A 49,606-nucleotide genomic window follows, 5' to 3' on the forward strand; every position below is an offset into this window, starting at 1 on the left:
CTAAGAACAGGCCAATGAAGCAGCGACTTCTTCCCACGATTGCTCTGCTCGCCGTGTCTCCTCTGGCAGCCTCGGCGAGCTCCCCTCTATCGCGGCAGCAGGCTGCCTCCACGCCGGCGTCGCCGGCCCCAACCACCCGGGCAGCACAGACCACCAGTTCGCCCACGCAGGCGGGCGGCGTCATTCACGGCACGGTAAAGTCGGGCACGACGCCGCTGCCCGGCGTGAGCATTACGGCGACGAACACGCTCACCGGCAAGCGCTATTCCACCGCGACCGATGCGACCGGCGCCTACAGCATGACCATCCCGGCCAACGGCCGCTATGTGCTGAAGGCCGAGCTCGCCGCGTTTGCTAACTCCACCGGAGAGGCGCTGCTGAACGCCACCGGCCACGACCGCACCGTCGACCTGACGCTGACGCTGGCCTCGCGCGCTGCAGCACAGCAGCAGCAGGAGAACGCCTCGGCCACCGTCGGAGCACGCCAGTACGGCAGCGGACGCGGCTCTCAGAACCTTTCTCTGACAGGATCGGCCTCGGACCTCATCGCCGCAGCGACTGGCAGCGGAGCCGCCGAGAGCTCCACGCAGCTGCCCAGCCTGGCCAGCTCGACCGATACCTCGACCGAATCCGTGGCCGTAGCCGGCAACACCGGCTCAACCGATCCCTTTGCCGGCATGCACCCCGGTGACGGCCCTCCCGACGGCGGGCCTGACGGACAGGGTGGTCCCGGTGGCGGCGGCCCTGGCGGTGGAGGACCCGGCGGCGGTGGTCCCGGAGGAGGCGGCCCTGGAGGCGGTGGACCTGGCGGCGGCGGCTTCGGAGGCGGTGGTGGCGGATTTGGCGGAGGCGGAGGGGGACGCGGCTTCGGCGGTCGCGGCAACTTCCGCAACTTCAATCCGAACAAGCCGCATGGCGCCATCTTCTGGAACGGCGGCCCGTCCACCTTCAACGCGCAGAACTTCTCCATCCGCGGCGCGCAGGTGGAGCAGCCCAGCTACGACTCGAACCGGTTCGGTTTGACGTTTCTGGCTGCGCCTTACATCCCGAAGATCCTCGAGCACGACAACAAGGATTTTCTCTTCTTCTCTCTCTCCGGCACACGCTCCTCCTCGCCCTTTGACGAGTACGCGACCGTGCCGACGGCCCTGGAGCGCACCGGCGACCTGTCCGGGCTTACCAACAGCGCCGGCGCGGCCGTGACCATCTACGATCCGAAGACCGGCCTGCCGTTCACGTCGAACACCATCCCCACCTCGCGCATCTCCTCGCAGGCCGCCGCGCTGCTCAACTACGTGCCGCTGCCGAATCTCTCCGGCACAACGCAGAACTATCGCGAACTCTCGACCGCAGGGACGAACACCACGACCCTCGGCCTGCGCGTGATCCATAACTTCGGCAGCGGCGGCAACCAGCAGGCCCTGCGCAGCATGGTGCGCCGCATGATGGGCCAGGGCAGCACACAGCTCACGCAGAACATCAGCGGCAACTTCAACTACAGCCACTCCGCAGCAGACAGCCTCAATGTCTTCCCCGGCCTCGGTGGCAAGACGCAAACGCACCAGTATTCGCTGCAAGTCGGCTACACGGTGAGCAAGGGCCACATCACCGACAATCTGAACGGCACCTGGAACTACACCGACGCCCAGACGATGAACTACTTCACCAATACGACCGATATCGCGAACCAGATCGGTCTGAATGGGCTGCCGACCAATCCCCTGCTCTATGGACTGCCGAACCTCACGCTGAACCAGTTCACCAGCATGAGCGAGCAGGCGCCGAACTTCCAGCAGAACCAGACCATCGGCCTCTCGAATATGGTGGCGTGGTTCCACGGCAAGCACAATGTGCGCTTCGGTGGAGACATCAAGCGTGTGCACCAGAACATGCTGAGCGAGACCAACCCGAGCTATACCTTCACCGGCCTCTATACCGAAGCGCCGGGAACCAGCACGAGCACCTCGACCGGAGACTCGACCACCGGCTCCTCGCTCGCCGATCTGCTCCTCGGCCTGCCGCAGGCTACCAGCATCACCGCGCCCTACCAGAAGGCGTACCTGCGCGAAAACACTTACGACGCCTATGTGCAGGATGACTGGCGCGCGCTCAAGAACCTCACCATCCTGGCCGGACTGCGCTGGGAGTACTTCTCGCCCTACTCCGAAAAGTACGACCGTCTCGCTGAACTCGACATAGGCTGCGACTTTGCCTGCGTGGCTGAGGTCACGGCCGGCGGCATCGGCCCTTATAACGGCAAGTATCCGCGCACGCTCGTCAATCCCGAACGCGGCAACTTCTCTCCCCGCATCGGTATCGCGTGGCGCGCGGTCAAGGACACGGTGGTGCGCGCCGGCTACGGCATCAACTTCGCCAACGGCCAGTATGTGAAGTTCGTGAATGACTTTGCCTTCCAGGCTCCATTCGCCAACGTGCAGACCAACACCAACTCGCTGACGGCAACGCCGACCTACACGCTGGCCGATGGCTTCGCGGCGACACCTCCCACGTACGGCAACTACGCCGTCAACAAGGACTACAAGCTGCCTTACGTGCAGGTGTGGAACATCGATATCCAGCGCACGCTGCCGCTGAACATCGTGCTGAACGTGGGCTACAACGGCTCGAAAGGCACTCGGCTCGACATCGTCGACGCGCCGGGCCGCAACGCCACGGAGTCGCTCAGCGGCGTGAACTACGACTACGAGCAGTCCGTCGGCTTCTCGAACTTCAACGCCCTCACCGTGCGTCTCAACAAGCGCATGCAGCGCGGCATCGCGCTCACCGCAACCTACAAGTATTCGCACTCGATCGACGACGCGTCCTCGATCGGCGGCAACGGCGGCACCACCGCCGTCGTCGCGCAGAACTGGCAGGATCTGCTCGCCGAAGAATCGAACTCCAGCTTCGATGTCCGCCAGCAGGTGAACGGCACCTTCGTCTACGAACTGCCCTTCGGCCCGGACCAGCACTACCTGACCAGCGGCAACTTCCTCTCGAAGGCACTCAACGGCTTCTCTGTCTCCGGCACCTACGGCTTTGCCACCGGCAATCCGCTCACGCCGAACTATGAAGCCGATGTGGATGAAGTCTCGCGTGGCAGCACGGGTTCGCTGCGCCCGGACCGTGTTCAGGGCGTCTCGCTGACCACCGGCGGCGGCAAGCTCGACAACTGGTTCAACAAGGACGCCTTCACGACGCCCACCAGCACCTATGGCAACGCGTCGCGCTATTCGATCCCCGGACCGGGCACGATGACCACCGACATGTCTTTCTCGAAGACGCAGCGCTTCAGTGACATGAAGACGCTCGAGATCCGCGCCACGGTCGACAACGTCTTCAACACGGTGCAGTATTCCGGCATCGATACGACGCTCGGCTCGGCAACCTTCGGCGAGGTCACCTCGGCTGCCTCGATGCGCACCTTTACGTTCCTTTCCCGGTACCGGTTCTAGGAGGCGAATCATGAAATTACCCCGTCATCTCTGCCTCTTTACCGCCTGCTGCGTCGGCGCAGCCCAGTTGCCCGCGCTCGCGCAGGAGCAGACGAATCAGACGCCCCAGCCTGCGCTTGCGCAGCAGGGTCAGAGCCAGGACCAGTCCTCCTTCACCCTGAAGGTGACCAGCGATCTGGTGCTGACTAACGTCGTCGTCCGCGACAAGAAGACCGGCGAAGTCGTGCGCGGCCTCACGCAGAAGGACTTCAGCATCCTTGAAAACGGCAAGCCGCAGTCCATCGCGAGCTTCGACTTTGAGAGCGTGGATCAGGCCGCACCGCTGAATGAAGCCACCATCAGCGGCGTCAGCGGTAAGGGGCTTTTCAATGCGAAGACAGGCGTAGCCAAACCGGAAGAGCTGCGCAATCGCCGCCTGATCGTGCTCTTCTTCGACCTGACCTCCATGCAGCCCGAGGACATCGAACGCTCCGTCGAAGCGGCACGCGACTACATCAACAAGAAGATGGCCCCGGCCGATCTCGTCTCCGTCGTCTCACTCGATACCAACCTCTCGCTCGATCAGGACTTCACGCAGAACAAGCAGCTGTTGCTGAACGCGGTAAACAACTATGCGCCGGGCGCGGGCCAGGGCTTCCAGGCCGGAGCCACCAGCACCAGCAACCAGGTGGAAGACACCACATCCTTCACCGCGGACGAGCAGGAATACAACGACCTCAATACCGACCGCGAGCTCTTCGCCATCAGCTCCATCTCGAAGTCGCTGGCCTATATCAACGAGAAGAAATCGATGCTCTACTTCTCGGGCGGCATTCAGCGTGACGGCATCGAGAACCAGGCCTCGCTGCGCTCGGCCATCAACGCCGCCGTACGCGCCAACCTCTCTATCTACAGCGTGGATACGCGCGGACTGCAGGCCATCTCGCCGCTGGGCGACGCCACCACCGGAAGCCTGCGCGGAGCGAACAGCTACAACGGCGCAGCCCTGCAGAACAACTTCGATTCGAACTACAACACGCAGGAAGTCATGTCGACGCTTTCGTCCGATACCGGTGGCAAGGCCTTCTTCGACTCGAATGACTTCTCCCCGGCCTTCGAGCGCGTGCAGCGCGACACCTCCGCCTATTACGCTATCGGCTTCCGCTCGACCGACACACGCAAGGACGGACGCTATCGCCGCCTGACCATCAAGGTGAACCGCCAGGATGTGAAGATCGAATATCGCCCCGGCTATTACGCACCCGCCGACTTCGCACACTCCAATCGCGAAGATCGCGAACGGCAGCTCGAGGATGAGCTGGCAAGCGATCTGCCCGCAACCGACGTAGCCGTCTACCTGCAGGCGCTCTACTTCCGCACCGACGACACACACTATTTCGTGCCGGTATCCCTGGTTGTGCCGGGCTCGCAGATTCCGTTTGTGAAGGGTGGCGACAAGGACAAGGCCACGCTCGACATCATCGGCGAGGTGAAGGATGGCTCCGGCCGCTCCATCGGCCAGGCACGGCAGACCGTCAAGCTGGCCATCGACCAGGCGCAGCAGGTGCGGCAGAAGAACGTGCAGTATTCCACCGGCTTCAACCTGCCCATCGGCAAATACCACCTGAAGTTCGTCGTGCGCGAGAACGAGACCGGCCGCATGGGCTCCTTCGAGGCCGACATCCAGGTGCCGGACCAGCGCAAGATCCCGCTCAAGATGAGCTCGGTCGTACTGGCCAGCCAGATGATCCCGGCGCCGAAGAACAGCGATAACCCTCTCGACCGCGACGGACAGCAACTGGTGCCGAACCTGCCGCACGTCTTCCGCCAGGATCAGCACCTCTACTTCCTCTATGAGGTCTATGCGCCATCGCACGTGGGCGCGGCAGCCGCCGATCCCAAGGCTGCAAAGGAAGCAGAGAAGAATCCGAAGGCTCCCGTTCGCGTACTGACCAGCATCGAGTTTCTGCAGGGCGGCACCAAGAGCTTCGAAACGCCACTGGTGCAGGCCACTGCCGTGAATGTGCCCAACCGCGATGCGGTAGCCTTCCAGTTCGACGTGCCGCTGACCGGATTGAAGCCTGGTCTCTACACCTGCCAGGTGAATGTGATCGATGACGCGGGCGGCAGCTTCAGCTTCCCGCGCACCGCGGTGCTGATTCGTGAGCCCGTGGCGGCGCAGGCTCCGACAACGCAACCCGCACCGGCGCAGGGAGGCGCTTCCACTCCCGGCAATTGAGTCCGGCCTCGTCTTGATTCTCCGCCTGCCATGCGGATCGCAGGCATCGCGACACCTTTCTACCGACTATCCAGACACGCCGCTGAGAGCAGAATTCTCAGCGGCGTTTTTGCTGTGATCTCAAAAAATGCGGTCAAATTTTACTCTCAAACCATTTTTCATGTTCATTAATTCCCATTTCGGGAACGCTTGTGCCACGATAAGCACCATGTGCATGCCACTCAAGTCACCTCAAAGCCACAAAAAAGTCACCGACGCGATTGGTTACCTCATATATAGAATGTACGTAAAGCACACTGCCTGACGTTTCTCTCAAAGTAAGGGGCAGGTGATGGACATTCTTGCTGTGATATTTGGCGGGGTATGACTCCGCCTCTTTGGGCACCTTCATGCGCACCCACGGCGCCGGAAGGTTGTTCCGAAGTTCTGCCGCCATTCTCGTGTCAGTGTGATCTCAGCAATCGTCTTTGCTGAAGCAGCCTAGACCCCCGACATGGCATAAAGCTACACACTGGCGACGATCGGCCCGGCCCCCTTTCATAGCTACCAGGATTGCGAGCGGTAGCTGGATGCATGGAGGAACGGGATCCGGATGCTGCTGCCAGAAGTCAGTACGAACAGACATTTTCGTAGTAGGCATACATGCGGAGCACCCTTTGATTCCTTTCCTCCCTTCTACGCGGTTGCTGGAATTTCGTACCTCGGGGGCCGATTCGGTCCTGCTAGACGTAGACAATCAATGTCTCTGGCATGCCGAGCAGGTTGTCGAACTGACGCCGAAGGCGTTTCAGCTGCTTCACTATCTCGCCATGCACCCCCGGAAACTGATTTCCCAGGGGCAGATCACACAGCATCTGTGGCCGAACATCTTCGTCAACCCGAACAACCTCAAGAAATACATCCTTGAGGCGCGCAAGGCGCTCGGCGACGACGCAAGGCAGTCGCGCTACATCGAAACGATTCCCCGGCGCGGCTACCGGCTGCTTGCCACGGTGCACGCCCTCAACACCGGCGCCCGGGAGGCAAAGCTCAACCGTGCTCCAAACCGTACGCGGGCGTTTGTCGGCAGGGAGCAGGAGATGGAGTTCCTCCGTCACCTCTATGGCCGCGCGCGTGACGGAGAGCGTCAGCTGGTCTTTCTGACCGGACCCGCCGGTATCGGCAAAAGCGCCGTCGCCGCGGCCTTCCTCGAATGGCTGAAGCAGAACAGTCCCGAGGCGCGCCTCTGCACCGTCAACTGCTTCCGAAGCCTGCATGCCGAAGAGACGGTCAAGCCCCTCGTCTCGATGCTCGAAGACCTCTGCGAGCACGACCCCAGCGGAGCGACGGCGCAGTGCATTGAAGAGTATGCGCCTACCTGGATCCACGAGCTCTCGCCCTATCTCACCCGGCGCCCAAGCTCGCCTGCGCCTCCTGAACGGGCGGCCACCGTTTCGCATATCGTCAGCGAAGTCGTCCGCGCCATGGATCACCTGTCCGCCAATCAGCCGATGGTGCTGGTGCTCGACGACCTGCAGTGGTCGGACTATTCGACCTTCAACTTCCTGAACGCGATGGCGCGCCGGGTCGCACCGGCCAAGCTCCTCATCCTTGCGCTGTTCCGGCCCACGCGGCCGGATGCGTCCGATGCTCCCATCCGCGTGCTCAAACACGATCTGATCTGCCACGATCTCTGCCAGCACATCAGCCTCCAGCCGCTCTCGCGAGATGAGGTGAAGAGCTATCTCTCTGCGGCAGCGGATTCCTCCGCACTCTCCGAGGCGGCGATCGATCGCTTTCACATGCTTTCCGGAGGCACGCCCTTCGTCATGCGTGCGCTCTCCGACGAGCAGGACATGTTGACAGCGTTTCCGCAGGGCGCGGACGCCGGGGCCGGGCATCCTGGCGAAGCCCTGCTCTGCCTTCCCCGCAAGGTGGAGCAGTTCCTCGAGGTGGAGCTGGCCACACTGTCGCCCGCGGACCTCTCGATCCTCGAGGCCTGCAGCATCGTCCGCGAGCCATTCGGCGCCATGGAGATCGGTGCGGCGCTGGGCCAGGAGGCTACAGCCGTGCAGGACACCCTGGCGCGATTTGCCCGCGCCGGCGAGATCCTCCGTCGGTCCCGGACCAAGTCCTCCTCCTGCGAATTCCAGCTCGAGTTTTATCGCGAAGGCATCTACGCCCGCATCCCGCCCGAGCGCCGCGAGCAGATGCACCGCCGTCTCGCCGTATGGCTCGAGGAGCACTCCGCGCTGCTCGATCCGGAGATAGGAGAGCGCGTCGCGCATCACTTCGAAGAGGCGAAGGAGTGGAAACGGGCCGTGCCCTATGTCCTGCTCTCCTCGGATGAAGAAGATCGAACGCCCGCTCTCGGACATGCGATCAGGCTCCTCTACAAGGAACGAGCCTGATACTTTCCCTGCTGCTTCGGGATGCAGACTATCGCCTCTTCACTTTTGCCTGAACCACTTCATCGATATGCCGTTGGTTCCACTGACCGCAAGCAAGAACGCAGTCCAATTTTAAGAATGGCGGAGTCCATTAGCCGTGAGTTCGTTGCACCCTTTCCCCCATCCGCTGTCGCGTTCCAAATCTGTTCGCGCTCGTTCCACCGCTTCCGGCAAGGGCGTCACCGCTACAGGCTTGCCGGCCCGCGCAGACAATCGCTTCCCGGCCTCTCCGCGGTTGACCGGCACCGTCTCCGGGATGGTGCGTTCGCAGGCCGAGGAGAGCGATATCTCACACTGGCTGGCAGCGCTGCGCGATCACGACGAGGTCACCTACCAGCACAGCATTCATCTCGCCGAGCTGGTCGCCGGCTTTGCCGCGTTTCTGGGCCTCGCACGGATTCATCAGCTCTATCTGATCCGCGCGGCGCTGCTGCATGACGTAGGCAAGATCACCATCCCGCGTGAGCTTCTCGCCAAGACCGGCCTCATCGATGCCCGCGAGTATGAGCATCTCCGCTCCCATGCCGAAGCCGGCTTTGTCATGCTGATGAGCGGCACCGGATTACCTGCCGAGATCATCGATGTCGTCCGGCATCATCACGAAAAGCTCGACGGCTCGGGCTATCCGGATGGGCTCATCGCTTACCAGATCGCGCCCGCGGTGCGGCTGGTTACGATCTGCGACATCTACGCAGCTCTCACCGAGCATCGCCCCTACCGCACGCCGCTGAAGCCGGCGGAAGCCCTCACCGAGATGGAGTCGCTGCATGGGCAGCTCGACTCGATGCTGCTGATGCAGTTCCGCCTTTTTATCCTGCGCTCCCATTCCCTGCGTCAGAGGATGTTGTCGCTTCTGCGCGGCATGACGACGCACTGGCTTCCGGGCGCGGCCTGGATCACGCAAAGACGGATGCAGTCCAGCCACTAAGAAGAAAAGCCAGGCCTCTCGGCCTGGCTTTTCCCTTCTCGCATCGCTTCTCTACCAGCGATAGCGCATCGTCCCGTACAGCGTACGCATCAGGCCGGGATAGCAGCCCGTCGAGCTGTAGCATGAGGCCACGTAATTGCGATCGCCGAGGTTCGTTGCGTTGAACTGAATCCGCGTGCCGCGCAGCCAGCGATTGTCGCTCGAGAAATCGTAATGGGCTGCTGCATCGAACAGCGTCACACCCGGCACCTTGAACGAATTCACGTCATCGCCCCAGCTTGCGCCCACGAAGCGGCCACCCGCGCCACCGCCGAAGCCATGGAAGATCGAGGCCGGCACCGTGTAGTCGAACCACAGCGACGCCATGTTCAGAGGCACGCCGTACTGGACTTCGTCCTGCGTCGTCCTCGTCACGCCGTCCACACCGGTGTCATCCGTATCAGACTTCGAGTAAAGCGACTTCAGATGCGTGAAGGAAGCCGTGTAGCTGAGCGAATGCGACAGGCTGGCATGGGCTGAGAGCTCGACACCGCGCGTGCGGATCTCACCCACCGCAATCGTGAAGTTCGGATTGTTCGGATCGGTGGTGCCCACATTCTGCTCTGCCAGGTCATAGACGGATGCAGTGAGGAACATGTTCTGTGAGGCCGGCTGATATTTCACGCCCACTTCGTACTGGCGTCCGGTCGTCGGGGGCAGCGGCTCATTGTTCTCGCCGAGGCTGAGATCGGGCTCGAACGAAGTCGTGTAGCTGAAGTACGGCGCGAAGCCCTTGCCCAGCAGATACGACGCACCTGTGCGCCAGGTCAGCTTGCTCTGGTCCTCGTTAAAGATACTGCCGTAGTTCTCGTACTCTTTGAACCAGTCCTCACGCACGCCAGCCGAGGCGCGCAGATGACCGACAGATACCTGGTCCTGGAAGTAAACACCAGTCTGGTTCGAGTCGACATACTCAAAGCCATCGATGATTGGATCGACCACCGTGACGTAATACTTCGGATGGAAGATGTTGATCGACGCGACGTCGCCCGAACCCCAGTGCCAGTGCTCATCGAAGTGCGTATAGTTCACGCCGCCGAGAAAGGTCTGCGTCACCTTGCCGGTGTTCCACACCTCGCTCACGCGCTGGTCGGAGTTCGACGTGGTGAAGGTCGTATGGCGGTCGAAGGTGTAGCGATCGAGCGTCTGCATGTCAGACTCCAGCTCCTCCGGCCAGATCATCTGCGCATGATCCTTGTTCGAGGTGAACCGGTAGTTCTGGCCAAGCTGCCAGCCGTGATCGAAGTTGCGCGTGAAGATATCGCCCAGTTCAAGGAACGACTGCTTGGTCTGGTTGTAGTTCGGATCGCCCACGTAGAAATCCGGCGATACCTTGCCGTACGGGTTGTAGAGCACCGTACCGCTGGCCGGCACATCGGCCATCGCGCCCACTTCCGGGTTGTAGGTGTAGTTCGACAGAACGGTAAGGCTGGTGCGATTGTCGGGCAGCCAGGTGATCGCCGGCGCAACAGCCACGCGCTGCGGATTGATGAACCAGGTCTGCGAACCTTCCTTGAAGCCCACACCCGTCAGACGATAGAGCAGCTTACGCGTAGCCAGAGGCCCGCTGAAGTCGAAGTTCAGCTCGTTGTGACCATAGCTGCCGAAGCCCACCTGCAGCTCGTGCAGTGAAGTCGCAAGCGGCCGCTTGGTTTCGACGTTGAGAATGCCGCCCGGACTCGCCTGCCCATAGAGCACCGACGACGGGCCGGCCATCACCTCGATGCGCTGATAAAAATACGCGTCGAGCAGCGTGTTGCCGTAAGGGTCTTCTTCCAGGCCGTCCAGAAAGACTCCCGGAGTAAAGCCGCGTAGCTGGATGCTGTTCGACGTCCAGAACTGCGAAGAGGTGCCTTCGTTTTCGGCGTTCACGGCCGAGGCGTAGCGCAGCGCATCGTTCAGGTACTGCGGCTGCTGATCGTCCATCAGCTCGCGCGTAATCACGTCCACCGACTGCGGCGTCTCGAGCAGCGGCGTGTCAACCTTCATCGCTGAACCGCTGTCCGTCGCCACGTAGCCGTTCTCGGCCTGTACCGTGACGGTGTTGGAGGCTTTCTGCACATCGAGCACCAGCGCCAGCGAGACGGATTGCGCCGAAAGGGTGATCGTCTGCTCCAGAGGAGCGAAGCCCACCGCCTGTACCTTGAGCAGATACTCGCCAGGCGCGGCAGACACGGCGAAGTGGCCGGGGCCGGCACTGTGCGCGGCAAGAGCCTGGGAACCGCACAGCAGCTGCACAGTGGCCGCGGGTAGCATCGCGCCGCTGCGGTCGGTGATGGTCGCAGCCCAGCTGATCGGAGAACCGGCATTCGAGCTACAGGCCGGTACCGGGACTGGAGCTTCGGCGGGAAGGATGGAAGGATTTACGCCCGGCTTGGCCCAGGAAAGAGCTGCCGCAGACATGCCTGCAAGTACAAAAAAGCGATGCGTGGGTCGCAACACAGAAAATTGCCTCTCATGAAAAAGTCGAAGGCAGGTTGCGAACCACTACAATAAGTGTGTCGCCAGCCTTCGGGTTGTCGATCTCTGGCCTCTCGCAGTGCTTCGCCAAAAGACTGCTGCGGGAGGCCACCCAATATCCGACTCAATTGGTCTGATTTAGACTAACGGAAGATTTCGTTCCGTGTGCCGCGAATTTCGCCACACGCTACGTGGATCAGGTCAATGCGCGTCGGAATGAAAGATCACGAATTACTTCAGCAGGTGCCCCGCGCTGTCTCGGCGATGGCCAAGTCCTACCCGTCGGGCTATCTCGGGTACGCGCATTCGCATGCCCGCGCCCAGTTCCTTTATGCGGCCTCGGGAAGCATGCGCCTCACCTTCGCCGAAGGCTGCTGGGTTATACCGCCGCAGCGCGCCGTGTGGCTGCCGCCCGGCTACGTGCACCAGACCAGCACCATCGGGGAGCTGGAGATGCGCACTCTTTATATCCGCGAAGACTCCTGCCCGTCCATCGCTCCGCAGCAGCCCCGCATGCTCGGCGTTTCCCCGCTGCTGCGCGAGCTGATCCTGCGCATCGTAGGCATGCCTCAGGATTATGACGAGCAGGGCCAGGATGGGCGCATCATCGCAACCGCCCTCGGCGAGATTGACTGGACGCCGCTCGACCCGGTGCGCCTGCCCCCGCTCGGCGACGCGCGCCTGCGCCGCATGGAGCAGATGCTCAACGCCAACCCCGCCGATGCCAGTACCCTCGGCGACTGGGCCGAGCGCCTGCGCGTCTCCACGCGCACCCTCGCCCGCCTCATCCGGCAGGAGACCGCGCTCTCCTTCCAGGTATGGCGCGACCACATCCGCACCTTTGCCGCCATCCCCATGCTCGCGGAGGGACGCCCACTGATCGAGATCGCCGTGGCCGTCGGATATGAGACGGCGTGGAGCTTCACCGCGATGTTCAAGCGCGTGACCGGAACCCTCCCCAGCCGTTACGCCGCCGAGATGTCGAAAAAAGAAAAGCGCGGGCTGTAAGAGCCCGCGCCGGTAACCATCTCGACCGAAGAGAAAATTTCGGGCCGCCCATGCAAGCCCGAAGCTGGCTTGAGTGGGGAACAAACTGCGTCCCTCACATCTCGTCTTTTCGAGGGAGTCTTCTACTTCTTCGCGAGATACTGCTCGTCCGTTACCGGCTCGAGCCACGTTACAGCCTCGCCGTCTAGGTTCTCCGCAATCGCGATGTGGGTCATCGCCGTCGTCGCGGTGGCGCCGTGCCAGTGGCGTTCTCCGGGCGCGAACCACACCACATCTCCGGGACGAATCTCTTCGATCGGGCCACCTGCGCGCTGCGCCCAGCCCACTCCCGCGGTGATGATGATCGTCTGCCCCAGCGGATGCGTGTGCCAGTTGGTGCGGGCGCCGGGCTCAAACGTCACGAATGCGCCGCTGACCGTCGCCGGCTCCGAGGCGCGAAACGGCTGGTCCAGGCGCACCTTGCCGGTGAACCAGTTGGGGTTGGGCGTTACCGAGGGCTGCGAGCCCGCGCGCTTGATCTCCATCGTCTTCTCCTGTGCATGAGCGCAGGCAGATATGCTCTCTACCTCTGCCTGCAATGGCCGTTTAGCGACCGGTCATCTGCTCGATGTGTTCAGGATAACGGTCACCCTCGACCGGCACCTTCTTCACCGCTTCGTCGATCTCACGCAGGTCCGCGTCCGTCAGTGTGATCGACGCCGCGCCGAGATTCTCCTCGAGCCGCGAGAGCTTGGTCGTGCCGGGAATCGGCGAGATCCACGGCTTCTGCGCCAGCAGCCAGGCCAGCGCGATCTGCGCCGGTGTCGCCTGCTTGTCCGCCGCGATGCGGCCCAGCAGATCGACGAAGGCCTGATTCGCCTTGCGCGCCTCCACGGAGAAGCGCGGAAGCTGGTTGCGGAAGTCGCCATCCTTCAACTCGGTCTCCGCATTCATTGCACCGGTAAGAAAGCCCTTGCCCAGCGGGCTGTATGGCACAAGCCCAATCCCCAGCTCTTCGAGCGTGGGAATCACCTCTGCCTCCGGCCTGCGGAACCACAACGAGTACTCGTTCTGCAGCGCGGACACGGGGTGCACTGCATGTGCGCGGCGGATCGTCTGCACGCCGGCCTCACTCAGTCCGAAGTAGCGGACCTTACCCTCCCGCACCAGATCGGCGACTGCACCAGCCACATCTTCGATCGGTACATTCGGATCGACACGATGCTGGTAGAAGAGATCGATCACGTCAGTATTGAGCCGCTTGAGCGAAGCCTCTGCCACTTCCTTGATATGTTCAGGACGGCTGTTCAACCCCTCCCAGCCCGGGGTGCCGTCGGCCTTCAGCTGAAAGCCGAACTTCGTCGCGATCACCACCTTGTCGCGCATCGAGGAGAAGGCCTTGCCGAGCAGACGCTCATTCGTGAGTGGCCCATAGACTTCGGCCGTATCGAAGAAGGTCACACCGAGATCGACAGCCTTGTGCAGCAGCGAGACCATCTCCGTCTCGTCATGCACCACGCCGTAGGAAAAGCTCATCCCCATGCAGCCGAGGCCGAGGGCAGAGACTTCAAGACCACTATTGCCAAGCTTGCGCTTTTGCATCATGACTCCTTATTGCCGGCGAAAACATGCCGGGCTGAGACGTGCGTTAAAGGTTTCTTGCAAGAAAGAAAGGTTAAGAAGCGGCGCGATGCGCTTCGCGCCATTGCCCCGGAGGCACGCCCTCCCAGCCGCGGAAGGCGCGTGCGAAAGAGTTCGAGTCCTCGTAACCGAGCAGATAAGCAGCCTCGGTGAGTTCGAGCACGGAGTTGCCGAGGTAGTAGCACGCCATCTGGTGGCGAGCCTCATCGAGCACGCTTTGAAAGCTCGTACCCGCCTCCTGCAGGCGCCGCTGCAGAGTACGCGGACTCAGGTGCAGGGCGCGCGCGATGTCTTCGATCGAAGGACGACGGCCGCTCAGCCGCTCCTGGATCGCGCGGCGCACCAGCACCAGGAAGCTATCCTCTTCCTCCACGCTATGGAGTTGCTGGTCAAGCTGCGGCGCAAGCATCTCCAGCAGTTCCGCATTGCGCGTGACAAACGGCAGGCGCGCATCCGCAGCGCGAAAGACGATGCGATTGCGCGGCGCGCCGCCGATCACCTGGCAGCCGAAATGTTTCTCCATCTGGCGCAAATGCGTGCGCTGCTGCACGTATTCCACGCGTACGGGCGTGACATTCGTACCACTGCCATAGCGGCCGATCGTCACCAGCCAGGCAAAGCAGGAATCCACCAGCCCCGGCGGCTCCGCATCGACCGCGAGCAGCCAACGGAAGACGATGCGCCACTCCTCGCGTGTGGTCTGCTGCACCAGCTCTTCCGGGCATGTCAGCTGCTTGTAGCGATTCATCTGCGAGATCGCATCCCCGAAATTTTCCGAAGAGAGCGCGGCAAGCGAGTTGGGGCTGAAGTTGGCCAGCCGCCCCTCCGAGCCCATCTGGAGGCCGATCAGCGGATCCTTGCTCACCTCGCCGATCGCGCGCCACAGCGCAAACAGGGCGTCGGTCGATAGCAGCGGGCTCACCTGATCGAACAGGTCCTCCGGCAGGCATGCGTGCCGCAACACAGCGGGCACGGATACGCCGAGCTCCTCAAGCCTGTTCTGCAATCGGCGTGCTACTCGAAATTGCCGTCTCATTGCCTGCGCTCCCGTCGAGTCCTTCTGTGAACCTTTATTCAAAATAGAGATTTTCTGGCCGGACCATGATGCAACACACGCCAAACTCCATGCCAATCGCGCCATTCGGGTTCTGGCCTGCTGAAGAACCTCGACGCGCGACCAACGGGAGCGGATGCCGAAGGCAGAACGCCGCGCGGTTAGCGCCGGAGGCCGAAGGCAGAAGCGCCCCACGCGAATTGGTCTGCTAGCTTGGAAGTATGGCTACTGTTCCGGGTGCGCCCAGCTCTCCCACCAGTTCGCGCACCGTATTCCGCAGGCCCACGTATGCCCGCTTCTGGCTCGCCCGCGTCTGCTCCACCATCTCCTACCAGATGGCCGGCGTCGCCGTCGGCTGGCAGATGTACGCGCTCACGCACAGCACCTTCGCGCTGGGCATGGTCGGCCTGGTGCAGTTTCTGCCCATGCTGCTGCTCATGCTGGTCGTCGGCCATGTTGCCGATCGCTTCCCGCGCCGCACCATCATCGCCATCTGCCAGGTGATCGAAGCGGTGACCATCGCATCGCTCGCCGTGGCGACACTGCTGCACCATGTGCATCCGGTCGGCATCTTCTGCGCGGTTGCGGCGCTGGGAGCGGCGCGCGCCTTCGAGAGCCCGTCGACACAAGCCCTGGTACCCACACTGGTTGAAGACGAGCTCGTGCCGCAGGCCATCGCATGGTCGTCATCCGCCAACCAGACGGCCTCGATCGTGGGCCCAGCGCTCGGCGGCCTGCTCTACGCGCTCGGCGCGCACATCCCGTACAGCGCCTGCGCCGTGCTCTATCTCAGCGCGTCCCTGCTCTCGATCTCCATCCAGCCACGCCGCGCGGTCGCCGGCAAGGCGCCCGTCACTGCGAACTCGCTTTTCTCCGGCATTCATTTCATCCGTGAGCAGAAGAACATCCTCGGCGCAATCTCGCTCGATCTCTTTGTTGTCCTGCTTGGCGGAGCCACGGCCCTGCTGCCCGCCTATGCGCATGACATCCTGCACACCGGCCCATGGGGACTCGGCCTGCTGCGCCTCTCCCCGGCCGTCGGCGCTCTCTCAACATCCGTGCTGCTCGCGCACTACCCCATCCATCGCGGCGCGGGCCGCAAGATGTTCACCGCGGTCATCATCTTCGGATTGGCGACGATCGCCTTCGCGCTCTCGCATGTCATCTGGCTTTCGATGCCTCTGCTCATGATCCTGGGCAGCGCAGATGTCATCAGCGTGGTGGTGCGCTCCTCGCTCGTGCAGCTGGAGACGCCGGACGTGATGCGCGGCCGCGTCAGTGCGGTGAATTCCCTCTTCATCGGGACATCGAATCAGCTCGGCGAGTTTGAATCTGGCGTCACGGCGTCGTGGTTCGGCCTTATCCCGGCGACGATCCTCGGCGGCATCGGCAGCGTCATCATCGCGCTCTTCTGGATGCGCCTCTTCCCCGGCCTGCGTAAGCTCGAACGCGTCGGCGGATAAAGATCCACCGTTATGCAAAAAATCGGCGCTCTCTTCATCGAGGGCGCCGACTTATTTCACACGTGAATGAGTTTAGTGACCGAAAACATCCGAGTCTTCGATCTTCACGCTATCGTTCCTCAGCGCGTCGAGCGCCGCCACCTGCGCTTCGCTGAGCGTGAATCCGAAGATGTCGAGATTCTCGAACTGCCGCTGCGGATTGCCGGACTTGGGCACCGTTACATAGCCCTTCTGCACATGCCAGCGCAACACCACCTGGCCCTTCGTACGGCCGAGCTCCTCGGCCAGCTTCGCAATGACAGCTTCCTTCAGCAGGCCGCCATCCCGGTCGAGCGGGCTCCATGACTCCGTGACAATGCCATGCTCGCTGTTCGCCTTCACCGACTCCGGGCGCGGCCGGTAAGGATCGAGCTGGATCTGGTTCATCTGCGGCTTGAGGCCCTTTGCGAAAAGCCGTTCCAAGTGCGCCGGCTTGAAGTTCGAGACACCCGCTGAACGAACGAGACCATCGTTCACCAACTCCAGGATCCCCTCGAAGGCCTCCACATAACGATCCTGATGCGGGTTGGGCCAATGGATCAGGTACATGTCGATGTACTCGAGGCCCAGCCGCTTCAGGCTTGCCTCGCACGCCTGGCGAACGCCCGCGCGGCTGTGCCACTGTTTGTTGAACTTGGTCGTAACGAAGATCTGCTCGCGCGGCAGGCCCGCAGCGCGAATGCCCGCGCCCACGCCGTCTTCGTTCTCATACGCTTCGGCCGTGTCTACATGCCGGTAGCCAATCTCGATCGCATTCCGTACCGCATCCGCGGCCTCCTTGCCGCGCATCGGCCACGTGCCCAGACCGAGCTGCGGAATGCTGAGTCCATTGGCCATCGAGATGACCGGAGAAAGGGGTGCCTGCTGAATCGTCATATCTCTCCTTCGATGCTCCGCCGAAACGGCGTGAGCGCTGGGATTTTGCCGCACGCTCCTGTGCGCACACTGCGGCCATCCCTTTGCGTCTAGATGGCTCGGCTGCCGCGAAGATGCGCGGATCGTGATCGAGCTTTGGAATCGATGAGATAGCTTCCGGCAATCGCCTGCCCGGCCGGAGCGCTTCCATAAGGCGGAGTGTGACAGGGGTCACCGATGTGCAGATTTTCCTGCAAAAATCCATATCGGACCCAATCAGTCGTATATACTGAAGCCATACAGCGGGAAAGACCCACCGCGGCAGCTCATTCGCGAAGCAGCCCAGGGTCCGAAACTGGCAACGGAAGCGCCCCGCGCGCGGCCGCCGTTTGTTCCCATCCGCAAAATTTGTGAGGTGTACGTTATGTTGTCTTTTCGAAGGATGACCTTGGCCGTCGTGTGTCTTGGCAGCCCTTTTCTGGCCATGGCACAAAATGCGCAGCTTGCCGGAGTCGTTCGCGACTCGTCGCAGGCGGCAATTTCCGGCGCGGAAGTTCGCATCACCAATGAGAAAACGCAGGTAGGCGTCACCGTCAAGACGAACGGCGCGGGCCTCTACGCTCTGCCCACGCTCGAGCCCGGCCTCTATACCCTCTCCGTGAATGCGAAGGGCTTCCAGGCGGAGGAGATCGACCACCTCACCGTGGAAACCGGCGACAAGCTCACCCGTGACGTGCTGCTGCATGTCGGCTCGCAGAGCGAAACCGTGCAGGTGGATGGCAGCCAGCAGCTGCTCAACACCACGGACGCCTCTGTGAGCACCGTCATCAATCGCCGCTTTGTCGAGAACCTGCCGCTGAACGGCCGCAGCTTCCAGTCGCTGATGACGCTCGCTCCGGGCGTGATCGTCGTGCCCTCGCAGGGCTCGGGCTCGAGCGGCGAGCTGAGCGTAAACGGCCAGCGCACCGAGTCGAACAACTTCACCGTCGACGGCATCAGCGCGAACACCGGCGCATCCGTTTCGACCTCCGGCGCACCCGGCGCAGGCTTCTCCGGCTCGACGCCGCAGGGCAGCGCGCTCGGCACCACGCAGGCGCTGGTCTCTATCGATGCGCTCGAAGAGTTCCGCGCAGAAACCTCGTCGTACTCCGCGGAGTATGGCCGCACCCCGGGCGGTCAGTTCAACTTCAGCACACGCTCCGGCACCAACGAGTGGCACGGTTCGGCCTACGATTACCTGCGCAACGACGCCATGGATGCGAAGAACGACTTCGACACCACCAAGCTGGCCGAGCGGCAGAATGACTTCGGCGGCACGCTGGGCGGCTATCTCCGCATTCCCGGCCTTTACAACGAACGCGACCGCACCTTCTTCTTCTTCTCGTACGAAGGGCTTCGCCTCACCAATCCGCAGGCCTCGCAGCTCTATGAAGTGCCGAGCACCTCGCTGCGTACCAATGCACCCACGGTGCTACAGCCCTTCCTCGATGCCTTCCCCACGCCGAACGGCACCGACCTCGGCAACGGCCTTGCGTATTACACTTCGGGATACTCGGCACCCAGCAGCCTCGATAGCTCAAGCATCCGCATCGATCACGCGATCAACGACCGCTTTAAGATCTTCGGCCGCTACACCGATGTTCCTTCGGACAGCGTCTCGCGCCAGTCGACCGATCTTGCGCAGGTGAACGCCACGACCCGCAACGTGAAGACGGTGGTCCTCGGCGCCGATAACATCTTCACCAACTCGATTGCGAATGCGCTCCGGGTCGGCGTCACCGGCAACGACTACAATTCGCAGCGCTATCTGGATAATTTTGGTGGCGCAACGCCGCTGGCCATCAGCTCCGCTCCCGGTCTCTCCAACGGTGACTGGATGACCTTCATGCTCTTCTACGGCCTCTATCCGTACTATCTGATCGAGCCGCAGTCGAACCGTCAGCGCCAGGTCAACGTCACCGACTCGCTCACCCAGACCATCGGGCGTCACACATTCAAATACGGCATCGACTATCGTCGTCTGGTCACCTCGGAAGAGCTGCCCCCACTGTGGGAAGTCGCCTACTATGGCAGCGAAGCCGCGGTCCTGAACAACACGCCGCTCGGCCTCTACGTCTACACCCAGGCGATCAACATGAAGGCGCTGCAGCGCGAGTTTTCCGCCTTTGCGCAGGACGAGTGGCGCGTGAACGACCGCCTCAGCGTCTCCTATGGCATCCGCTGGGATCTGAATCCGCCTCCGACCGACATGAACGGCAATACGCCCTACACCGTCACGCAGATCACCGATCTGGCGACGACCGTGGCCGCACCCAAGAACACGCCGCTCTGGAAAACCACCTACGGCAACTTCGCCCCGCGCCTCGGCATTGCCTATCGCCTGCGCAACACGCCCGGCTATGAGACGGTTCTTCGCGCCGGCGGCGGCCTGTTCTACGACACTGGCCTCGCGCTCAGCGCCGAAGGCTACTACGGCATCGGCACCTCCGGCTTCGCCAGCTACAGCACGGCCTTCCCGGCCACGCAGACCCAGGTGGAAGCCGCACCGAAACCCAATGCCGACGCGCCTTACAACGCGCCGATCTACGCCTACGATCCGCACCTGAAGCTGCCCTACACCGGCGAGTGGAACGTCGCCATCGAGCAGTCGCTCGGCTCGAAACAGTCGCTGACCATGAACTATGTCGGCTCCTCCGGACGCCGCCTCACCACGCAGCGCTTCTATAACCCCGCAGCCTTTGGCAACGAAGCTTTCAGTGATGGCGAAGGTCTCTACATCACCACCAACTCGGGCTCGTCCGACTACAACGCGCTGCAGGTCAAGTTCGAGCGCAAGCTCTCGCAGGGACTGCAGGTTCTGGGCAGCTACACCTGGGCCCACGCTTTCGACAATGCGACCTCGAACTTCACCGTCTACGAACTCGAGCGCTCTGCATCGGACTACGACATCCGCAACAGCTTCCAGCTGGCTGCCAGCTACGACATCGGCGGCCATTACCGCAACGCCGCCGTAGCCTACGCCCTCGAGCACTGGTCGCTCGATACCCGCATCTCCGCGCGCTCGTCGCTGCCGGTTGATGTCACCGACGCCACCACCCTCGACGCCACCTCCGGCACTGCCGAAGAGTACCACCCCAACCGTGTGACCGGCGAACCGCTCTACGTGAAGGGCAACTACCCCGGTGGCCGCGCGATCAACTACAACGCCTACTCCGCCGTGCCGGATGGCAGCACCGTGGATGGCACCGCCGGACGCAACTCGGCCCGTGGCTTCGACGCCGTGCAGACCGATATGACCCTGCGCCGCGACTTCCCTTTCACGCAGCGCGTAGGCCTGCAGTTCCGCGCCGAAACCTACAACATCTTCAATCACCCTATCTACGGCAGCATCTACAGCAGCCTTTCCGACGGTTCCACGCTCTTCGGACAGGCTTACGCAACGGAGAACTCGCAGCTGGGCGGACTTTCCGCGCTCTACCAGGTCGGTGGACCGCGCTCCGTGCAGGTCGCGCTCCGGCTGCACTTCTAACCCTTAACCTCTCAAATGAAACGGGGCCGGTGAAAGCCGGCCCTCGTTATGCTTATAGAGACAGAAAGATGATGATGCCGACGGCCGTGGAAGAACGCACCACACATTCCGTGACCCACCATCCCCACAAAGGCTGGATCTATGCCCCGCACCGGATCTGGCTGCGCCGCGCGCTCTTCCAGGTGCATCTCTGGGTCGGCATCGTACTTACTCTCTACGCCATCCTCATCGGCATCAGCGGCAGCGCGCTTGTCTTCAAGGACGAGCTGGCCCGCTCCATCCAGCCCGCGGTCTATCGGGTTACGCCGGGCCAGGTGCGCGTGCCGCTCGCGCCCATCCTGCAACAGATCGAAGCATCCCGCGCAGGGTGGAAGGTCGGCTCGCTGCTGAGCCTGAACAAGCCCGATCAGGCCGTCGCCGTCCTGCTGCACCCCGCCGGGAAGGCCCCGACCGACAACTACCGCTTCGTCGCGGTGAATCCCTACACCGGCGCGATCGTCGCCGACCAGATGCGCTACGCCGGCGTGCTCGGCTGGCTCTCCAGCCTGCACTATGACCTGCTCGGCGGCGCACAAGGCAGGGCCATCAACGGCTGGATGGCCGTCGGCCTGCTCATCCTCTGCCTCACAGGGCTGGTTCTCTGGTGGCCGGGCATCCGCCGCTGGACGCGCGCGCTCCTCCTTCATCGCCGCCATAGCTGGCGCCGCGTGAACTGGGACCTGCACACCGTCATCGGCTTCTGGAGCTGCGCCGCGCTCACCGTCGTCACCCTCACCGGCATCTACTTCTGCTTCCCCAAGCCGTTTGAGGCGACGCTCCAGTTCATATTGCGCGAGCATCCGCCCGCTGTCGCGCATATCGCTCCATCGAAGCCTTCCGTCGCGACCGTGATGGATATTGACGCGGCCATTGCCCACGCCAACTCCATGCTGCCTGCAAATGCGCCGGTCGGTTTTCTTTCGATTCCGGGCGGACGCGGCGCCACGTACTTCGCTGTCGGCTACTATCGCGGCGCGATGCCCTACTCGAAGCTCGTCAGCCTCGCCTTCGACGGACGCACCGGCGCTGTGATCTCGGATAGAGACACGACGAAGGCTGATCTCGGCGACCGCATTCTGCAATACACCTTCGCGGTGCATTACGGCGCCTTCGGCGGCGAAGGCCTGCTGGGCGTCGTGGTGAAGATTCTCTGGGTGCTGCTCGGGCTGGTCCCCGCCATGCTCGGCGTCACCGGCGTGCTGATGTACTGGAACCGCAAGCTGCGGCCCATGCTGCGCCGTGCTTAATCTCACTATGGCCCATTCAAGCCTGTAGTTGGCTTGAGTGGGGAACATGGATTTATCACGCTCGCCGCAGTTCTCTATACCCCACGCCTGTCCCCTAAACCCCACCTCACGCGACAAGAGCACAGTCCTGGAGCGAAAATAGAAGAGAAGTGCCCGATAACTTCTCGCAAGCGATTGCTCAGTCCTGGACCGTTCCCTTCGCGCCGACCCTGGCCGTGATCGTTGCCGCCGTGCTTTATCTGCGCGGCTGGCGGCTCGCCCGGGCTACGCGTCCGCTCGAATTGCCGCCCTGGCGCGCAGCCAGTTTTCTCCTCGGCCTCGCGCTCTTCTGGCTGGCGCTGGCGTCGCCGCTCGACGCGCTCGGTGAATTCCTGCTGACCGCGCACATGACCCAGCACCTCATCCTGATGTCCTTTGCGCCGCCGCTGATCGTGCTGGGCGCGCCGACCGTGCCGATGCTGCGCGGCCTGCCCCGCGCCTGGGTCCGCGACGACTTCGCGCCCTGGATGAACACCGCCGCCTTTCACAAGGTGCAGTCGTTCCTCACCCATCCTGCCTTTGCCTGGATCACGATGAACGCCGCCTTCCTCGGCTGGCATCTGCCGCCCGCCTATGAGCTGGCGCTGCGCTCGCCAGGTTGGCATGAGGTCGAACACGCCTGCTTCTTCTCGACCTCGATCCTCTTCTGGTGGTTCGTGCTCGAGCCATGGCCCAGCCGCAACACCGTCTCGCGCTGGCTCGTGATCCCCTATCTCATGGGCGCGGACCTGCTGAACACCGGCCTGTCCGCCTTCCTCGCCTTCGGCGACCGCATCGCCTACCCTACGTACGCCGCCGTGCCCCGGCTCTTCAACACCACGGCCATGAATGACCAGATCGCCGCCGGCGCCGAGATGTGGGTCTTCGGCTCGATGGTCTTCTGGATCCCGCTCATCGGCACCGTGGTGCAGCTGCTTTCGCCCAAGCGCCGCCGCCTCGCGCGCCAGCAGCAGCAGACCGCGGCTGCACGCCGTCCTCTGCCCAGGCCGGTCGACCTTCTGCGCCTGCCCGTCCTTGGCCATCTTCTGCGTTGGCGCTATGGACGTACCTCGCTGCAGGTCATCAGCGCAGCCATCATGGGCATCACCATCTGGGCTGGATTTCACGGCTCGTCCATGAGCTCGATGAACGTCGCCGGCGCGGGCGTCTGGAACATCGTTCGCCCCGTGGGCCTCGTCCTGATCCTGCTCACCGCGAACTTCTTCTGCATGGCCTGCCCCTTCACGCTGCCGCGCGAGCTGGCGCGAAAGCTGGGCATCGCGAAGCTACGCTGGCCGCAATGGCTGCGCCGCAAGTGGATCGCCGCCGGCCTGCTGATCCTCTTCTTCTGGGCCTACGAACAGCTCGCCCTGTGGGATTCGCCGCGCGCCACCGCCATCCTGCTGCTGGCCTACATCGGCACGGCTCTGCTGGTCGATTCGATCTTCACCGGCGGCAGCTTCTGCAAGTACGTCTGCCCCATCGGGCAATTCAACTTCGCCGCCTCCACGCTCGCACCAGTCGAACTCGGCATGCGCTCGAAGGCCGTCTGCGACAGCTGCTCCACCAGCGACTGCATCAACGGAAACCAGAAGCAGCGCGGCTGCGAGCTCGAACTCTACATGCCGACCAAGATCGGCAACATGGACTGCACGCTCTGCATGGACTGCGTAAAGGCGTGCCCGCACGACAACATCGGCCTTACCATCCTGAGCCCAGCCCGCGAGCTTGGCCGCGATCCGCAGAGGTCGTCACTTGGCCGCATAAGTTCTCGTGTGGATGTGGCCGCCATCGCGCTCGTCCTCACACTGGCCGCGCCCATCAACGCGGCGTACATGATCGGCCCTGTCACCAGCCGCCTCGACCCATTCGAGCAGGCGCATCCCTTCGCCGGCAGCAACTTCGGATCGCTGCTCTTCACCTTCGCGCTCTCGGCTCTGGCTCTCGGACTCGCATGGCTCACGGCAAAGCTGCTGCAAAGCTTCACCCGCGAGCGCCTGCGCACCATCTTCTGCCGCTTCGCGCTGGCCATGCTGCCGCTCGGGCTCGCCATGTGGGTTGCACACCTCGGCTTCCACTTCGCCATGGAGATGCCGTCGATTCCGATGGTCGCGCAGGCTACCTGGGCCGACCTCGGACACCACGCCTACAACATGGCGCTGATGAACGGCATGGGTGGGATGGGCTCATCCTCCAAGCCTGCGAACATCCTGCTGATGGGCGGCGCGCACGGCCTCAGCCTGCTGAGCCTGCAGGTGCTCATCCTCGACCTCGGCCTGCTGCTCGCGCTCTACGCCGGATGGAAGACAGCCAGGGAGCTTCGCAGCTCGGAAGCGAGCGGACGCTGGCTCATCGGCCTCTACGCCGTGCTGGCCTTCGCCTTATACGCAGCCTGCGTCTGGATCTTCACCCAGCCCATGGAAATGCGCGGGATGGGTATGTGATGAAGAGACGCCTCGCAGCAGTTTTTATCCTGCTATGCGCGCTTAGCCTGCCGCATGCCGCCCTTGGGGATGGCGGACGTCTGCGCTCGCGCTCGGTCGCTGGCCCCTTCGTCGTCACGCTCTTCACCACGCCCGATCCGCTACGCGCCGGCATGGCCGACTTCTCCGTCGCCGTCGAGCGTCCTGCAGACCAGAACCCAGCGCAGGGATTGGTGCAGGATGCCGATATCGAGCTGAAGCTCACATCGCCGGGCCAGCCTGAGAGGAACCTGAAGCTCACGCACGACGCTGCCACCAGCCGCTTTCTTTCGGCAGCAAACTTCGAGCTGCCGCACAGCGGGCGATGGCACTACACGCTTACCATCCGCGAGCACGGAGATACAGGCGTGAGCGAAGGCGATGTCGACGTGCTGCCCCGCGAGGTGCTGGCCGAGGAGATCACCTGGGAGATCGTCGCGATACCGCTCGCGCTCGTGCTCTTCGTCCTGCATCGCTGGCGCAAGCGAAAGTGGCGTGCGAGCACACGGCGTCCCCTCGCTCACTCCTGATTACAGGTTCAAAATCAAAGACAAGAAACCCGCGGAGGACATAGGCCCCCGCGGGCTGTATTTTCCTGCACGGAAAAGACTTCGTTTGATCGCTACCAGCGAAGCTTCGCCGGGAAGAACTCCGCGATCAGATCCTCATAGTAGGGACGCAGCGCCTTCACATCCGGCTTGGTGTGCCCCTTCGAATAGAGATCGTAGGGGTTGAACTTCCTCACCCACTCGAACATCTCGATGTCGTGCGGCGACATGAGATATCCATACGCACCCTGCCGGTGCGCCGCGTAGAACGAGTGATAGCGCAGCATATAGAGCGCCGGCTCCGGCATGTAATCGCGAACCACGTGCGCGATGTAGCCGTCGTGCCCGAAGGACATGTGCACCTTGTCGAGACCGCAGTTCGGCTCATAGATGCCGTATTGCGTCTGCAGCTCCGGCACGTTGTAGTCCGGATTCGCGCGGAAGTACTCGGGGAAGACGACCTTGTCCGAATACGCGCAGCCTACCGGGAAGGTATCGCCCACCACCGCCCACTGCGGCTCGCCATAGAGGCACAGGCACTTGCCCAGGTCATGCAGAAAGCCCGCGAGGATCATCCAGCGCGGATGCCCGTCGCGGCGGATCGCCTCGGAGGTCTGCATGAGGTGCTCGATCTGGTTCAGGTCCGTGTCCGGATCGCTCTCGTCCACCAGCGTGTTCAGGTATTCGGCCGCCTCCCAGATGCTGCGCTCACCCTTGTTCAGCGCGTAGTACTCCTTTTCCTTCTCCAGGACGAAGGCCAGCGTCTGCTTCTGGTGGTTTTCGCGGTAGAAGGCCGCGACGCGTGGGTCGCTCTTCTCGTCATAGATCCGGTATTCGGACTCGTCTTTGCCTTCCTTGTAACGGCCGGCGACAAATTCTTCCCACTGATCTTCAATGGGCAGCGATGCGGGTTCGTGCGTGGTAACGGCGGAGCTCATGGCACACCTCGGAATTTCATAATCCGGAATCGAGCTGTCTGGAATCGAGCGAATCGAGCAATCCAGGCCGGTGATGGGACCGGCAACTTTAGCGCTAACGCTAGCACGCAGAAATAACGATTGGCAACGTGGGCTGATATTGATTTTCACGGGCCGCCGGCTGCTTTTCGACTGTCTTCCGCCTCGGTCCGTTTGATCTGCGTTACGTCCCGCGATCCCATGTCACGCAATCCATGGAACTTAGGGGCTACCCGGCACGAGGGTTTATCGTGAATGGAACTAACGGATTGCCTATGCCCCTGCTCATCAAAAACGGAGAAATTGTCACCGCCGAGTCGCGCTATCGCGCCGACCTCTACGCGGAAGGCGAGACCATCACCCGCATCGCCGCCCATATCGACGACGTTCCACCCGGAACCGAGATCATCGATGCCACAGGTAAGCTCGTCTTCCCCGGCTTCATCGATCCGCACGTGCACATCTACCTGCCGTTCATGGCGACCTTCGCGAAGGACACGCATGAGACCGCCAGCATCGCCGCGCTCGTCGGCGGAACGACCACGTACATCGAGATGTGCTGCCCCTCGCGCACCGAGGACGCGCTCGCCGGATACGAGCTGTGGAAGAGCCGCGCTGAGGGTTCAAGCGCCTGCGATTACGCCTTCCACATGGCCGTCACGCGCTGGGACGAGCAGACCGAAAAGCAGCTGCGGCAGATCGTCGCCGACGGCACCGCGTCGTTCAAGATCTTTCTCTCTTACAAAAATTTCTTCGGCGTCGATGACGCGGAGATGTTTCACACGTTAAAGCTCGCAGCCGAGCTGGGCGTCATCACCACGGCGCACTGCGAGAACGCCGAGCTCGTCGCGCAGCTGCAGCAGGAATTGCTGGCCGCGGGCAAAACCGGCCCCGAATGGCATGAGCCCAGCCGCCCCGTCGGCGTCGAAGCCGAAGGCACAGGCCGCTTCGCTACCTTCCTCAAGCACACCGGCGCGACCGGCTATGTCGTGCATCTCTCCTGTGCCGCCGCGCTCGATGCCGCACTCGCCGCAAAACGCCAGGGCGTACCGCTGCACATCGAATCGGTCGCGCCGCACTTCCTTCTCGATAAGACCTACGCTGAACGCCCCGGCGTCGAAGGCATGAAGCACGTGATGAGCCCGCCGTTGCGCGAGCGCAGCAATCAGGATGCGCTCTGGACCGCACTGGGCGCGGGCTTCATCGATACAGTCGGAACCGACCACTGCCCCTTCGACCTTGAGCAGAAGCTCCTCGGCGAAGGCAACTTCACGCACATTCCCAACGGCATCCCGGGAATCGAAGAGCGCGTGAACCTGATGTACGCCTACGGCGTAAAGCGCGGCCGCATGGACCTGCACCGCTTCGTCGACGCGCTCAGCACGCGCCCCGCGCAGCTCTTCGGCCTCGCGCCGCGCAAAGGCACCCTCGCCGTGGGCAGTGACGCGGACATCGTCGTCTACGATCCCGACTATCGCGGCACACTGTCTGCGAAGACACAGCACACCAACAATGACTACAACGGCTTTGAAGGCTTCGCCATCGAGGGCCGCCCGTCCGTCGTTACCGTGCGAGGTCAGGTACAGGTGCGCGACGGCCACTTCGTCGGCGAGCGCGGACGCGGCCAGTTCCTGCGTCGCCAGCCGCAATACTTCACACAGCAAGCAAAGGATTCGCATGCCGGTTAACGCCCAGCGCGTCATCGAAGACCTGAAGGAACTCCGCGCGCTCACGGCAGACGCCAACGGCGCCCAACGCGTGGCATGGACCGCGACCTGGCAAAAGGCGCGCGACTGGTTCGCGGAGAAGCTCGCCGAGCTGCCGGTGGAACATCACCTCGACGCAGCCGGAAATCGCTGGGTCACACTGCATGGCGAATCGCCGAAGGCGCTCATCCTCGGTAGCCACCTCGACTCCGTGCCCAACGGCGGTTGGCTCGACGGCGCGCTCGGCGTCATGGCCGCACTCGGCGTGTTGCGCCATATCGCCGAAGAATATAACGGCAAGCCGCCGGTCACCATCCGCCTCGTGGACTGGGCCGATGAAGAAGGCGCGCGCTTCGGCCGCAGCCTCTTTGGATCGTCTGCCTTCGCAGGCACCATCAACGTGGAAGACGAACGCAAGCGCATCGATCGCGACGGCATCACACTCGAAGCCGCCCTGCGCGATTGCGACATCGATGTCGAAAAAATCGGAGACGCGCAACGTGAGCAGGAGAACGCCGCAGCCTATCTCGAATTGCACATCGAGCAAGGCCCGGTGCTCGAACGGCTCGAACTTCCTTTAGGCGTCGTTCTCGGCACCAAGGGCGTCGAACGCCACGCCATCACCTTCCACGGGCAGGAAGCACACTCCGGCTCAACCCCCATGCAGGATCGACGCGACGCGCTTGCCGCCGCCGCAAAGCTCGCGCTCGAGATCCGCACCATTGCTGGCAGGCATGAAGACGCCGTCTGCACCATGGGCTCCGTGAAGACCTTCCCCGGCATCGTCACCGCGGTCGTCGGCCGCTGCGAGACGACGCTCGACCAGCGCGACCTCGACGCCGAGGTACTCGCCACCATGTACCGCGAAGCGCAGGAGGCCAGCCGCCGCTTCGCTGAGGAAGAGCGCTGCACCGTCGAGTGGTCGCGCATTTGGAACATCGAGCCCGTCCCCTTCCATCCTGAACTCATCGCTCTCTGCGAAGAGGCGGTGCTCGAGACCTCCGGCACCGCGCATCGACTGCCCTCTGGCCCGCTGCACGATGCCGCCGAGGTCGCGCGCGCGGGCATCCCGACGGTGATGCTCTTCACGCAGTCGCTCCAGGGCATCAGCCACAACAAAATCGAGGACACCAAGGAGGAACATCTCCGGCTCGCCGTCGAAGCCCTCGACCGGCTAGCCACAAAGACCATTGCCTGGATTGCCCGCGAGCGAGCATGATGCTCATGCAGACAATCGCATCGGCGCGGCGATCCTAAAAAGCCGCGCCCGGAAGAAGGCAGGTTCGCGCGATGTCCACGCCGCTCGCAGAAGCCGCATCCGTAACTAATACTGCTACAAATACACCGCTTATCCATCACTGGATCGCCGGGCAGAGCTATCCCTCGTCCGGCCAGCGCACCGGCAACGTGCACAACCCCGCCACCGGCGAAGTCACCGCCCGCGTCACCTTCGCAGAAGCTGCTGACGTCGATCATGCCGTCGCCACCGCGAAAACCGCCTTTCGCGAATGGCGCGCCACGCCACTCTCCCGACGCGCCGAGATTATGTTTCAACTCCGCGCACTCATCGAGACGAACCGCAGACGCATCGCAGAAACGCTCAGCCTCGAGAACGGCAAGACGCTCAGCGACGCGATGGGCGAAGTCGCGCGCGGCCTTGAGAACGTGGAGTTCGCCTGCGGCATCCCACACCTGCTCAAAGGCGGCTACTCCGAACAGTCCAGCCGCGGCGTCGACGTCTACCAGATTCGCCAACCGCTGGGCGTCGTCGCCGGCATCACCCCCTTTAACTTCCCCGCGATGGTGCCGCTGTGGATGATGGCCAATGCCATCGCCTGCGGCAACACCTTCATCCTCAAGCCATCGGAGAAAGTGCCCGGCGCCAGCCTCATCCTCGCCGAGCTGCTGCAGCAGGCCGGACTGCCCGATGGTGTATTCAACATTGTGCAGGGCGACCGCATCGCCGTCGATCGCCTGCTCGAGCATCCCGACGTGAAGGCCGTAAGCTTCGTTGGCTCCACGGCCGTCGCAAAGTCCATCTACGAAACCGCCACGCGCCACGGCAAGCGCGTGCAAGCCCTGGGCGGCGCAAAGAACCACATGCTCGTGCTGCCGGATGCAGACCTCAGCATGGCCGCCGATGCCGCTGTTTCCGCAGGCTATGGCGCAGCGGGCGAGCGCTGCATGGCCATCTCCGTTGTCGTCGCCGTGGGCGATATCGCCGATCCTCTCATCGAAGCGATCCGCGAGCGCGTAACGAAGATCAAGGTCGGCGCGGGCCTCGCCGAAGGCAGCGAGATGGGACCGCTCATCACACGTGAGCACCGTGAGCGCGTCGCCGGCTATCTCGACAGCGCAACCAGCGAGGGCGCAAGCATTGTCGTGGACGGACGCACTACTAAAGGCGACACAGGCTTCTTCCTCGGGCCTTCGCTACTCGACCGCGTGCAGCCCCGCATGCGCTGCTATCAGGATGAGATCTTCGGGCCGGTGCTCAGCGTCGTCCGCGTAGAGACATACGATGAGGCGCTCAAGCTCATCAATGACAACCCTTACGGCAACGGCACTGCCATCTTCACGCAGAACGGCGGCGCAGCGCGGCAATTCCAGTTCGATGTCGAAGTAGGCATGGTCGGCGTGAACGTGCCCATCCCCGTGCCCGTATCGTATTACAGCTTCGGTGGATGGAAATCGTCGCTCTTCGGCGACCTGCACATGTATGGGCCTGAAGGCATCCAGTTTTATACGCGCGCGAAGGTCGTCAGCAGCCGCTGGCCCGATCCCAGCCACAGCAAGGTCGACCTCGGCTTCCCGCAAGTCCGCTAGATCTCACACGCAAACACCGAGGCCGCATGCTCTCTCGAAGCATGCGGCCTCGGTATCTTCACTGTAGCTACAAGCGGCAGATCAACAACTCGCGCTCGTAGATCATCTCCGGCGGCAGGTGATCGTGTAGTTCGATGAACAGCTTCTCGTGCTGGATGACCTCATCCTTCCACGCCTCGCGGTCCACCAGTTCGAGATCGTCGAACTGCTCGCGGCTGAAGTCCAGCCCGCGCCAGTCCAGGTCTTCGTAACGCGGCACCCAGCCTATCGGCGTCTCGCGTCCGAGCGCGCGGCCATGCACGCGCTCCACGATCCAGCGCAACACGCGCATGTTGTCGCGGAAGCCCGGCCAGAGAAACTTACCCTGTTCATCTTTCCGGAACCAGTTCACATGGAAGATGCGCGGCGTGGTCGTCAATTCACGCTGCATCTTGATCCAGTGCCGGTAGTAGTCGCCCATGTGATAGCCGCAGAAGGGCAGCATCGCCATGGGGTCGCGTCGAATCGCTCCGACCGCGCCAGTCGCCGCGGCCGTAGTCTCCGAGCTCATCGTAGCGCCCACATAAACACCCGAGCTCCAGTTGAAGGCCTGGTAGACGAGCGGGATCGTTTGCGCGCGACGGCCGCCGAATACGATCGCACTGATCGGCACGCCCGCGGGGTCTTCCCACGCCGGATCGATCGTCGGGCATTGCGAAGCCGGAGCCGTAAAGCGCGCATTCGGATGCGCAGCCTTCGCGCCTGTCTCCTTCGCGATCTCCGGTGTCCAGCGATTGCCGCGCCAGTCCGTCAGCTCGGCGGGCAATTCGTCCGTCATGCCCTCCCACCACACGCCGCCCTCCGGCGTCAGCGCCACGTTGGTGAAGATGGTGTTGCTCGCAAGCGTGGCCATCGCATTCGGATTCGTCTTGATCGACGTGCCCGGCGCGACACCGAAGAAGCCCGACTCGGGGTTGATTGCCCGCAGCTGGCCCTTTTCATCCGGACGAATCCACGCGATGTCGTCGCCAACCGTCGTCACCTTCCAGCCCTTGAACTCATCGGGAGGAATCAGCATAGCGAAGTTCGTCTTGCCGCATGCGCTCGGGAAAGCCGCGGCCACGTAGGTCTTGCGGCCCTCGGGGTCTTCCACGCCCTGGATAAGCATGTGCTCGGCCATCCACCCCTCGTCGCGTGCAATCGTCGAGGCGATACGCAGCGCGAAGCACTTCTTGCCCAGCAGCGCGTTACCGCCATAGCCCGAGCCGAACGACCAGATCTCGCGCGTCTCGGGATAGTGGACGATGTACTTCTCCGCGTTGCAGGGCCACGGCACATCCGCCTGCCCCGCGCGCAGGGGCGCGCCCACAGAGTGCACGCACGGCACAACGCGCTCGGTATCGCGATCGATAATCTCGAAGACCGGCTTGCCGATACGGGCCATGATGCGCATGTTCACGACCACGTAGGCCGAATCCGTTAGCTGCACGCCGATGCGCGACATCGGCGAACCGATGGGCCCCATGCTGAACGGCAGCACGTACATGGTGCGCCCCTCCATGCAGCCATCGAAAAGCCCCTTGAGCTTGCGCCGCATCTCGAAGGGGTCCTGCCAGTTGTTATTCGGCCCCGCCATGTCCTTCGAGAGAGAGCAGATGAAGGTGCGATCTTCCACGCGCGCCACGTCATCGGGTGAGGACCGTGCGTAGTAGCAGCCTGGCCACAGCTCTTCGTTCAGCTTGGTGAAGGTACCTGCGTCCACCAGCTGCTGCAGCAAGTAAGCGTTTTCCCGCTCCGACCCATCGACCCAGTGGATGGAGGCTGGGCGGGTCAGTTTCGCCATCTTCTCTACCCACCGCAGCAGCCCCTTGTTGCGGCTCAGCGGCTGGCTATATTCATGATGCTGTGCATCGAGCAGCGCGGAGCTGCTGTGTGCCGACTTCGCGTTGGGACGAAGCCCCTTAGCGGATGAAGCCATACCTTCGATCTCCTCCGGGAGCAGAACTCCCGCCGGCGCCCGTTTTCAGCGCACCGCTAAGAATACTCAACTCCGGGCCTTCCCGGCAAAACTGCAAATTGCAGAATCGTAAATACTTAACACCGCAATCATGCCTCGACTGGGTAAAGATGCGCATCCCTGCCCCGTCCGGGATAATAAAAACAGTCTGCTTTTTCAGACAGGAGAGATACGCGTAATGGTTTTAGAGATCGCCCACATGGAGATTAAGCCTGGCGTCGAACAGGAGTTTGAGGCGGCGGTGCGCCAGGCGAAACCGCTCTTCCTCAACTTCCCCGGCTGCCTCGGTATCGAGCTCAACCGCTCCATCGAACGCCCGCAGGTCTACCGCCTCTTTATCCAGTGGGAGACCCTCGAGCATCACACCATCGATTTCCGCCAGTCGGAGAAGTACCCCGAATGGCGGAGCATGGTCGGCAGCTTCTTTGCAGCGCCGCCGGTCGTCGAACATCAGCAGGTTGTCGCCCTCGACTAACCTGGCAGGCTTTATGCGGGCAGCACGCGCATGGTCACTTCGAACGTGTGCTGCTCGCCGGGCCCAAGCTTCACCGCGCCCACGCGCAGGTTGCCGCCTTCCACGCAGGTCATCTCGCGCCACTCTTCATCACCGAGATCGGCGAGCTTCGCCGCGCCCTGCGCCCACGGGTTCCACACCACCGTCGAGCTCGAATTCTTCTTTTCGATCTCGATACGCCGCTTCAGCTGCGGATCGATCAGCGTCAACGCGGCTTCCGTGTACTGGTAGGCATTGTCGGTGCCGGTGCTCAGATGCACGTCGCCGTGCTGCACCTTTTCGCGATTGCCGTCCATATTGTCGAAGTACGTTATGCCATCGAGCCCCAGCACGCTGACCTTCTCCGCATCGCCCACGCGGTAGTAGGTGTGCAGCGCCTCTTCGAAGGTGAAGGCCGTGTCGCCCGTATTCGCCGCGGTCAGCTCCAGGCGCAGCTCCTTGCCCACGGTAACGCGAAGCGCCGCGCGCACCTCGTACGGCCACCACTTCCAGCTCGCGTCGTCACCCGTCGTCGTAAGCGTCACGATGATATCCTCGTCCATCTGCGCCACCGAGAACAGCTCCCACTCCTTGGTGCGCACAAAGCCATGCGACGGCGCCTTCGGATCATCCACCTTGTCGCGGAACCACGGGAAGCACACGGGAATACCGCCACGGATCGCCTTGCCGTCCACCCACGTCGACTTCTCGCTCACGAAGATCACTTCTTCTTCGCCCTCCGGCTTCCATGCCGTCACCTGCGCGCCATGCAGATAGATCTCCGCCTCTGCTGCAGGCGAGGTGATGCGCACTCGCGAGAGGCCGCCATTGCCGGCTGAGATCTCTACCACTCCGGGAATGCCGAAGACCTCATTCAGTGCTTCAATCTCCTGCTCGATGGACATGCTCATGACTCCTTCAAAACCGCGATGGCGGCGCACCCTCAGGATAAATCTTTGCCCTCTGCCAGCAGCACACCGGCAGCGTGAAACTCGGCTTCGATTGCATCCACCGAACCGTTCAGATCGATTGCCCGGCACGCATCGCGCAGCACTACCGCATCGAAGCCCAGCCGCCGGGCATCCAGCGCCGAGTATCCCACGCAATAATCGTAGGCAAGCCCCGCGAAGAAGACACGCGTCAGCCTGCGCTCCTGCAAATAGCTCGCAAGCCCGGTGCGCGTCTCCTTGTCATTCTCGAAAAACGCAGAGTAAGAATCGATCTCGCGACGAAAGCCCTTGCGCAGGATCAGCTCCGCCTGCGGCAGATGCAGCCGCGGATGAAACTCTGCGCCAGCTGTGCCCTGCACGCAGTGGTCGGGCCACAGGGTCTGCGCGCCGTAGCGTACATCGATCGACTCGAACGGTTTGCGTCCCGCATGCGAGCTCGCAAACGAGATGTGCCCCGGCGTGTGCCAGTCCTGCGTAAGAACCACATGGTCGAAGTGCGGCGCGACGGCATGAATCGCGTCGATCACCGCATCGCCGCCTGCAACCGCCAGCGCGCCGCCCGGGCAGAAATCGTTCTGCACATCGATGACGACGAGCACGTCCTGAGCCTGAACCTGCATATTCATTTGGATGCCGCAGGCCTCTACGCCGACGCGCCAAAAGGCTGTTCCAGCGAAAGGCTGGGCCCGGTGAAGAGCTTCGCGCCGTCTTCGGTGATGTACATGTCGTCTTCGAGACGCACGCCGAACTCTCCCCGCAGATAGATCCCAGGCTCATCGGAGAAGGTCATGTGCGCGGCCAGCGGCAGCTTGTCGCCCTTCACCAGGTACGGCCACTCGTGCATATCCATGCCGATGCCGTGCCCCACGCGATGCGTGAAGTGCGCATAGTCCGGCCCAAAACCCGCATCGGTAATCACCTTGCGCGCCGCTGCGTCCACATTCTCCGCGGGCACGCCGGGCTTCGCCGTGGCCAGCGCCGCGGCCTGCGCGTGCTTCACGATATCGAAGACCTGCCGCATCTTGTCGCTCGGTTTGCCATACACAAACGTCCGGCTGATGTCCGACTGATAGCCTTCCACCGTGCAGCCATCGTCAATGAGCACGATCGCGCCCTCGCGAATCGTCTGCGGCTTGATCGATCCATGCGGCAGCGCGGAAAACTCTCCGGTCTCACAGCTGGCGTCACCGGGAAAACCCACGCGGTCATACGCCGTCGAGATCAGCGCGGAAAACTCGTGCGTCGTCATGCCCGGATGTCCCGCCTTCCATGCGGCCTCGTACACCTGCAGCGTGACGTTGTTCGCCAGCTGCATCAGCGCCAGCTCCGCGGGCGACTTGATGCTGCGGCAACCCACCGTCACCGGCCGCGCATTCACCAGCTTCAGCTGCGGCAGCGCCGCACCGATGCCATCGGCAAAGACATACGGCATCGTCTCCTCGATGCCCAGCGTGCCCGTCGCCAGCCCAGCCTCGCGCAGCCCATCGGCCACACGCTCATACGGACTGTCGTCCTCCTGCCAGGTGTAAAGCTTCGTCTCCGCCATCGCCGGAACCAGCGCCAGCCGCTCGCGCAGGCGATCCTCCTCAAACGCTGGGCACACGCCATACGGCTTGCCCTTCGCCGGGATCACAATCGCCGTCAACCGCTCACTGTTGCCCCAGCGGATGCCGGTGAAATACGCCAGCGTAGTGCCGCCTACCAGGCAGATCGCGCTCATGCCGTGCTGCGCCATCAGCTCGCGCGCTTTGGCAATGCGCGCCTCCCGCTCTTCACTCGTGATGGGCTTCGCTTCACTGCGTCGATTCTGCAGTGCGGCAATCGACGGCGGCAGCTTCGCCAAAGCAGGCTCCTCCTGCGCAAGCAGCCGTCCGGTAAACGCAGCAGGAAGCAGAGCAGCGGGCGCTGCGCCAGTCAGGAAGAATCGGCGAGTGGTCGTCATGTAAGCCGAATCATAACGGCAGCCGTCTCTCCTCGCCACGTTTTTGATAGGCCCGCGCCATTACCATGGAAAAAGCAGTCGCCGACGAAGGATCTTCCCACATGAAGCTGCCCCGCCCTCACGCCGAGTCGCCGTACATGGAGTTCTCCAAGCTGCATTCCGGCGCAAAGTGGAACCTCGCCACCAGCGCCGTGACGGCCTACCCGTTGCGCAATCTCGACTTCGATTGGGGACAACTCGAGATCAATGGCCCGTCTGCCTACGGCTATCGTCCTCTGCTTGAAGCTATCGCCCTCATGAAGGGTGTCACACCCGAGCACGTCGTCCACACCACGGGCACGTCGATGGCGAATCACCTCGCCTTTGCCGCGCTCCTTGCGCCCGGCGATGAAGTGCTACTCGAAGAGCCCGCCTACGAGCTGATGCTCAGCACGCTACTCTTTCTCGGCGCGAAGGTGCGCCGCTTCCGCCGCAGGGAGGAAGACAACTTCGCGCTCGATCCAGAAGAAATTCGCCGCAATCTCACACCGCAGACAAAGCTCATCGCACTCGCGAACATGCACAACCCGTCGAGCTCGCTCGCCAGCAACGAAACACTGCGCGTGATCGGAGAAATGGCACAGGATATCGGCGCGCGCGTCCTCGTCGATGAGGTCTATCTCGAAGCGCTGCACCACCCGCCGCAGCCGAGCGCCATCCACCTCGGCCCGCACTTCATTGTCACCAGCAGCCTGACCAAAGCCTATGGATTGGGCGGCCTGCGTTGCGGCTGGATCCTCGCCGAGCCCAAGCTCGCAGAACGCCTCTGGAGGATGAACGATCTCTACGGCTCGACGCCAGTACACGTCGGCGAACAACTCAGCGTCGCAGCCCTCACACAGATCGACAAGCTGGCCACACGTGCCGATGCGATCCTCGACGCCAACCGCGCCGCACTCGCAGAGATCCTCGGCAGCCATCCCGCCATCGAGCTGGCCATTCCCGCCGTCGGCACCTGCGTATTCCCTCGCTTACGTAACGGTGACGCGCACACATTCCTCCAATTCCTGCGTGCGAACTACGAAACCAGCATCGTACCCGGCCACTTCTTCGAGCGGCCGCGGCATTTTCGCATCGGACTCGGCGGAGATGTGGCGATGACACGCGAAGCGCTCACACGGCTGGCAGAGGCCCTCACCGCGTGGAAAGGATAAGCATGCCTGGCGATTCGTTTCGCCTGCAACGCTTCCTTGACGCACAGGAACCTGTCTACGCGCAGGTCGTCACCGAGCTGCGCGAGGGTCGCAAGCGCAGCCACTGGATGTGGTTCATCTTCCCGCAGATCGCCGGCCTCGGCAGCAGCCCCACCACGCAGTTCTTCGCCATCTCCTCGCTCGAGGCAGCCCGCGCCTATCTCACGCATCCGGTACTCGGCGCGCGGCTGCGCGAGGTTACGGCTATCGTGAACAGCATAGAAGGCCGCTCCGCCTATGCCATCTTCAGCACACCGGATGACCTCAAATTCCACTCCTCGATCACCCTCTTCGCTCAGGTAGCAGAAGCCGGCAGCCTATTTGTAACAGCGATAGATAAATATTTCGGCGGCGAAGCGGACCGAAAGACACTCTCCCTGCTCTGAGTTCTATCCATGAATTCGGAGTAAAGAATCGTCATCCCGGCCGGAGCGGGAGGTATTTGTCTCGCGGAATGGAGGGACCTGCGGTTCTTCCCGCAATCACCACACCCTGCGCACCTGCGTAAGCTGCGTTGCACCCAGGGGAACAAACCCCAGCTGCTCGTAGATCCCAATGGCACGCGCATTGAAGTCCGAGACATGCAGAAAGCTCTGCAGCCCATCCTCGCGATGCTGCCGCATTACATGCCTCACCAGTTTCGACGCATAGCCTCGCCCCGTGTGTGCCGGATGCGTGCAGACCGCACTGATCTCCCGCGCGCCCGGCACCGCCAGCCGTTCGCCGGCCATCGCAATGAGTTCGCCGCCCTCGCGGATGCCCCAGTAGCGCCCCATGCGATACGTTCGCGGACGAAAGAAGCCCGGAAAAGCTACATCCGTAAGCGCGACCATCTCCGGAGCATTCGCCGCCGTCAGCGACTCGATGCGAGGGTCTGTTTCCAACGCGCTCACTGTATTCACTGCGGGAGCCATCTGCAGCGCCGAGATCGCGCCCACCACGGCAAGCTCCTCCACCACCGGAGGCGGCCCCGCATCCTCGCTCCACGCCACGTAGAGCACCTCATCCATCGCCAGCAGAGCGGCCAGCTCACGCATCGCTGCAGGCGCACTCTCACGCAGTGCGGCAAACGGCACCACGTCTGCCGGATACCTCCGCGCCGCAACGCCGCCAAGCGCGAGCGGTGCATGCTCGGAGGTCAGAGCCTGCCATACGACATTGCGAATCATCTCCATGCAGGCACCTTATTTCGCCGGAGGATGTTCCGCATTCCACCATGGCTGGCCGGCCACAATGTGATCGATACGCACGCCCGGAAACACCGCACGCAGCTCCTGCGCACACTCCTCCATGCCCGGCTCTTCCGATACTTCGTGACCAATCAGGATCAGCGCCTTGTGCCGTCCCTGCGCCACCGCGTCGCGCGCATACTCCACCGTCTCCCACTGCGAAGCCTCGCCCGCAATCAACACATCCACATCGTCGCGGCGCAGCGCCAGCACCTGCTTCTGCAGGCCCGAGGCGCCGGGCCGGATGGCCACATGCGAAATCTTCAGGTTCGGATCGCCAATCACCGGCAGCACCGCGATGTGCAGCCGCGTGCGCAGCATCGACACCAGGTCTCCCAGCGTCGTCGGAGAAATCGTCAGGAAGAACGGATCGTTATCCTTGTAGTCGTTCTCCCAGCCCAGTGCCTTCAACAGGCCAATCGCAATCGGATCGGGCTTCGTCGCATGGATCTCATCGTGCAGCCGATACACCACCATGTGGTGCTCGCGGATGAAAGCCAGCTTCTCCTCGTACACCGGATCGCCCTGAAAGAAGCTCGTATCGTCGGGATGATTGTAGAAAGTCGGTTCGTGCGTAATCACCAGGTTGTCGCCACGCTTCGCGGCCTCGCGCAACACCTCCATCGTGTCGAGAAAGGTGGTCGCAATCCCCGTCACCGGCGTCGCAGGATCACCCGCCTTCAGCGTATCCACAGTCGTACCGGAGATCGGACCGCCATAGCGCTGCTGGATTTTCTGAAACGCCTCGCCGGCGGTGATGTTCTGGGCTGAGGCGGCTTGAGCGGAAGCGGCAAGAGGAGCGGCAAGCAGCAGGGCTGCGGCAACAGAACGAAGCATGGCATCCATCTTGCCTGAGCAGGCACACGATTGACCACGCCCCTTACGGTTCGCCCTTCAATCGGTCCTGGATCGCCCGCGCCGTCTTCTCAATCTTTCGCACCTCCTTCCACAACGCAAGAGGCAGCAGAGCCGCGGGGTCCACATCCTCGAGTTGCGCATGAAAGTCGAGCGTCAGCTTCAGCAGCGCGTCCGAGCTTTCACGTAGCTCATCCCACGCCAGCGCGCCGGCATCGATTGCCTCTTCCTTCAGCGCCTGTGCCCCGGCAGGCGCAATCACCGCGGCCACAAGGCCGCCAAGGAACCACCGCCGGGATGGAAGCACCCTGCTCATAGCGAAAACACTGGCAGGAGTCTAAGCCGGTCACAGGAGTCCAAGAGCCTCCGCATCCGTAGCATTTCGAACCCTGCGCAGAATCGGGCAACCTCCCCATAGCCATGCCAAAACGGGAATGTAGACGGCTGACAGCCATGCCCATGGCAGGCTATGCTGTTTGCGCTCAAGAAAACGATTTCTCAGCGACTTTTCAACCAGGACGACCATCCATGAAGCCCCTTCGTATCGCCTGTACGCTCTTCGCTGCAGCCCTTGCCGCCTGCACCGCCGCTCTCGCTCAGCCGCCCACCGCGCCGCAGGCTCTCGCGCTCACTGGCGACTACTGGGGCACGCATGACCCCTCTGTGATCAAGGCAGGAGGTGTTTGGTATGTCTTCGCTACCGGCAAAGCCGCAGGCGGAGGCCAGTTCCAGATCCGCTGCTCGGAGGATCTCCACGCCTGGAAGCTCTGCGGCCGCGTCTTCGATCAGGTCCCCGACTGGATTCACAAGGACAGCCCCGGCACCGAAGACCTCTGGGCGCCTGACATCTCCTTCCACAACGGCGAATACCAGCTCTATTACGCCTACTCGCTCTTCGGAAAGAACCTCTCCGGCATCGCACTCGCGACCAACAAGACCCTCGACTCCACCAGCCCCGATTACAAATGGGTCGACCACGGCCTTGTGCTGCGTTCGGTAAAGAGTGACGACTTCAACGCCATCGATCCGAACTTCATCGTCGACGCGCACGGCAACTCATGGCTCGCCTTCGGCAGCTTCTGGAGCGGCATCAAGATGCGCCGTCTCGACAACAAAACCGGCATGCTCTCCAAGAGCGACACCCGCCTCTACTCGCTGGCCACACGCGCAAAGCCTGCAGATGCCACTGCGGCCGAGAAGCGTGTTCACGTCAACGGCGTCACCGACGATCTGCCCCCTGACTGGGAGGCCATCGAAGCGCCCTTCATCGTGCATCACGACGCTTATTACTATCTCTTTGTCTCGTGGGATCTCTGCTGCCGCGGCACCAAGAGCACCTATCACACCATGATCGGGCGCTCGCGTTCCGTCACCGGCCCTTATATCGATAAAACCGGCAAGCCGATGATGGAAGGCGGCGGCACGGAGCTGCTCGGCGCAAACCGGCGCTGGCTCGGCCCCGGCGGCGCATCGCTGTACATGGAGGACCACACCGGAGGCGGCGACGGCATCCTCGTCTTCCACGCCTATGACGCAAAGACAGGCAAACCGGCGCTGCAGGTTTCAACCCTCACCTGGCAGGATGGATGGCCGCACGCTGCTCTCGGCGAGAGCGAAGCTGCTCCTTCTTCCGCGCCATAAGGTTGCATGAAGAATCAAGGACATCCGTCAAAAACGCACTCCGCGAATTTGACAACTATTAGACGGCAACTTAACGACAGCTCTGGGGGCGCATCGCTACTGTTCTTTCCTGTAAGGAGAAAACACCATGCGCCTCTCGATTCGCACCCTCGTTCTTACCTCTGCAGTTCTCAGTGCCACCGCTGCCTTTGCGGCCGATCGAGCGGTGGTGAATGTTCCCTTCAACTTTGAGTCCCACGGCGTGTCGTATTCCGCTGGCCGTTATGAAGCCACCATGGGCATCAACAACGGGTTCATCACCATCCGTAACATCGACGCCCCCAAGCAAAGCCTCACCTGGGTGGCTGCCCCGGCCGATGAAAAGGCCATCAGCGCTCCTATGCTGGTCAAGTTTGATGATCTGGGAACGACGCACGAGCTGCGCACCATCCAGCTCGGATCCCGGATCACCCCAAGACTGGACGTTCACACACGCCACCACGATGCGGGCAGCTTTGTCGTGGCTCTGAACGGACAGTAAAACAGCAACACGCGTCAGGGCCTGCACGGATCGCTCCGGTGCAGGCCCCTTTTTTTGTGCAAATCTTCTGGGAGTTAAAGCCTGAAATAGGCGCCGATCATAGGCTCGGCAGTCTGCGTGAAAGAGCCGGTGGACTGCAAAATCGTGCTTAGATCAGGGGCCTTGTACAGGTTGCCGCGGTATTGAACGCGCAGGCCAAGATGTGGAAGCAGGCTCCAGTCCAGTCCCGCACCGTAATCGAAAACGGGCATGGTCGCGGAGGTCGTGCCAGTCTGATCTCCGGCAGGCTGTTCAAAAAGAACGCCAACTCCTAGCAGACCGAAAGGACGCAGGCTGGCCAGCCGGATCGATGGAACCCAATTGAAGGCAATCTGATGAGCATTGGCGGAAACCGACTGCCCGATTGTGCACGATATCGGGCTCCGCGAGCATAGAAGCGGGATGGAGTAGTTCTGGTTCGCACGGTTGTAGGAGTAGCTCACGCCGTAGCCCAAGAGGGGATTGCTGAGGTGGCGCAGCTCAACCATGCCACCGGCCGCATTCGCTGGAATCTGCGTATTGAAACCATTGCTGGTCTTGCTGTTGAAGGCTCCATAAAGGCTCAACGCCACGTCTGTTTGAGCCTGGGCAATGACTGTCAGGGTGATGACAGCGAGAAGACAGAGAACAGACCTGGACCACTGGTTCATATCGGTGAACGCTCCAGAGGATATCGGCTGCGTGCCCCGTGGCCGGCTGGCATCAACAGGCTAAATTACTCAGAACGCTACCACCCTTTTAATTTTTCATAGTCCGGCAACACACCGGACGCACCCCGAGACATACGAACCTCGCGCCGCTCACACAAACAAGAAAAGGCCGCTGCCATCGGGCAGCGGCCTTTTCCGGCATGAATATTTCGACTTGCGACCAGCGGGAGCGGGTGCCGAAGGCGATTCGCCCTGCGCGAAACAGCTAGATGTGGCAGGCCGCCATGCCGCGCTTTTCCAGATACTTCTGGTGGTACTCCTCGGCCTTCCAGAAGGTCTCGGCCGGAACTACCTGCGTAACGATCGGCTTATCGAAGGCCTTCGCTTCCGTCAGCCGTGCGATCGTTGCGTGTGCCGCCGCTTCCTGCTCCGGCGAGTGGAAGAAGACCACGGTGCGATACTGCGTGCCATAGTCCGGTCCCTGCCGGTTCAGCTGCGTCGGATCATGCAGCTCGAAGAACAGGTCCAGCAGCTGCTGGAAGCTCACCTTCGCCGGATCGAACTCGATCTCCACCACCTCGGCATGACCGGTGCGGTCCGTGCAGACTTCCTTGTACGTCGGGCTCTCGAGCGAACCGCCCTCGTAACCGACGGCGGTCGAAATCACGCCGGGAACCTGCTGGAAGCGCAGCTCCACGCCCCAGAAGCAGCCTGCGCCAAACGTTGCCTTTTCCATGTGACTCTACCCCTCTCTCTGCCCAATTAGATGTAGCAGACTGCGGAACGATCTTACCTGCCGCGTCCGCCACCCGAACGGCCACCGCCCGGGCGGCCCGATCCCGGGCGACCCGATCCCGGACGACCTGCGCCACGCGGACCGCCAGAAGATGGACGGCCCCCAGACGGACGGCCGGAACTCGGCCTGCCTGCGCCCGGTCTTCCCGAGCCGGAACGGCCTGCTGGACGTCCCTCACCGGAACGGCCTTCGCCTGAGCGAACGGAACCCGGACGACCGGAACGGCTGAAACCGGCGCGGTCCGGACGATCGGAACCCGAACGATCCGGTCTTGGACGATCTGACCGGGGACGGTCCGAAGCCGGACGATCCGAAGCCGGACGATCTGGCCGAGGACGATCGCCAAATGGCGGCCTGCCCGATCCGGTCCTTCTCGGTCCCTGCCCTGAACCCTCGCCAGCATCCTCACCCGAGCGGCTGTAACCGCCACGGCCGGAAGGACGCCGGGAAGCCTCGACGCCCTCGGATTCGGACTTGCCATAACCAGGTTTGCCGGAACCGGATCGACCGAAAGAAGGCCGGCTGGATCTGGCTCCCGAATCCGAGCGGCTGAAGCCACTGCGGCCGGAGTCTCCACGGTCCGAATCCTTACGCCCGAAGCCGCTCTTGCCGGAACCCGTCTTGCCGCCCTTGACCGAAGCACTCTTGCCCGGCGCGCCCTTACGGCGCACAGGCGAGCTGGGACGGCCATCCGGCCCACGCCGGAGCGTGCGGCGAGGCGCGTTCTCGCGCGCATCCTCTTCGCGCACCTCTTGAATCGACAGCCCGAACTCCGCGGCCTTGGCCTTACGCGCAGCTTCCCTCTCTTCAAAGCGAGCCTTCGCCTCGGCGGCGGCGGCGCGTTCGGCCTCCCGCGCCTTGGCCTTGGCCCGGGCGCGCGCCGGTCCGGTACGGACAGCCTTGCGCAGTGCCTCGACTTCATCTTCGGTCAGCTCGCGGAACTCGCCCGGCTCCACATCGAGTTGCAGGGGGCCATAGCCCACGCGGCGAATCTTCTCCACGTGGTGGCCGATCTCCTCGAACATCTTGCGGATCTCGCGGTTGCGGCCCTCGATCAGCACCATCTCGTACCACGGGTTATCGCCGTCGCGGAACAGCCGGATCTCGGCCGGAGCCGTCAGCACGCGGCCTTCGCGCGAGCCGACGCGGCCTTTTTCAATCATGACGCCCGAGCGCAGCTGGTCGAGCCCGCTGGCCTCCGGCTTGCCCGCAACCTTCACCAGGTAGGTCTTTTCGACGTGCGAGGCCGCGCGCGTCAGCGAGTTCGCCAGGTCGCCGTCGTTGGTCAGCAGTTGCAGGCCTTCGCTGGCATAATCCAGGCGGCCCACCGGGAAGACGCGCTCGTTCGTGCGCCGCCCCTGCTGGATCAGGTCGATGATGGTCGGCCGGTTCTCCGGATCGCTCACCGTCGTCACGTAGCCGCGCGGCTTGTTCACCATGTAGTAGCGCGTCCGCTCGCCGCCCTGCAGCAGCTTGCCATCCACGCGGATGTGGTCCTTCGCCGGGTCCGCCTTGGTGCCGGGCTCGGTCACGACCTGTCCGTTGATCTGTACCCGCCCCTCGGCGATCAGCTCCTCGGCCTTGCGCCGCGAACAGATGCCTGCGGCGGCGATGATCTTCTGCAGCCGCTCAAGATTGGGGCTTTGTTCACTCATGCTTCTTCCTTCTCTACCTCGGCCGTTTCCTCGCCCGCCTCAGCCTCATCCGTATGTTCTTCGGCGGGCTGGGGCACCGGCACCTCGACATGTGCCTCAATGCTGGGCAGGTCGGCTTCGGCCTCTTCGTATTCGGTCACCACGATCGGCTTTGCCACGTGGGTGGGGATGGTTCCTTCGGTCGCCGGAGCCTTCTCCGCCTCGACCACTTCCGCCTCTGCCGCCGCGGCGACTTCGCCCTCGGCTACCGGCTCGATCTCTGCTGCGGCTTCCACATCGACCACTTCCACCTCGGGAGCCTCCTCAGTCTCATCTTCGTCAAACGGCAGCGGCGTGTTCTCCGCGATCGGATCCTCCGCCTCGGCCAGCTCCCCGGCCATCTTCTCAAACTCCTCGAGCGACGGCAGCTCCCCCAGATCCTTGAGGCCGAAGCGGAGCAGGAACTCCTTCGTCGTCTTATAAAGGATGGGCCGGCCGACCACCTGCTTGCGCCCGGCGGTCGTGATCAGCTTGCGGCTCACCAGCGAACCCAGTACGCCGCCCGAATCCACGCCACGGATCTCCGCGACCTCGGGCGCCGTCACCGGCTGCTTGTAGGCGATCACCGCCAGCGTCTCGAGCGCCTGCAGGCTCAGCTTGAGCGGCGGCTTCAGGCTCTTCACAAACGAGCGCACCGCATCGTGATACTCAGGCTTGGTCGCCACGCGATAACCGCCGGCGATCTCGCGAATTTCCATGCCGCGCTCGCTCTTGATGTACTCCGCCATCAGCTCCGCCATGATCAGGCGAACCTCTTCGCGCAGCTCGCGGTCGCGCTGTCGAGCAAGACGGCGCTCGTCTTCCGGCGTCAGCGCGGCAGACGGCATCAGGTCCGTAGGATCTACGGTCTCAGCAGCTTCCGCGGCCTCGGCCGTCTCGACAACGTCCGATTCCGTCTCCTGAGACTCCTCTTCGGACTCTTCTTCTGCGACGGACTCCTCCGCCTCGGCCTGCCCGGCTTCGGCGGCTTCCGGCTCAGCCGTAGCTTCCTCGGACTCTTCCGCAGTTTCCGCAGCGGTTTCCAACACTTCGGCGGCCGCATCCGCTGCTTCGTCCGAGGTTTCCGGATCGTCAACCTGTCCGACGGCCAGCTCAGTCAGCTGTGCATCGACCTCGACATCGGACGGCTCGGCCGCTTCCGCGGACACGGATGCAGCTTCGGCAGCCGCGCGGGCCTCCGCTGCGTCGCGCAGACGCACGATGCGGTGCTCGGCTACCTCATCGGAGAAAAGCGCCGCCAGCTGAGCCACGGTTACCGGCTCCTCGGAGGCATAAATCACTGCTTCGATCTTGGCTTTAAGGCTCATGCGTCAAAAGCGCCCGCAAGGGCGCTTCTCCGATACTACAGAAGGGCTGGCCATCCGTCAGGAGAAGCTTTTCGCCCGAAAGTACGACGGCCAGCAGGAGAAGCCTCCCGCTGGCCGCCTTTACGACTGGCTACCGGCCGCTGTTTCTATACAAACTGGCGCATCACCCAGAAGATGCCGCCAGCCAGCGCCGCTGCCGCCGGCAGAGTGAAGACCCAGGCCAGGGCGATATTGCGCAGCGTCGACCACTGCAGGCCGCTGCCATTGGCCAGCATCGTGCCGGCCACTCCCGACGACAGCACGTGCGTCGTCGAAACCGGCAGGTGGTACTGGTCGGCGGCGATGATCGTCACCGCGGCGACGATCTCGGCCGAGGCGCCCTGCGCGTAGGTCAGGTGCTCCTTGCCGATCTTCTCGCCTACCGTGACCACGATGCGCTTCCAGCCCACCATCGTGCCCATGCCCAGGGCAAGCGCCACCGCCACCTTCACCCAGCTCGGAATGAACTTGGTAGAGAGGTCGAGGTGCTTCTTGTAGTTGGCCAGCACCGCGTTCTCGGTCGAGGAGAACTGCGGCGTGCTGGACTTGGCCATCAGGCGGAGCGCCTCGCTCTCGACATACATGTCGTTGCGGACGTTCTGCTGCTGGCTCGCCGGGACATTCGCCAGGCTCTTGTAGTTCAGAACCTCGTTCGTGATCTCGACGGAGAGCTGCCGTGCCGCCAGCATGGTGTTCGGCGTGAAGTTCTTCGTCCGGATGTAATCCGTCAGGTCGGTGCGGGCATCGCCGATCAGCGCATCCTGCGATACGTGACCGGAGAGCACCTGCGAAGCCTGCTGCGAAACAGCGGCGAAGTCCTGTACCTGGTTGTAGCCGATCGCGTGGTTGAGCGCGTAGGCCGTCGGAACCGTGCCGATCAGGATCAGCATGATGAGGCCCATGCCCTTCTGACCGTCATTCGAACCGTGACCGAAGCTTACGCCCGTGCAGGTAAGAATCAGCAGGCCACGAATCCAGAACGGCGGCGGCTGGTTGTCCTTCGGGGACTCGTAGAGTTCAGGCTTCTTGACCAGCAGCTTGATAAGCAGCAGCAGTAGCGCGGCGCAACCGAAGCCGACCAGCGGCGAAATCAGCAGCGCGCGGAAGACACCCGTCGCCTGCGCCCAGTCCACACCGCTCGTGCCGTTGCGTCCGCCCATCCACTGGTTGGCAAGACCAACACCAATGATCGAACCGATCAGCGTGTGCGAGCTCGAGGCCGGCAGGCCCAGCCACCAGGTGCTCAGGTTCCAGAGGATCGCGGAGATCAGCAGCGCGAAGACCATCGCGAAGCCGGCTCCGTGGCCGACCTGCAGGATCAGCTCCACCGGCAGCAGCGAGAGAATCGTAAACGCCACCGCGCCCGACGACGTGAGCACGCCAATCAGGTTCCACATGCCGGACCAGACCACGGCAATGTGCGGCTCAAGCGAGTGCGTATAGATGACGGTGGCCACGGCGTTCGCCGTGTCATGGAAGCCGTTGACGAACTCGAAACCGAGCGCGATAAGCAGCGCGATGCCCAGCAGCACATACGGCCAGGCTGAGGCCAGGTGGGTGGTGGAAAGGTCGCTGGCCAGATGCGCGACTGCATAGCCCAATCCGCCGACAAGGATGAGACCGAAAAGGACCGCGCCGATCATGCCCGGCGATTTGTTGAGCTTGTTCTGTACTGACGAAGCTTCCGTCGCGTTCTGAGGAGGAAGGGCGACGCTGCTGCTCTGATTCATTGGGTCAGGCTCCTGAAAAATGCGTGGCCGTATTGGGGGAGAAGGGAGGCTCGTGGAGCAAAGTATCAGGCGCGATAGACGATAAGAATGAAAATGGCATCGCCCTGTGTGAATATTTGATAAACATCGCGGGGACCTTCACGGCCCGATTGCACCGCTTTCCGTGCAGCCGGCGTCGTATAGATTCGGTCTGGCCGGTAAAATGAAGGGATGCCCAAGCCCCAGAAGATCGTTCGCGGCAAAGGTGAACTTCACCTTGTCTCTTGCAACTGCTTTCTCCGCGAGCCGAAGCTCGGCCAGGAGAAGCACCGCGACCTTTTCTGCCAGCTTCTCGAACAGCTCCGGCACAAGTTCCGCTTCCGCATCCTCGGCTATGTAGTGATGCCCACCGGCTTTCACCTGCTGCTGTCGACCCCGGAAAACGAGACGACCGAGGAGACGATCGCCACGCTGCGCCAGCGCTACCAGCGCCGCTACAACACCTCGGCCCGCACCGACGATCCGGCCTGGGACAAGGCCATTACCGTCAAACACATCGTCAGCCCCGATCAGATCGTCAGCGCCGTCCGCTTCATGAACGAAGCCCCGGTCAAGGCCAACCTTGTGGAGACGGAAACCGACTGGGAATGGAGCAGCGCCCGCAGCTACGCCGGCCTGCCCGAAGGCGTGGTCACAGTGGAAGTGTACGAAGGGGCGAAGGCCGCGGTTTAGCGCCTGTCCCCTGTCCCCATTTCATGTTTTAAAAGATTGTCATTCCGACCGAAGCGGCCGCAGGCCGCGCAGCGGAGGAACCTGCTGTTCTCTCAATAAGCGAAAATGAGGGTGCCCCATTCAAGCTTCGCTTGAGTGGGAGGGCACGAACCGTGTCGCCAGATACAATCATTCCTTATCGAGACCAATTCTTGCCATATAACTACTTCCATGGCGTTGGAATTAGCAACACGTTATCGACGACTGCTCGCCTCTCTCAGCGATCAATTCGACGCGCAGGGAAATCATCCTGCGCAAAGGGTCGTTCACAAATGGCTCCATGCCCTTGATCGCCTCGCTGACTCTCAATGGTCATTGGATAACCTAAAAGGACATGCGCATCAAGTTGCGCGAACCGCTCCTGCGTTAGCCATTCTGCATCAGGAACGCATCGCAAGGACAATGCCTTCCGAGCAAGAGGACATCCTGCAATTGACACTCGACGACCTCATAGCGGAGGCGTCGCGGCTCAGCGCACAGATTGAAGACGCTAAGCAGATCAAAGACGATGGCGGATTGAAACAGATCATCGGGAAGCACCTGCTCAGCGTGCAATTCCACCCTTGCCATAGTATTGATCTAAATTTCGAGCTTGGAGAACTCTCCATCTATGAAAACTGCACGATTGAGACCCGGGTGCAGATTTTCTCCAGACAAGACAATGGTTTCAGAGATGTACTTTGCGCACTAATGCATGAATCGATTCATGTAGACAGCGTTGAAGAGACGGAAGGCGATTCACTTCGGATCGCCTTTTCAGAGAAGACAGTACTAGGTATCCCACTAAGTCCAAGGGCCGCTGCCAGCTTCGAAGCCGTAACCTTCAGCTCTCGCGCAGGTGGCC

General features: G+C 62.5%; 38 protein-coding genes. 20 read left to right on the forward strand and 18 right to left on the reverse strand.

The window, feature by feature from the left end; genetic code table 11:
• The first annotated feature begins 14 nt into the window (after positions 1-14).
• The 4 genes from QM649_RS14475 (at position 15) to QM649_RS14490 (ending at position 9,030) form a co-directional block, all read left to right on the forward strand.
• Positions 15-3,455, forward strand: coding sequence for a carboxypeptidase regulatory-like domain-containing protein (locus tag QM649_RS14475; RefSeq protein ID WP_415199763.1), 3,441 nt, complete (start codon positions 15-17; stop codon positions 3,453-3,455).
• Between the two features lie 10 nt (positions 3,456-3,465).
• Positions 3,466-5,673, forward strand: a complete 2,208-nt coding sequence (locus tag QM649_RS14480; protein ID WP_415199764.1) for a VWA domain-containing protein — start codon at positions 3,466-3,468, stop codon at positions 5,671-5,673.
• A 656-nt stretch (positions 5,674-6,329) separates the two neighbouring features.
• Positions 6,330-8,063 carry an AAA family ATPase gene (locus QM649_RS14485; protein ID WP_415199765.1) on the forward strand — a complete coding sequence of 578 codons (1,734 nt, stop codon included), beginning with the start codon at positions 6,330-6,332 and terminating at the stop codon, positions 8,061-8,063.
• Positions 8,064-8,295: 232 nt separating this feature from the next.
• Positions 8,296-9,030, forward strand: a complete 735-nt coding sequence (locus QM649_RS14490; RefSeq protein ID WP_415199766.1) for an HD-GYP domain-containing protein — start codon at positions 8,296-8,298, stop codon at positions 9,028-9,030.
• 51 nt (positions 9,031-9,081) lie between these two features.
• Here QM649_RS14490 and QM649_RS14495 read toward each other — a convergent pair whose 3' ends face one another.
• The gene (locus QM649_RS14495) at positions 9,082-11,472 is read right to left on the reverse strand and encodes a TonB-dependent siderophore receptor (RefSeq protein WP_415199767.1); all 2,391 of its coding nucleotides are present in this window, start codon (positions 11,470-11,472) and stop codon (positions 9,082-9,084) included.
• Between the two features lie 261 nt (positions 11,473-11,733).
• Here QM649_RS14495 and QM649_RS14500 point away from each other — a divergent pair, with 261 nt between their 5' ends.
• Positions 11,734-12,537: an AraC family transcriptional regulator gene (locus QM649_RS14500; RefSeq protein ID WP_415199768.1), complete on the forward strand. Its 804-nt coding sequence runs from the start codon at positions 11,734-11,736 to the stop codon at positions 12,535-12,537.
• Positions 12,538-12,659: 122 nt separating this feature from the next.
• On the opposite strand, the gene QM649_RS14505 is transcribed toward QM649_RS14500, so the two are convergent.
• From QM649_RS14505 to QM649_RS14515, 3 genes are all read right to left on the reverse strand, one after another.
• Positions 12,660-13,061 carry a cupin domain-containing protein gene (locus tag QM649_RS14505; protein WP_415199769.1) on the reverse strand — a complete coding sequence of 134 codons (402 nt, stop codon included), beginning with the start codon at positions 13,059-13,061 and terminating at the stop codon, positions 12,660-12,662.
• A 61-nt stretch (positions 13,062-13,122) separates the two neighbouring features.
• Positions 13,123-14,118 (reverse strand): aldo/keto reductase, encoded by a 996-nt coding sequence (locus tag QM649_RS14510; RefSeq protein WP_415199800.1) that lies wholly within the window; start codon positions 14,116-14,118, stop codon positions 13,123-13,125.
• 73 nt (positions 14,119-14,191) lie between these two features.
• On the reverse strand, positions 14,192-15,130 hold the full coding sequence (locus QM649_RS14515; RefSeq protein WP_415199770.1) for an AraC family transcriptional regulator ligand-binding domain-containing protein: 939 nt from the start codon (positions 15,128-15,130) through the stop codon (positions 14,192-14,194).
• Between the two features lie 302 nt (positions 15,131-15,432).
• On the opposite strand from QM649_RS14515, the gene QM649_RS14520 reads away from it, so the two are divergent.
• Positions 15,433-16,674, forward strand: a complete 1,242-nt coding sequence (locus QM649_RS14520; protein WP_415199771.1) for an MFS transporter — start codon at positions 15,433-15,435, stop codon at positions 16,672-16,674.
• A 72-nt stretch (positions 16,675-16,746) separates the two neighbouring features.
• On the opposite strand, the gene QM649_RS14525 is transcribed toward QM649_RS14520, so the two are convergent.
• Positions 16,747-17,589 carry an aldo/keto reductase gene (locus QM649_RS14525; protein ID WP_415199772.1) on the reverse strand — a complete coding sequence of 281 codons (843 nt, stop codon included), beginning with the start codon at positions 17,587-17,589 and terminating at the stop codon, positions 16,747-16,749.
• A 421-nt stretch (positions 17,590-18,010) separates the two neighbouring features.
• Between QM649_RS14525 and QM649_RS14530 the strand changes: the two genes are divergently transcribed.
• The 4 genes from QM649_RS14530 to QM649_RS14545 all read left to right on the forward strand — a co-directional run bounded on the left by QM649_RS14530 (position 18,011) and on the right by QM649_RS14545 (position 25,393).
• Positions 18,011-21,097, forward strand: a complete 3,087-nt coding sequence (locus QM649_RS14530) for a carboxypeptidase regulatory-like domain-containing protein (RefSeq protein WP_415199773.1) — start codon at positions 18,011-18,013, stop codon at positions 21,095-21,097.
• Between the two features lie 68 nt (positions 21,098-21,165).
• Positions 21,166-22,383 (forward strand): PepSY-associated TM helix domain-containing protein, encoded by a 1,218-nt coding sequence (locus tag QM649_RS14535; protein WP_415199774.1) that lies wholly within the window; start codon positions 21,166-21,168, stop codon positions 22,381-22,383.
• Between the two features lie 149 nt (positions 22,384-22,532).
• Positions 22,533-24,845 (forward strand): cytochrome c oxidase assembly protein, encoded by a 2,313-nt coding sequence (locus QM649_RS14540; protein ID WP_415199775.1) that lies wholly within the window; start codon positions 22,533-22,535, stop codon positions 24,843-24,845.
• Positions 24,845-25,393 carry a hypothetical protein gene (locus QM649_RS14545; RefSeq protein ID WP_415199776.1) on the forward strand — a complete coding sequence of 183 codons (549 nt, stop codon included), beginning with the start codon at positions 24,845-24,847 and terminating at the stop codon, positions 25,391-25,393. The genes QM649_RS14540 and QM649_RS14545 overlap by 1 nt, the downstream gene beginning before the upstream one ends.
• Positions 25,394-25,485: 92 nt before the next feature.
• On the opposite strand, the gene QM649_RS14550 is transcribed toward QM649_RS14545, so the two are convergent.
• Complete coding sequence (locus QM649_RS14550; protein ID WP_415199777.1) at positions 25,486-26,349, reverse strand: inositol oxygenase family protein; 864 nt, start codon at positions 26,347-26,349, stop codon at positions 25,486-25,488.
• Between the two features lie 293 nt (positions 26,350-26,642).
• Between QM649_RS14550 and hydA the strand changes: the two genes are divergently transcribed.
• The 3 genes from hydA to QM649_RS14565 all read left to right on the forward strand — a co-directional run bounded on the left by hydA (position 26,643) and on the right by QM649_RS14565 (position 30,899).
• Positions 26,643-28,055 (forward strand): dihydropyrimidinase, encoded by a 1,413-nt coding sequence (hydA, locus tag QM649_RS14555; RefSeq protein WP_415199778.1) that lies wholly within the window; start codon positions 26,643-26,645, stop codon positions 28,053-28,055.
• Positions 28,045-29,292 carry a Zn-dependent hydrolase gene (locus QM649_RS14560; RefSeq protein ID WP_415199779.1) on the forward strand — a complete coding sequence of 416 codons (1,248 nt, stop codon included), beginning with the start codon at positions 28,045-28,047 and terminating at the stop codon, positions 29,290-29,292. Before hydA ends, QM649_RS14560 begins: the two co-directional genes overlap by 11 nt.
• Before the next feature lie 71 nt (positions 29,293-29,363).
• Positions 29,364-30,899 (forward strand): CoA-acylating methylmalonate-semialdehyde dehydrogenase, encoded by a 1,536-nt coding sequence (locus QM649_RS14565; protein ID WP_415199780.1) that lies wholly within the window; start codon positions 29,364-29,366, stop codon positions 30,897-30,899.
• Between the two features lie 67 nt (positions 30,900-30,966).
• Here the strand turns inward: QM649_RS14565 and QM649_RS14570 are convergent, their stop codons facing one another.
• Positions 30,967-32,856 carry a phosphoenolpyruvate carboxykinase (GTP) gene (locus QM649_RS14570; RefSeq protein WP_415199781.1) on the reverse strand — a complete coding sequence of 630 codons (1,890 nt, stop codon included), beginning with the start codon at positions 32,854-32,856 and terminating at the stop codon, positions 30,967-30,969.
• 217 nt (positions 32,857-33,073) lie between these two features.
• Between QM649_RS14570 and QM649_RS14575 the strand changes: the two genes are divergently transcribed.
• Positions 33,074-33,370: an antibiotic biosynthesis monooxygenase family protein gene (locus QM649_RS14575; RefSeq protein ID WP_415199782.1), complete on the forward strand. Its 297-nt coding sequence runs from the start codon at positions 33,074-33,076 to the stop codon at positions 33,368-33,370.
• Positions 33,371-33,381: 11 nt separating this feature from the next.
• On the opposite strand, the gene QM649_RS14580 is transcribed toward QM649_RS14575, so the two are convergent.
• The 3 genes from QM649_RS14580 to QM649_RS14590 are packed head-to-tail and all read right to left on the reverse strand — an operon-like array spanning position 33,382 to position 36,280.
• A complete protein-coding gene (locus tag QM649_RS14580) occupies positions 33,382-34,299 on the reverse strand; it encodes a D-hexose-6-phosphate mutarotase (protein WP_415199783.1) in 918 nt (305 codons plus the stop codon).
• A gap of 32 nt (positions 34,300-34,331) precedes the next feature.
• Positions 34,332-34,964 carry a bifunctional nicotinamidase/pyrazinamidase gene (gene pncA, locus QM649_RS14585; RefSeq protein WP_415199784.1) on the reverse strand — a complete coding sequence of 211 codons (633 nt, stop codon included), beginning with the start codon at positions 34,962-34,964 and terminating at the stop codon, positions 34,332-34,334.
• A 17-nt stretch (positions 34,965-34,981) separates the two neighbouring features.
• Positions 34,982-36,280, reverse strand: a complete 1,299-nt coding sequence (locus tag QM649_RS14590) for a M24 family metallopeptidase (protein ID WP_415199785.1) — start codon at positions 36,278-36,280, stop codon at positions 34,982-34,984.
• Positions 36,281-36,381: 101 nt separating this feature from the next.
• Here QM649_RS14590 and QM649_RS14595 point away from each other — a divergent pair, with 101 nt between their 5' ends.
• Together QM649_RS14595 and QM649_RS14600 are read left to right on the forward strand one after the other, a co-directional pair.
• Entirely contained in the window at positions 36,382-37,473 is a 1,092-nt protein-coding gene (locus QM649_RS14595; RefSeq protein WP_415199786.1) for an aminotransferase class I/II-fold pyridoxal phosphate-dependent enzyme, read from the forward strand.
• 2 nt (positions 37,474-37,475) lie between these two features.
• Complete coding sequence (locus QM649_RS14600) at positions 37,476-37,898, forward strand: DUF1810 domain-containing protein (RefSeq protein WP_415199787.1); 423 nt, start codon at positions 37,476-37,478, stop codon at positions 37,896-37,898.
• A gap of 96 nt (positions 37,899-37,994) precedes the next feature.
• Here QM649_RS14600 and QM649_RS14605 read toward each other — a convergent pair whose 3' ends face one another.
• Genes QM649_RS14605 through QM649_RS14615 form a run of 3 tightly spaced genes read right to left on the reverse strand, consistent with a single transcriptional unit; the run spans position 37,995 to position 39,903 of the window.
• Positions 37,995-38,687, reverse strand: a complete 693-nt coding sequence (locus QM649_RS14605; protein ID WP_415199788.1) for a GNAT family N-acetyltransferase — start codon at positions 38,685-38,687, stop codon at positions 37,995-37,997.
• Positions 38,688-38,696: 9 nt separating this feature from the next.
• Positions 38,697-39,578, reverse strand: a complete 882-nt coding sequence (locus tag QM649_RS14610; RefSeq protein WP_415199789.1) for a Nif3-like dinuclear metal center hexameric protein — start codon at positions 39,576-39,578, stop codon at positions 38,697-38,699.
• A gap of 43 nt (positions 39,579-39,621) precedes the next feature.
• A complete protein-coding gene (locus QM649_RS14615) occupies positions 39,622-39,903 on the reverse strand; it encodes a hypothetical protein (protein ID WP_415199790.1) in 282 nt (93 codons plus the stop codon).
• Between the two features lie 221 nt (positions 39,904-40,124).
• Between QM649_RS14615 and QM649_RS14620 the strand changes: the two genes are divergently transcribed.
• Positions 40,125-41,237 (forward strand): arabinan endo-1,5-alpha-L-arabinosidase, encoded by a 1,113-nt coding sequence (locus QM649_RS14620; RefSeq protein WP_415199791.1) that lies wholly within the window; start codon positions 40,125-40,127, stop codon positions 41,235-41,237.
• Between the two features lie 127 nt (positions 41,238-41,364).
• Positions 41,365-41,757, forward strand: a complete 393-nt coding sequence (locus QM649_RS14625; RefSeq protein ID WP_415199792.1) for a hypothetical protein — start codon at positions 41,365-41,367, stop codon at positions 41,755-41,757.
• A gap of 74 nt (positions 41,758-41,831) precedes the next feature.
• On the opposite strand, the gene QM649_RS14630 is transcribed toward QM649_RS14625, so the two are convergent.
• The 5 genes from QM649_RS14630 to QM649_RS14650 form a co-directional block, all read right to left on the reverse strand.
• Positions 41,832-42,446, reverse strand: coding sequence for an outer membrane beta-barrel protein (locus QM649_RS14630; protein ID WP_415199793.1), 615 nt, complete (start codon positions 42,444-42,446; stop codon positions 41,832-41,834).
• Between the two features lie 265 nt (positions 42,447-42,711).
• Entirely contained in the window at positions 42,712-43,182 is a 471-nt protein-coding gene (gene msrA / locus QM649_RS14635) for a peptide-methionine (S)-S-oxide reductase MsrA (RefSeq protein WP_415199794.1), read from the reverse strand.
• 53 nt (positions 43,183-43,235) lie between these two features.
• Positions 43,236-44,897: a pseudouridine synthase gene (locus QM649_RS14640; protein ID WP_415199795.1), complete on the reverse strand. Its 1,662-nt coding sequence runs from the start codon at positions 44,895-44,897 to the stop codon at positions 43,236-43,238.
• Complete coding sequence (gene scpB, locus QM649_RS14645; protein ID WP_415199796.1) at positions 44,894-46,243, reverse strand: SMC-Scp complex subunit ScpB; 1,350 nt, start codon at positions 46,241-46,243, stop codon at positions 44,894-44,896. The genes QM649_RS14640 and scpB overlap by 4 nt, the downstream gene beginning before the upstream one ends.
• A gap of 146 nt (positions 46,244-46,389) precedes the next feature.
• Entirely contained in the window at positions 46,390-48,012 is a 1,623-nt protein-coding gene (locus QM649_RS14650; protein ID WP_415199797.1) for an inorganic phosphate transporter, read from the reverse strand.
• A 210-nt stretch (positions 48,013-48,222) separates the two neighbouring features.
• On the opposite strand from QM649_RS14650, the gene QM649_RS14655 reads away from it, so the two are divergent.
• Both QM649_RS14655 and QM649_RS14660 read left to right on the forward strand, forming a co-directional pair.
• Positions 48,223-48,723 (forward strand): hypothetical protein, encoded by a 501-nt coding sequence (locus QM649_RS14655; protein ID WP_415199798.1) that lies wholly within the window; start codon positions 48,223-48,225, stop codon positions 48,721-48,723.
• A 210-nt stretch (positions 48,724-48,933) separates the two neighbouring features.
• Positions 48,934-49,606 (forward strand): hypothetical protein (locus QM649_RS14660; RefSeq protein WP_415199799.1); only part of this gene is annotated, 673 nt, incomplete at its 3' end.

The sequence above is a fragment of the Silvibacterium sp. genome, assembly GCF_047605705.1.
GTDB lineage: Bacteria > Acidobacteriota > Terriglobia > Terriglobales > Acidobacteriaceae > Silvibacterium.

What these genes read in the sequence shown, in the direction of transcription:
- QM649_RS14620 (WP_415199791.1), top strand. Translation starts at nt 40,125, where the DNA reads ATGAAGCCCCTTCGTATCGCCTGTACGCTCTTCGCTGCAGCCCTTGCC.
- QM649_RS14600 (WP_415199787.1), top strand. Translation starts at nt 37,476, where the DNA reads ATGCCTGGCGATTCGTTTCGCCTGCAACGCTTCCTTGACGCACAGGAA.
- QM649_RS14640 (WP_415199795.1), bottom strand. Translation starts at nt 44,897, where the DNA reads ATGAGTGAACAAAGCCCCAATCTTGAGCGGCTGCAGAAGATCATCGCC.
- QM649_RS14520 (WP_415199771.1), top strand. Translation starts at nt 15,433, where the DNA reads ATGGCTACTGTTCCGGGTGCGCCCAGCTCTCCCACCAGTTCGCGCACC.
- QM649_RS14610 (WP_415199789.1), bottom strand. Translation starts at nt 39,578, where the DNA reads ATGCTTCGTTCTGTTGCCGCAGCCCTGCTGCTTGCCGCTCCTCTTGCC.
- QM649_RS14500 (WP_415199768.1), top strand. Translation starts at nt 11,734, where the DNA reads ATGCGCGTCGGAATGAAAGATCACGAATTACTTCAGCAGGTGCCCCGC.
- QM649_RS14595 (WP_415199786.1), top strand. Translation starts at nt 36,382, where the DNA reads ATGAAGCTGCCCCGCCCTCACGCCGAGTCGCCGTACATGGAGTTCTCC.
- QM649_RS14495 (WP_415199767.1), bottom strand. Translation starts at nt 11,472, where the DNA reads ATGTCTGCGGCAGCTCTTTCCTGGGCCAAGCCGGGCGTAAATCCTTCC.
- QM649_RS14575 (WP_415199782.1), top strand. Translation starts at nt 33,074, where the DNA reads ATGGTTTTAGAGATCGCCCACATGGAGATTAAGCCTGGCGTCGAACAG.
- QM649_RS14605 (WP_415199788.1), bottom strand. Translation starts at nt 38,687, where the DNA reads ATGGAGATGATTCGCAATGTCGTATGGCAGGCTCTGACCTCCGAGCAT.
- QM649_RS14560 (WP_415199779.1), top strand. Translation starts at nt 28,045, where the DNA reads ATGCCGGTTAACGCCCAGCGCGTCATCGAAGACCTGAAGGAACTCCGC.
- QM649_RS14550 (WP_415199777.1), bottom strand. Translation starts at nt 26,349, where the DNA reads ATGAGCTCCGCCGTTACCACGCACGAACCCGCATCGCTGCCCATTGAA.
- QM649_RS14545 (WP_415199776.1), top strand. Translation starts at nt 24,845, where the DNA reads ATGAAGAGACGCCTCGCAGCAGTTTTTATCCTGCTATGCGCGCTTAGC.
- QM649_RS14480 (WP_415199764.1), top strand. Translation starts at nt 3,466, where the DNA reads ATGAAATTACCCCGTCATCTCTGCCTCTTTACCGCCTGCTGCGTCGGC.
- QM649_RS14655 (WP_415199798.1), top strand. Translation starts at nt 48,223, where the DNA reads ATGCCCAAGCCCCAGAAGATCGTTCGCGGCAAAGGTGAACTTCACCTT.
- msrA (WP_415199794.1), bottom strand. Translation starts at nt 43,182, where the DNA reads ATGGAAAAGGCAACGTTTGGCGCAGGCTGCTTCTGGGGCGTGGAGCTG.
- QM649_RS14650 (WP_415199797.1), bottom strand. Translation starts at nt 48,012, where the DNA reads ATGAATCAGAGCAGCAGCGTCGCCCTTCCTCCTCAGAACGCGACGGAA.
- scpB (WP_415199796.1), bottom strand. Translation starts at nt 46,243, where the DNA reads ATGAGCCTTAAAGCCAAGATCGAAGCAGTGATTTATGCCTCCGAGGAG.
- pncA (WP_415199784.1), bottom strand. Translation starts at nt 34,964, where the DNA reads ATGAATATGCAGGTTCAGGCTCAGGACGTGCTCGTCGTCATCGATGTG.
- QM649_RS14505 (WP_415199769.1), bottom strand. Translation starts at nt 13,061, where the DNA reads ATGGAGATCAAGCGCGCGGGCTCGCAGCCCTCGGTAACGCCCAACCCC.
- QM649_RS14525 (WP_415199772.1), bottom strand. Translation starts at nt 17,589, where the DNA reads ATGACGATTCAGCAGGCACCCCTTTCTCCGGTCATCTCGATGGCCAAT.
- QM649_RS14565 (WP_415199780.1), top strand. Translation starts at nt 29,364, where the DNA reads ATGTCCACGCCGCTCGCAGAAGCCGCATCCGTAACTAATACTGCTACA.
- hydA (WP_415199778.1), top strand. Translation starts at nt 26,643, where the DNA reads ATGCCCCTGCTCATCAAAAACGGAGAAATTGTCACCGCCGAGTCGCGC.
- QM649_RS14630 (WP_415199793.1), bottom strand. Translation starts at nt 42,446, where the DNA reads ATGAACCAGTGGTCCAGGTCTGTTCTCTGTCTTCTCGCTGTCATCACC.
- QM649_RS14570 (WP_415199781.1), bottom strand. Translation starts at nt 32,856, where the DNA reads ATGGCTTCATCCGCTAAGGGGCTTCGTCCCAACGCGAAGTCGGCACAC.
- QM649_RS14590 (WP_415199785.1), bottom strand. Translation starts at nt 36,280, where the DNA reads ATGACGACCACTCGCCGATTCTTCCTGACTGGCGCAGCGCCCGCTGCT.
- QM649_RS14535 (WP_415199774.1), top strand. Translation starts at nt 21,166, where the DNA reads ATGATGATGCCGACGGCCGTGGAAGAACGCACCACACATTCCGTGACC.
- QM649_RS14530 (WP_415199773.1), top strand. Translation starts at nt 18,011, where the DNA reads ATGACCTTGGCCGTCGTGTGTCTTGGCAGCCCTTTTCTGGCCATGGCA.
- QM649_RS14475 (WP_415199763.1), top strand. Translation starts at nt 15, where the DNA reads ATGAAGCAGCGACTTCTTCCCACGATTGCTCTGCTCGCCGTGTCTCCT.
- QM649_RS14580 (WP_415199783.1), bottom strand. Translation starts at nt 34,299, where the DNA reads ATGAGCATGTCCATCGAGCAGGAGATTGAAGCACTGAATGAGGTCTTC.
- QM649_RS14625 (WP_415199792.1), top strand. Translation starts at nt 41,365, where the DNA reads ATGCGCCTCTCGATTCGCACCCTCGTTCTTACCTCTGCAGTTCTCAGT.
- QM649_RS14510 (WP_415199800.1), bottom strand. Translation starts at nt 14,118, where the DNA reads ATGCAAAAGCGCAAGCTTGGCAATAGTGGTCTTGAAGTCTCTGCCCTC.